The organism is Pseudomonas sp. zfem002 (genome assembly GCF_032621685.1).
In the GTDB taxonomy this organism is placed as follows: domain Bacteria; phylum Pseudomonadota; class Gammaproteobacteria; order Pseudomonadales; family Pseudomonadaceae; genus Aquipseudomonas; species Aquipseudomonas japonica.
Map to the genome: position 1 here is coordinate 56,740 of NZ_JAVYJH010000002.1, position 57,374 is coordinate 114,113.

At 65.2% G+C, this 57,374-nt stretch carries 51 protein-coding genes (2 of these 51 only partly in view); 25 read left to right on the plus strand and 26 right to left on the minus strand.

Annotation, left to right across the window (positions count from 1 at the left end; all coding sequences use genetic code 11):
• The 3 genes in view from RTI28_RS03550 to zwf are tightly spaced (at most 16 nt apart) and all read right to left on the minus strand, a layout consistent with a single transcriptional unit that may run on beyond the window.
• A protein-coding gene (locus RTI28_RS03550) for a bifunctional 4-hydroxy-2-oxoglutarate aldolase/2-dehydro-3-deoxy-phosphogluconate aldolase (RefSeq protein ID WP_316919161.1) crosses the window boundary here: on the minus strand, positions 1–41 show its 5' portion. Its footprint begins 637 nt before the window's first position; the window shows 41 of its 678 coding nt (coding positions 1–41); it begins with the start codon at positions 39–41; the stop codon falls past the left edge of the window.
• Positions 42–57: 16 nt separating this feature from the next.
• Positions 58–771, minus strand: a complete 714-nt coding sequence (gene pgl, locus RTI28_RS03555; protein WP_316919162.1) for a 6-phosphogluconolactonase — start codon at positions 769–771, stop codon at positions 58–60.
• On the minus strand, positions 758–2,230 hold the full coding sequence (zwf, locus tag RTI28_RS03560; RefSeq protein ID WP_316919163.1) for a glucose-6-phosphate dehydrogenase: 1,473 nt from the start codon (positions 2,228–2,230) through the stop codon (positions 758–760). Before zwf ends, pgl begins: the two co-directional genes overlap by 14 nt.
• 210 nt (positions 2,231–2,440) lie before the next feature.
• Here zwf and RTI28_RS03565 point away from each other — a divergent pair, with 210 nt between their 5' ends.
• Complete coding sequence (locus tag RTI28_RS03565) at positions 2,441–3,301, plus strand: MurR/RpiR family transcriptional regulator (protein ID WP_316919609.1); 861 nt, start codon at positions 2,441–2,443, stop codon at positions 3,299–3,301.
• A 97-nt stretch (positions 3,302–3,398) separates the two neighbouring features.
• On the opposite strand, the gene RTI28_RS03570 is transcribed toward RTI28_RS03565, so the two are convergent.
• From RTI28_RS03570 to edd, 11 genes are all read right to left on the minus strand, one after another.
• Positions 3,399–4,706 carry a carbohydrate porin gene (locus RTI28_RS03570; protein ID WP_316919164.1) on the minus strand — a complete coding sequence of 436 codons (1,308 nt, stop codon included), beginning with the start codon at positions 4,704–4,706 and terminating at the stop codon, positions 3,399–3,401.
• Positions 4,707–4,750: 44 nt separating this feature from the next.
• Complete coding sequence (locus RTI28_RS03575) at positions 4,751–5,905, minus strand: ABC transporter ATP-binding protein (RefSeq protein WP_316919165.1); 1,155 nt, start codon at positions 5,903–5,905, stop codon at positions 4,751–4,753.
• Positions 5,906–5,908: 3 nt separating this feature from the next.
• Entirely contained in the window at positions 5,909–6,739 is an 831-nt protein-coding gene (locus RTI28_RS03580) for a carbohydrate ABC transporter permease (protein WP_316919166.1), read from the minus strand.
• Positions 6,732–7,640 (minus strand): sugar ABC transporter permease, encoded by a 909-nt coding sequence (locus RTI28_RS03585; protein WP_316919167.1) that lies wholly within the window; start codon positions 7,638–7,640, stop codon positions 6,732–6,734. The genes RTI28_RS03580 and RTI28_RS03585 overlap by 8 nt, the downstream gene beginning before the upstream one ends.
• Before the next feature lie 189 nt (positions 7,641–7,829).
• Positions 7,830–9,092, minus strand: coding sequence for an ABC transporter substrate-binding protein (locus RTI28_RS03590; protein WP_316919168.1), 1,263 nt, complete (start codon positions 9,090–9,092; stop codon positions 7,830–7,832).
• A gap of 132 nt (positions 9,093–9,224) precedes the next feature.
• A complete protein-coding gene (locus tag RTI28_RS03595) occupies positions 9,225–9,647 on the minus strand; it encodes a MarR family winged helix-turn-helix transcriptional regulator (RefSeq protein WP_316919169.1) in 423 nt (140 codons plus the stop codon).
• A complete protein-coding gene (locus RTI28_RS03600; RefSeq protein WP_316919170.1) occupies positions 9,647–10,513 on the minus strand; it encodes a serine aminopeptidase domain-containing protein in 867 nt (288 codons plus the stop codon). The genes RTI28_RS03595 and RTI28_RS03600 overlap by 1 nt, the downstream gene beginning before the upstream one ends.
• Positions 10,514–10,630: 117 nt before the next feature.
• On the minus strand, positions 10,631–12,049 hold the full coding sequence (locus RTI28_RS03605; protein ID WP_316919610.1) for an ATP-binding protein: 1,419 nt from the start codon (positions 12,047–12,049) through the stop codon (positions 10,631–10,633).
• 19 nt (positions 12,050–12,068) lie between these two features.
• A complete protein-coding gene (locus RTI28_RS03610; protein WP_316919171.1) occupies positions 12,069–12,779 on the minus strand; it encodes a response regulator in 711 nt (236 codons plus the stop codon).
• An 18-nt stretch (positions 12,780–12,797) separates the two neighbouring features.
• Positions 12,798–13,769, minus strand: coding sequence for a glucokinase (locus RTI28_RS03615; protein ID WP_316919172.1), 972 nt, complete (start codon positions 13,767–13,769; stop codon positions 12,798–12,800).
• Positions 13,766–15,592 carry a phosphogluconate dehydratase gene (edd, locus tag RTI28_RS03620; protein WP_316919173.1) on the minus strand — a complete coding sequence of 609 codons (1,827 nt, stop codon included), beginning with the start codon at positions 15,590–15,592 and terminating at the stop codon, positions 13,766–13,768. Before edd ends, RTI28_RS03615 begins: the two co-directional genes overlap by 4 nt.
• 220 nt (positions 15,593–15,812) lie before the next feature.
• On the opposite strand from edd, the gene gap reads away from it, so the two are divergent.
• The 4 genes from gap (at position 15,813) to RTI28_RS03640 (ending at position 21,144) form a co-directional block, all read left to right on the plus strand.
• Positions 15,813–16,814, plus strand: a complete 1,002-nt coding sequence (gene gap / locus RTI28_RS03625; protein WP_316919174.1) for a type I glyceraldehyde-3-phosphate dehydrogenase — start codon at positions 15,813–15,815, stop codon at positions 16,812–16,814.
• A 75-nt stretch (positions 16,815–16,889) separates the two neighbouring features.
• Positions 16,890–17,408, plus strand: coding sequence for a sigma-70 family RNA polymerase sigma factor (locus tag RTI28_RS03630; RefSeq protein ID WP_316919175.1), 519 nt, complete (start codon positions 16,890–16,892; stop codon positions 17,406–17,408).
• A 136-nt stretch (positions 17,409–17,544) separates the two neighbouring features.
• Complete coding sequence (locus RTI28_RS03635) at positions 17,545–18,447, plus strand: FecR family protein (RefSeq protein WP_410478954.1); 903 nt, start codon at positions 17,545–17,547, stop codon at positions 18,445–18,447.
• Between the two features lie 117 nt (positions 18,448–18,564).
• Positions 18,565–21,144 carry a TonB-dependent receptor gene (locus RTI28_RS03640; RefSeq protein WP_316919177.1) on the plus strand — a complete coding sequence of 860 codons (2,580 nt, stop codon included), beginning with the start codon at positions 18,565–18,567 and terminating at the stop codon, positions 21,142–21,144.
• A 114-nt stretch (positions 21,145–21,258) separates the two neighbouring features.
• Here the strand turns inward: RTI28_RS03640 and arcD (RTI28_RS03645) are convergent, their stop codons facing one another.
• Positions 21,259–22,686, minus strand: a complete 1,428-nt coding sequence (gene arcD, locus RTI28_RS03645) for an arginine-ornithine antiporter (protein WP_316919178.1) — start codon at positions 22,684–22,686, stop codon at positions 21,259–21,261.
• 415 nt (positions 22,687–23,101) lie between these two features.
• On the opposite strand from arcD (RTI28_RS03645), the gene arcD (RTI28_RS03650) reads away from it, so the two are divergent.
• The 12 genes from arcD (RTI28_RS03650) (at position 23,102) to RTI28_RS03705 (ending at position 37,359) form a co-directional block, all read left to right on the plus strand.
• Positions 23,102–24,529: an arginine-ornithine antiporter gene (gene arcD, locus RTI28_RS03650; RefSeq protein ID WP_316919179.1), complete on the plus strand. Its 1,428-nt coding sequence runs from the start codon at positions 23,102–23,104 to the stop codon at positions 24,527–24,529.
• A gap of 33 nt (positions 24,530–24,562) precedes the next feature.
• Positions 24,563–25,819, plus strand: a complete 1,257-nt coding sequence (gene arcA / locus RTI28_RS03655; RefSeq protein WP_316919180.1) for an arginine deiminase — start codon at positions 24,563–24,565, stop codon at positions 25,817–25,819.
• Positions 25,820–25,892: 73 nt separating this feature from the next.
• Positions 25,893–26,903, plus strand: a complete 1,011-nt coding sequence (locus tag RTI28_RS03660; RefSeq protein WP_316919181.1) for an ornithine carbamoyltransferase — start codon at positions 25,893–25,895, stop codon at positions 26,901–26,903.
• 161 nt (positions 26,904–27,064) lie between these two features.
• Complete coding sequence (gene arcC / locus RTI28_RS03665; protein WP_316919182.1) at positions 27,065–27,994, plus strand: carbamate kinase; 930 nt, start codon at positions 27,065–27,067, stop codon at positions 27,992–27,994.
• A gap of 60 nt (positions 27,995–28,054) precedes the next feature.
• Positions 28,055–28,417 (plus strand): DUF5064 family protein, encoded by a 363-nt coding sequence (locus tag RTI28_RS03670; protein WP_316919183.1) that lies wholly within the window; start codon positions 28,055–28,057, stop codon positions 28,415–28,417.
• Between the two features lie 93 nt (positions 28,418–28,510).
• Positions 28,511–30,019: a sigma-54-dependent transcriptional regulator gene (locus RTI28_RS03675; RefSeq protein WP_316919184.1), complete on the plus strand. Its 1,509-nt coding sequence runs from the start codon at positions 28,511–28,513 to the stop codon at positions 30,017–30,019.
• 284 nt (positions 30,020–30,303) lie between these two features.
• On the plus strand, positions 30,304–30,687 hold the full coding sequence (gene gcvH / locus RTI28_RS03680) for a glycine cleavage system protein GcvH (protein WP_316919185.1): 384 nt from the start codon (positions 30,304–30,306) through the stop codon (positions 30,685–30,687).
• A gap of 10 nt (positions 30,688–30,697) precedes the next feature.
• The gene (gcvP, locus tag RTI28_RS03685) at positions 30,698–33,553 is read left to right on the plus strand and encodes an aminomethyl-transferring glycine dehydrogenase (RefSeq protein WP_316919186.1); all 2,856 of its coding nucleotides are present in this window, start codon (positions 30,698–30,700) and stop codon (positions 33,551–33,553) included.
• Positions 33,554–33,686: 133 nt separating this feature from the next.
• On the plus strand, positions 33,687–35,063 hold the full coding sequence (locus RTI28_RS03690) for an L-serine ammonia-lyase (RefSeq protein ID WP_316919187.1): 1,377 nt from the start codon (positions 33,687–33,689) through the stop codon (positions 35,061–35,063).
• A gap of 27 nt (positions 35,064–35,090) precedes the next feature.
• Entirely contained in the window at positions 35,091–36,215 is a 1,125-nt protein-coding gene (gene gcvT, locus RTI28_RS03695; RefSeq protein ID WP_316919188.1) for a glycine cleavage system aminomethyltransferase GcvT, read from the plus strand.
• Between the two features lie 345 nt (positions 36,216–36,560).
• Positions 36,561–36,773 carry a cold-shock protein gene (locus tag RTI28_RS03700; protein ID WP_011335634.1) on the plus strand — a complete coding sequence of 71 codons (213 nt, stop codon included), beginning with the start codon at positions 36,561–36,563 and terminating at the stop codon, positions 36,771–36,773.
• A gap of 97 nt (positions 36,774–36,870) precedes the next feature.
• Positions 36,871–37,359, plus strand: coding sequence for an RDD family protein (locus RTI28_RS03705; RefSeq protein ID WP_316919189.1), 489 nt, complete (start codon positions 36,871–36,873; stop codon positions 37,357–37,359).
• Positions 37,360–37,422: 63 nt separating this feature from the next.
• Here RTI28_RS03705 and lptG read toward each other — a convergent pair whose 3' ends face one another.
• Positions 37,423–38,484: an LPS export ABC transporter permease LptG gene (gene lptG, locus RTI28_RS03710; protein ID WP_316919190.1), complete on the minus strand. Its 1,062-nt coding sequence runs from the start codon at positions 38,482–38,484 to the stop codon at positions 37,423–37,425.
• Entirely contained in the window at positions 38,477–39,592 is a 1,116-nt protein-coding gene (gene lptF / locus RTI28_RS03715; protein WP_316919191.1) for an LPS export ABC transporter permease LptF, read from the minus strand. The genes lptG and lptF overlap by 8 nt, the downstream gene beginning before the upstream one ends.
• A gap of 289 nt (positions 39,593–39,881) precedes the next feature.
• On the opposite strand from lptF, the gene RTI28_RS03720 reads away from it, so the two are divergent.
• The 5 genes from RTI28_RS03720 (at position 39,882) to rlmF (ending at position 46,343) form a co-directional block, all read left to right on the plus strand.
• Complete coding sequence (locus RTI28_RS03720) at positions 39,882–41,375, plus strand: leucyl aminopeptidase (RefSeq protein ID WP_316919192.1); 1,494 nt, start codon at positions 39,882–39,884, stop codon at positions 41,373–41,375.
• A gap of 42 nt (positions 41,376–41,417) precedes the next feature.
• Positions 41,418–41,846, plus strand: coding sequence for a DNA polymerase III subunit chi (locus tag RTI28_RS03725; RefSeq protein WP_316919193.1), 429 nt, complete (start codon positions 41,418–41,420; stop codon positions 41,844–41,846).
• A gap of 5 nt (positions 41,847–41,851) precedes the next feature.
• Complete coding sequence (locus RTI28_RS03730) at positions 41,852–42,217, plus strand: DNA polymerase III subunit chi (protein ID WP_316919194.1); 366 nt, start codon at positions 41,852–41,854, stop codon at positions 42,215–42,217.
• A 235-nt stretch (positions 42,218–42,452) separates the two neighbouring features.
• Positions 42,453–45,299, plus strand: a complete 2,847-nt coding sequence (locus tag RTI28_RS03735; RefSeq protein ID WP_316919195.1) for a valine--tRNA ligase — start codon at positions 42,453–42,455, stop codon at positions 45,297–45,299.
• Positions 45,300–45,386: 87 nt separating this feature from the next.
• Positions 45,387–46,343, plus strand: coding sequence for a 23S rRNA (adenine(1618)-N(6))-methyltransferase RlmF (gene rlmF / locus RTI28_RS03740; RefSeq protein ID WP_316919196.1), 957 nt, complete (start codon positions 45,387–45,389; stop codon positions 46,341–46,343).
• Positions 46,344–46,439: 96 nt separating this feature from the next.
• On the opposite strand, the gene RTI28_RS03745 is transcribed toward rlmF, so the two are convergent.
• The gene (locus RTI28_RS03745) at positions 46,440–46,721 is read right to left on the minus strand and encodes an HU family DNA-binding protein (RefSeq protein ID WP_009398256.1); all 282 of its coding nucleotides are present in this window, start codon (positions 46,719–46,721) and stop codon (positions 46,440–46,442) included.
• 410 nt (positions 46,722–47,131) lie between these two features.
• Here RTI28_RS03745 and yejK point away from each other — a divergent pair, with 410 nt between their 5' ends.
• From yejK to RTI28_RS03760, 3 genes are all read left to right on the plus strand, one after another.
• The gene (gene yejK / locus RTI28_RS03750) at positions 47,132–48,139 is read left to right on the plus strand and encodes a nucleoid-associated protein YejK (protein ID WP_042120719.1); all 1,008 of its coding nucleotides are present in this window, start codon (positions 47,132–47,134) and stop codon (positions 48,137–48,139) included.
• A gap of 104 nt (positions 48,140–48,243) precedes the next feature.
• Positions 48,244–49,452 carry a DUF2599 domain-containing protein gene (locus RTI28_RS03755; RefSeq protein ID WP_316919197.1) on the plus strand — a complete coding sequence of 403 codons (1,209 nt, stop codon included), beginning with the start codon at positions 48,244–48,246 and terminating at the stop codon, positions 49,450–49,452.
• Between the two features lie 61 nt (positions 49,453–49,513).
• Positions 49,514–49,921, plus strand: coding sequence for a hypothetical protein (locus tag RTI28_RS03760; protein ID WP_316919198.1), 408 nt, complete (start codon positions 49,514–49,516; stop codon positions 49,919–49,921).
• Here the strand turns inward: RTI28_RS03760 and RTI28_RS03765 are convergent.
• The 8 genes from RTI28_RS03765 to murA form a co-directional block, all read right to left on the minus strand.
• Positions 49,848–50,210, minus strand: a complete 363-nt coding sequence (locus RTI28_RS03765; protein WP_316919199.1) for a GIY-YIG nuclease family protein — start codon at positions 50,208–50,210, stop codon at positions 49,848–49,850. The two genes, RTI28_RS03760 and RTI28_RS03765, sit on opposite strands and share 74 nt — an antisense overlap.
• Before the next feature lie 42 nt (positions 50,211–50,252).
• Positions 50,253–50,723, minus strand: a complete 471-nt coding sequence (locus RTI28_RS03770) for a nuclear transport factor 2 family protein (RefSeq protein WP_316919200.1) — start codon at positions 50,721–50,723, stop codon at positions 50,253–50,255.
• Positions 50,724–50,814: 91 nt separating this feature from the next.
• Positions 50,815–52,092 (minus strand): MFS transporter, encoded by a 1,278-nt coding sequence (locus RTI28_RS03775; protein WP_316919201.1) that lies wholly within the window; start codon positions 52,090–52,092, stop codon positions 50,815–50,817.
• Positions 52,093–52,107: 15 nt separating this feature from the next.
• Positions 52,108–52,758: a FadR/GntR family transcriptional regulator gene (locus RTI28_RS03780; RefSeq protein WP_316919202.1), complete on the minus strand. Its 651-nt coding sequence runs from the start codon at positions 52,756–52,758 to the stop codon at positions 52,108–52,110.
• Positions 52,759–52,962: 204 nt separating this feature from the next.
• Positions 52,963–54,009 (minus strand): histidinol-phosphate transaminase, encoded by a 1,047-nt coding sequence (gene hisC / locus RTI28_RS03785; RefSeq protein WP_316919203.1) that lies wholly within the window; start codon positions 54,007–54,009, stop codon positions 52,963–52,965.
• 2 nt (positions 54,010–54,011) lie between these two features.
• On the minus strand, positions 54,012–55,337 hold the full coding sequence (gene hisD, locus RTI28_RS03790) for a histidinol dehydrogenase (protein WP_316919204.1): 1,326 nt from the start codon (positions 55,335–55,337) through the stop codon (positions 54,012–54,014).
• Positions 55,338–55,461: 124 nt separating this feature from the next.
• Entirely contained in the window at positions 55,462–56,097 is a 636-nt protein-coding gene (gene hisG, locus RTI28_RS03795; protein ID WP_009398242.1) for an ATP phosphoribosyltransferase, read from the minus strand.
• A gap of 102 nt (positions 56,098–56,199) precedes the next feature.
• Positions 56,200–57,374, minus strand: partial view of a UDP-N-acetylglucosamine 1-carboxyvinyltransferase gene (gene murA, locus RTI28_RS03800; RefSeq protein ID WP_042120731.1) — the 3' portion only. Its footprint extends 91 nt past the window's final position; 1,175 of the gene's 1,266 nt are visible here — the last part of the coding sequence; the start codon falls outside the window, past its right edge — the gene reads right to left on this strand; it ends in the stop codon at positions 56,200–56,202.

Genomic DNA, 57,374 nt, shown 5'->3' on the forward strand with positions numbered 1-57,374 from the left:
GCCATGGTCGGCAATGGCGTTTGGCGTTCGAGCGTGGTCATGACAGTGGTCCTTGGCTCATGGGCACCAGTAGATGCTCAAAGGGTCGTGAAGAAAGGCGCGAATCGGCATCTGCGCCAGGTCATCGCCGGCCAGCGCGGCGCGCAGGGTAGCGAGTTTGCCGCAACCTTGCACGGACAAGGCGGTGAAGCCGGCCGTGGCCAGCAGTTGCCGGGTCAGGCTCAGGCGCTGGTGCGGCACGCTCGGCGCCAGCATCGGCAGGCAGCGGCGATCCGTGTCGGAGCGCAGTCCCTCACCCAGTTCGGGGCTGTCCGGGAACAGCGACGCGGTGTGGCCATCGTCGCCCATGCCCAGCACCAGCACATCGATCGGCGGCAGTTCGGCCAGGGCCTGGTCGGCGGCCAGCGCGGCGGCATCGAGGTTGGCGGCGTTGCGGTACAGGCCGAAGAACCGTGCCTTCGCCGCATTGCCCTGGAGCAGATAGCGACGAACCAGGCCCTCGTTGCTGTCAGCATGCGCCACTGGTACCCAGCGCTCGTCGGCGAGGCTGACGGTGACCTTCGACCAGTCCAGCGCTTCCTCGCTCAGTGCCTGGAAGAACGCCACCGGACTGCGTCCACCGGAAACCACCAGGACGGCCCCGGCCTTCGCCGCGAGCGCCGCGCGCAGGCGCTGGGCAACGTCCGTCGCCAGCCGCCTGGCCAATTGCTGCGCCGTGGTCAGTTCATGCACGGTGACCGTCGCCGGCCACTGCACTTCAGATATCGCCATACCAGGACCTCCCATCGCGGGTAATCAGTGCGACCGCCGCCACCGGCCCCCAGGTTCCCGCGGCATACGGCCGGGGCGCCTCGCCGGATTGCTTCCAGCCGGCAATCAGCTGGTCGCACCATTTCCACGCATATTCGATTTCATCCTTGCGCACAAACAGGTTCTGATTGCCGCGCATCACCTCCAGCAGCAACCGTTCGTAGGCATCGGGAATCCGCGCGCTGCGCCAGGTGCTGTCGGAGAAATTCAGTTGCAGCGGGCTGCTGCGCAGTTGCATGCCCTTGTCCAGGCCCTGCTCCTTGGTCATCACCCGCAGCGAGATGCCCTCGTCCGGCTGCAGGCGGATGATCAGCTTGTTGCCGATCTGCAAACGCTGTTCCGCAGCGAAGATATAGTGCTGCGGTTCCTTGAAATGAATGACGATCTGCGACAGTTTCTGCGGCATGCGCTTGCCGGTACGCAAGTAGAACGGCACCCCGGCCCAGCGCCAGTTGCGGATATCGGCGCGCAGCGCGACGAAGGTCTCGGTGTCGCTGTGGGTGTTGGCGTTGTCTTCATCCAGGTAGCCCGGCAGCGCACGACCGTCGCTGTGCCCCGCAATGTACTGGCCACGCACCACACGGGTGCCGAGACCTTCGCCGCTGATCGGTGCCAGGGCCTTGAGCACCTTGACCTTCTCGTCGCGGATGCTGTCGGCGGACAGGTCGCTGGGCGGGTCCATGGCGATCAGGCAGAGCAGTTGCAGCAGGTGGTTCTGGATCATGTCGCGCAGTTGCCCGGCCTTGTCGAAGTAGCCCCAGCGCCCTTCGATGCCGACCTTCTCGGCGACGGTGATTTCCACATGGGAAATCGAGGTCTGGTTCCACTGGGTCTCGAACAGGCTGTTGGCGAAACGCAGGGCGATCAGGTTCTGTACGGTTTCCTTGCCCAGGTAGTGGTCGATGCGATAGACGCGGTTCTCCGGAAAGACCTGCGCCACCGCATCGTTGACCCGCCGCGACGACTCCAGGTCATGGCCGATGGGCTTTTCCAGGACCACCCGGGTGCGTTCGGCCAGACCGGCTTTCGCCAGGTTTTCACAGATGCCGCCGTACACCGCCGCCGGCGTGGCGAAGTAGGCGATCAGCGGAGCCTCCGGGGCAACTGCCGCGGCCAGCGCGGCATAGGCCTGGGTATCGAGGAAATCCATGTGCAGGTAGCCGAGCCGCGCCAGAAAACGCTGGAGGACGCTGGCATCCAGTTCTTCGGCGGCCACGAATTCGTGCAGGTGCGCTTCGATCGCGGCCAGGTGCTGCTCGACGCTGCCGGCCTCGCGGGCCAGGGCCAGCAGGCGCGTGCCGGGATGCAGCAGTTCGGCGCGGTCGAGCTGGTAGAGCGCCGGGAACAGCTTGCGCAGCGCCAGGTCGCCAAGGGCGCCGAACAGGGCAAAGGTGCAGGGCTCAACACTGATCGAAGACATGATGTAGGTTCTTTTACCGAGTGGTTGTAGAAATACCGTTTTCGACTGTAGTTATCAAGAGTAAATGTAGTAAAAACCACAACATTTTACTGATCAGACAGATTCAAGTGGTGCACCCACCATGCCATCAGTAGGATACGACCTTGTGAACCCGGCCCGCGCTCGCGTGAATTGGCCGACTCCCTGACCGAAGGAACCCCCATGGACCGCGTGCGAAACCTCCTGGAACAGATCCAGGGCCGTCTCGACGAGCTGAACAAGGCTGAGCGAAAAGTCGCCGAAGTCATTCTCCGCAACCCCCAGCAATCCACTCGTTTCAGCATCGCCGCACTGGCCCAGGCGGCCAAGGTCAGTGAACCGACGGTCAATCGTTTCTGCCGCTCGTTCGGGGTCAGCGGGTATCCGGAACTCAAGCTGCAACTGGCGCAGAGCCTGGCCAGCGGCGCTGCCTACGTCAGTCGCGCGGTGGAGCCGAACGACGATCCCGGTGCCTACACACAGAAGATCTTCGGCAGCACCATCGCCTCCCTGGACGCCGCCTGGCAGCAACTGGACGCGGCGCTGATCAGCCGCGCCGTGGACATGCTGATCCAGGCCCGGCAGATCCATTTCTTCGGCCTGGGCGCCTCGGCGCCGGTGGCCCTGGATGCGCAGCACAAGTTCTTCCGTTTCAACCTCGCGGTGTCGGCCCATGCCGATGTGCTGATGCAGCGCATGCTGGCCTCGGTGGCGCACACCGGCGACCTGTTCGTGATCATTTCCTACACCGGGCGCACCCGCGAACTAGTGGAAGTGGCGCGCCTGGCGCGGGACAACGGCGCCTCGGTGCTGGCCCTGACCGCCGCCGACTCGCCACTGGCCACTGCCAGCAGCCTGAGCCTGAACATCCCGCTGCCGGAAGATACCGACATCTATATGCCGATGACGTCGCGGATCATCCAGCTCACCGTGCTGGATGTACTGGCCACCGGCATGACCCTGCGCCGCGGGGCGGACTTCCAGCCGCATCTGCGCAAGATCAAGGAAAGCCTGAATGCCAGTCGGTATCCGCTGGATGATGAGTTGGGTTGATTGTGTCCTGGGCCTGCTTTGCAGGCCTTCGCGCCGAACCTTCGCGAAGGGCCGCAAAGCGGCCGCAAAATATTGGTAAACTTACAACAATTACCGATCAGAACGAGCTCTGCACCTTCAACCCCGCCACCAGCGCGTTATCCACCTCATCCACCCCACCCGGACGCTTGATGTACTGCAGGTTCGGCCGCACGGTCAGCCAGTCGGTGACATGGAAGCCGTAATACAGCTCGGCGTTGTATTCGCTGCGCTGGATCGGCACGAAGCCCGGGTTGTCGTAGTCGTCGATGCCACTCGCGGCATTGAGCAGCTCGGCACGCTGCTTCACATCGTCATTGACATGAATCCGCGCCACGCCAACGCCGATGTCGTCCTTGGGCCGCGCATCGAACGCGCCCTTGTAGACCAGTCCGACCTGCTGGTAGTTGTCCACCACGTTGGTGGCCTTGTCGTGCACGGTGAAGTTGGCGAACAGGCTCAGGCCACGGCTGGCATCGCCGTGGTGCGCGGTGACCTGCTGCTGCGCCACCACCCACCAGCCATGCTTGCTCGAATGCGAGCGCGACGGTTCTTCGATGTCGGCGGCCTTGGCCGTGCTGTAGTAGTAACCGAGGCGGTACTCCCCCGGCAGGCCATTGACCCGCGGTGCCCAGACCAGCTCCACCGGCAGGATCATGCCCTTGGTGCCGCTGCCGCTGAGCTTGAAGCCGTTGCCGGTTTCCAGGTTGGAGGGGTTCTGTTCGAACACCCCGACCTGGGCGAAGAACTCGGGGCTGATGTTGTACTTGACGCGCATCGCCCACTGGCTCACCGGCCAGTTGTACCAGATGCCGCCCACCCAGTTGCCCACCTGCGAACCGCAGAACGCCAGGTTCTGGAAGTCGCAGGGGAAGCTGTTGAAATCCTCGCCTTCACCGAAGCGCCCGAGCTTCACGTCGAGGGCGCCATCGAAGTACTTCTGCTTGATCCACAACTGCGTCAGGCGCCAGGTCTGGCCGCGTCCCCAGACCTCCTGCACCGAGCTGAACTGCCCGGCGCGCGGGTCGCTGATGCGGTCGTTGGACAGGTTGCGGCCGCTGCGCTCGGTGATCGCCAGCTTGAACTCGGCATCCTGCCAACCGAGGATCTTCTCCAGGTCGAGCTTCATGCCCAGGGCGAACTGGTCGCTGTAGCGCGCCGTCCGGTCGTCGTTGTAACCGCCATGCAGGTTGCCCGCCACCTCGCCGACGTAGTCGAGGGTGAAGTCGTAGCCCTGCTCCAGCAAGGCGGTGCGGGTCCCGCCCCAGTCGCCGCTCATCCATTTCGACGAGGGCTCGAAGGCCCCGGCGCCCAGGGCCGTGTTGCTCGCCACCGCCACCAGCAAGGCCAGCGGACTCAATCCCAGACTGCGCTTGAAGTACTCCATCCGTTCTTTCCTCGTTTCTTGTTATCGATGGTCATTCATGCTGCTCAGCGGCCCTTGAACTGCGCCACGTTGCCCGTCGTCGTGCGCGGGCTGCCGATCCCGCCGAGGCGCGCGCCGCTGGCGGCGTCGAACAGCAGCACCCGGGCCGGATCGAACTGCAGGGTCAGGCTGTCGCCGACCCGCGCCGGGACATCCGGCGCCAGGCGGCAACAGACCTTGGTCTGGTTGAGGGTGACGAACAGCAGCAGGTCCGGCCCGGTGGGCTCGGTGATCTGCACTTCGGCACGGATGCTCGGCAGGCCGTTGGCCTCGGCGGGCGCCAGGCCGATCTGCTCCGGGCGGATGCCGAGGATCACGTCGCGCTCCTCCAGTCCCGCCTCATCGAACCCCAGCGGCAGCTCGCAGCGCGCCTGTCCGCTGTCGAGCAGCGCCATCAGGCGCCCGTCGCGGCGTTGCAGGCGCAGCGGAATGAAGTTCATCGGCGGCGAACCGATGAAGCTGGCGACGAACAGGTTGGCCGGATCGTTGTAGATCTGCTGCGGTGTGCCGAACTGCTGGATCAGCCCGTCCTTCATCACCGCCACCTTGTCACCCAGGGTCATGGCCTCGATCTGGTCGTGGGTGACGTACACCGTGGTGGTCTTCAGGCGCTGGTGCATCAGCTTGATCTCGGTGCGCATCTCCACCCGCAGCTTGGCGTCGAGGTTCGACAGCGGCTCGTCGAACAGGTAGATCTTCGGCCGCCGCGCCAGCGCCCGGCCCATGGCCACGCGCTGTTGCTGGCCGCCGGAGAGCTGGCCGGGCTTGCGCGCCAGCAGATGCTCGATCTGCAGCAGGCGGGAAACCCGCGCCACCTCCTCGTCGATGGCCGCCGCCGGCATCTTGCGGATCTTCAGGCCGAAGGCGATGTTGTCGCGCACGCTCATGGTCGGGTACAGCGCGTAGGACTGGAAGACCATGGCGATATCGCGGTCCTTGGGGCTCATGCCGCTGATATCGGCGTCGTCCACCAGGATCGCCCCGCCGCTGATCTGTTCGAGGCCGGCGATGCAGTTCATCAGCGTGGATTTGCCGCAGCCGGAAGGGCCGACCAGGATCAGGAACTCGCCGGAATCGATCTTCAGTTCGATGTCCTTCAAGGTATCCGGCAGGCCGCTGCCATAGCTCTTGTTGACGTTGCGCAGTTCAAGCGTTGCCATGCTTCACCCCTTGACCGCGCCGGCGGTGAGGCCGCGCAGAAAGTATTTGCCCGCAAGGACGTAGACCAGCAGGGTCGGCAGGCCGGCGATCATCGCCGCGGCCATGTCGACGTTGTATTCCTTGACCCCGGTGCTGGTGTTGACCAGGTTGTTCAGGGCCACGGTGATCGGTTGCGCGTCGCCGCTGGCGAACACCACGCCGAACAGGAAGTCGTTCCAGATCTGGGTGAACTGCCAGATCAGGCAGACCATGATGATCGGCACCGACATGGGCAGGAGAATCCGCCCGAAGATGGTGAAGAACCCCGCCCCGTCCAGCCGGGCCGCACGCACCAGGGCTTCCGGCACGCTGCAGTAGTAGTTGCGGAAGAACAGCGTGGTGAAGGCCAGGCCGTAGACGATGTGCACCAGCACCAGACCACTGGTGGTGCTGGCCAGGCCGAGCTTGCCGAGGGTGAACGAGGCCGGCAGCAGCACGGTCTGGAACGGCAGGAAGCAGCCGAACAGGAGCAGGCCGAAGAACAGCTGCGAACCGCGAAAGCGCCACATCGACAGCACGTAGCCGTTGAGCGCGCCGAGCAGGGTGGAAATCAGCACCGCCGGCACGGTGATCTTCACCGAGTTCCAGAAGTAGCCGCCGACCGTGTCCCAGGCCTTGATCCAGCCGATGCCGGTGACCACCTCGGGCCAGCTCAGCAGGTTGCCGGTGCGGATATCGTCCGGGGTCTTGAAGCTGGTCAGGAGCATCACCAGCAGGGGAATCAGGTACACCGCGCAGGCCGCCAGCAGGGTGGTGTAGATGGCGATGCGGCTCAGACGCAGCGAACTAGTCATGGCGTTTGCCTCGCAGTTCCGAATACAGGTACGGCACCAGGATCGCCAGGATCGCGCCGAGCATCAGGATCGCGCTGGCCGAGCCCATGCCCATCTGGCCGCGGCTGAAGGTGAAGGAATACATGAACATCGCCGGCAGGTCGGAGGAGTAGCCCGGCCCCCCGGCGGTCATCGCGGCGACCAGGTCGAAGCTCTTGATCGCGATGTGCGCGAGGATCATCAGCGCGCTGAAGAACACCGGGCGCAGGCTCGGCAGGACGATGCGCAGGTAGATGCTCGGCAGGCTCGCGCCGTCGACCTGGGCGGCACGCACGATGGACGAATCGACCCCGCGCAGGCCGGCCAGGAACAGCGCCATGACGAAGCCCGAGGCCTGCCACACGGCGGCGATCACCAGGCAGTAGACGACCCGGTCCGGGTCCACCAGCCAGTCGAAGCGAAAGCCCTCCCAGCCCCAGTCGCGCAGCAGCTTGTCGAGGCCCAGGCCGGGGTTGAGCAGCCATTTCCAGGCGGTGCCGGTGACGATCATCGACAGCGCCATGGGGTACAGGTAGATCGTGCGGATGAAGCCTTCGCGGCGGATGCGCTGGTCCAGCAGCACCGCCAGGAGCACACCGACGGCGAGGCTGATGGCGATGAACAGGCCGCCAAACACCGCCAGGTTCTTGCTCGCCACCCACCAGCGGTCGTTGTCCATCAGCCGCGCGTACTGGGCCAGGCCGACCCACTTGTAGCTGGGCATGAAGCTGGAGTTGGTGAAGGACAGGACGAAGGTCCAGAGGATGTAGCCGTAGAAGCCGACCAGGACGATCAGCATGCTGGGGGCCAGGACCAGTTTCGGTAGCCATTTCTGCAGGGCGTCGAAGGGTGAGGCCTTGTCGAGGGTGGCAACAATGCTCATGGGGAAGTCTCATGCTAAGTGCGGTTGGACCGGTTTCCTGTAGGAGCTGGCTTGTCGTGTGACGAACCACTGCGAAAGGACCGTGAAGCGGTCCCCGATAGTGGTGAGGTCTGGGACCGCTGTGCGGTCCTTTCGCAGTGGTTCGTCACACGACAAGCCAGCTCCTACAGAGGCAAGAGCAAAGCAGCGCTACTTGGCCGACTTGATCGCCGAATCCAGCTGCTTCACCGCCGTCTCCGGCGAAGCCCCCGGATCGTTGAGGAAGTTGGTCACCACATCGAAGATCGCCCCCTGCACCGCCAGGGTCGTGGCCATGTTGTGCGCCATGCTCGGCTGCAGGCCGTCACCCTTGGCCGCTTCCCTGAAGTCCGTCGCGGACTTCTGCGTGCAGGCGTCGAACTGGCTCATGTCCATGTCCTGGCGCACCGGCAGCGAACCCTTGTTCTGGTTGAACACGGTCTGGAACTGCGGCTCCAGGGCCACCTTGGCCAGGTCGTTCTGCGCCTTGATGTCGTTGGCATTCTTCAGCTTGAACATCGCCAGCGAGTCGATGTTGTAGGCGAAGCTGCCCTGGGTGCCGGGAAACGCCACGCACTGGTAATCCTTGCCCGCCACCTTGCCGGCGGCGGTCCATTCGCTCTTGGCCCAGTCGCCCATGATCTGCATGCCGGCCTTGCCGTTGATCACCTCGGCGGCGGCGATGTTCCAGTCGCGCCCGGCGCGGTTGGGGTCCATGTAGGTGCCAAGGCGCTTGAGCGCGGTGAAGACCTCGATCATCTTCGCCCCGGTCAGGGTCTTCTCGTCGAGATCGACGAAAGCGGCGCGATAGCCCTGGGGACCGAGGATGCTCAGGGCGATGTCCTCGAACACCGTGCTGTCCTGCCACGGCTGGCCGCCATGGGCCAGGGGGATGAAGCCGGCGGCCTTGAGTTTGTCGGCAGCGACGAAGAGTTCGTCGAGGGTGGTCGGCACCTTGGCCCCGGCCTTGTCGAACACCTGCGGGTTGATCCACAGCCAGTTGACCCGGTGGATGTTCACCGGCACCGCAACATAGTGCCCGTCGTACTTCATGATCTGCGCGACCTTCGCCGGCAGCAGGCTGTCCCAGTGGTTGGCCTCGGCCACCTCGTCCAGCTCGGTGAGCAGGCCGAGGGCGCCCCATTCCTGGATATCCGGGCCCTTGATCTGCGCGGCGGCGGGCGGGTTGCCGGAGATGGCGCGGGTCTTCAGCACGGTCATGGCAGCGGCACCACCACCGCCGGCGACGGCATTGTCCTTCCAGACGAAGCCGTCCTTCTGCACCTGCTGCTTGAGGGATTCCACGGCGCGGGCTTCGCCACCGGACGTCCACCAGTGCAGGACTTCGACAGTGCCGGGGTTGTCGGCCAGGGCGCTCAGGGGAAACAGCGAGGCAAGGGAAACGACGGTGGCAAGACGGGTGATCGCATTCATCGACAGGAACCTTTCTTGTTGTTATGCCGGCAAGTCAGGGTGCTTGCGCTTGTATTGGAGTCTAACCAGCCACCGCGTCGGACAAGTAACGAAGGGATGCGTGAATGTCACCGCCTGGTGACATTCGCCGTTTCAGCCGAAGCGCTGCGCCACCGCCGTCAGCCAGCGCGATACCACCTGCATTTCCTCGCTGCTGAAGCCTTCGGCAAGGGTCTGGTTGAGCGGCGCCAGCTCGCCCTGGGCGAGGACGGCCACCTCACGGCCATGGGCGGTCAGCCACAGGCGGTTGATGCGCTTGTCCTGCGCGTCGACACGGCGCTCCAGCAGCCCGGCGCGGAGCATGCGATCGGCCAGGCCGGTCATCGCCGAAGGGGCGATATCCAGCTGGCTGGCAACTTCCGTACTCAACGCGCCGTCCTGTCTGAGCAAGGCGAACAACGCGCCGGCCTGGACCAGGCTGATCCCCGCCTGCGCCTCGGCGCGCGCTTCAAGATGGCGGCGCAGACGCTTCTGCGCATTGCTCAGGAGCAGGACATAGCGACGATCGTGGCTCATCAGGCACGCTCCTCGACCCGTCGCGCCAGCCAGTCGCAGACCTGCGGCCACAAGGTCGTGGCATGCCGATCACGGAAGAAGCCCAGGTGCCCGATGGCCTGGCCGAGGCTGTCCGCCGGCCCGTACTGGCGACGCTCCACGCGGCAGTTGGCCAGGCGGCCGCTCATCAGGTCGATGGCATCCGCCGGTGCCCACGGGTCGTCATCGAAGCCGATGGACAGCAGCGGCATGCACGGGCGACGGAAGCGCTCGGCGGCGTGCATCGCCGGATCATCGAAGAAATAGTTGGGCAGCGAGGTCCAGCGGCTCCATTCGAGCATCACCTGGGCCGGCAGGTCTTCGCCGATGCCCAGCCGGCGGCCCGGCACATAGCCCATGACCCGCGCGCAGAACGGCCCGATCACCTTGAGCAGGGCGGCGACCCGCAGGCGCTCGGCGGTGGGCCGGATGAAACGCAGGCAGCCGGCCTGCGAGGCGATCAGCACCGCGCCGCTGAGCAGGCGGCTGCTGTCGCACAGGCCGATGGCATGGCCGCCGAAACTGTGGCCGACGGCGAACAGCGGCAAGTCGGGGAATTCACCGGCGGCCCAGCGGGTCACCGCTTCCACATCGAACTCGGCCCAGGTGCTGAAACCGGCCTTGACCGCCTTGGCCGGGGTACCGGCCTGCATGCCGCGGTAGTTGTAGGTCAGGGCGAGGAAACCCTGCTCGGCGAGGTGACTGGCGAAGGCCGCGTACATGCGCTCGGTCACCGCGGTGGCCGGGTGCAGCAGGACCAGCGCCCTGGCCCGGTCGGGCTGGCCGAACAGATTGGCGCGGAGGATGAAGCCGTCGGTGCAGGGGATCGCGTGGGTCGTGCGGGTCATGGCGGGGCCTGGGTCGATAGGTGTGAAGCTATTATTTAACATGCGAAATAATGACTGACGAGTCGCGGGATCCTTGTTGTTCTCCAGGGTCTCATCGCTGCGGTTGGGCCCGAAAGATCACCCTCGATACCTGGGCAGACTCAAGGTCACCCGCAACCCACCCTCGCGCAGATTGCGCAGGCTCACCTCGCCGCCATGGCTATGGGCGATGTTCCGCGCGATCCCCAGGCCCAGGCCATAGCCCTGCTGCACGCCAGACAGGCGGAAATGCGGCTCGAACACCTGCTCCAGGCGCTGCGCCGGCACCCCCGGTCCCTCGTCATCGACCTGCAGGACAAAGCGCTCCTCGCCATCGAGGATCCGCAGGTGTGCGCGCTCGCCGTACTTCAGGGCGTTGTCGATCAGATTGCCGATGCACCGGCGCAGCGCCAGCGGCTTGCCCGGGTAGGCCGCCGCGGCGCGCCCGCTGACCGTGACCCGGCCGCTGGCCAGGTAAGGTTCGACGAGAAACTCCAGCACCTGGTTGAGATCGATGGGTTCGATGTTCTCGTGGATATCGGTGTCCTTCACGCATTGCAGCGCGCCCTTGACCAGCATCTCCAGCTCGTCCAGGTCGCGGCTGAACTTGCCCTGCACCTGTTCGTCCTCCAGCAGTTCGACCCGCAGGCGCAAGCGGGTGATCGGTGTGCGCAGGTCATGGGAAATTGCGCTGAACAACTGGCTGCGCTCGGTCAGGTAGCGGCTGATGCGCTCGCGCATGGCGTTGAACGCCCGCGCGACCTCCTCCACCTCGCTGCCGCCCCCCTCCACCACCGGTTCGACCTCCGCGCCCAGCGACATCTCCCGCGCCGCCAGGGCCAGGCGCTTGAGCGGGCGGCTCTGCCAGTGCACCAGCAGGCCGATGAACAGCAGCAGGAAGAAACTGGTGAGGCCGATGAACCACAGCTGCTGGCGCGGCAGTCCTTCATCTTCGAGGCTGGTGTAGGGCTCCGGCAGCAGCGAGGCGATGTACAGCCATTCGCCTTCGGCCAGGCGGATCTGCGTCACCAGCACCGGCGGCTCCACCGGCTCCAGGGTCAGCGCGTAATGCGCCCAGGAGCGTGGCAACTCGTCGAGCTTCAGGCCGCTGTTGAAGATGCGCAGGTCCTGCGGGCTGACGAACTCCACCGAGATCAGCATCTGCTCGCCAAGACGCTGGCGCAGCACCTCGTCCACGGCGGCGACCACCGCCTCCTTGCGCGGTGTGGCGGGCAGTACCCGCATGTCCAGCGGTCGTTCGTTGAGCGAGACGAAAAAGCGCGTGCCGCCCATGCTGCGCAGCTGGTCCAGGGCCAGCGGTCGATAGGCCAGCGGCAGCGAGCGGAAGTAACTGACGCTGGCGCTCATCGAGTGGGCCAGGCTGCGTGCGCTGGCGACCAGGCCTTCGCGCTGGCTGGCGCGCAACTGCGATAGCCAGATCAGGCTCGACAAGCCCTGGGCAACCAGCACCACCAGCAAGGTCAGCAGGAGCATGCGCCCCAGCAGCGAGCGTGGCAGCGGCAGGCGCCCGCGCCGCTCAGTGCGAGGGCGCAACGCTGGCCGCCAGCAGGTAGCCGCTGCCACGCACGGTGCGGATCAGGCGCGGCGGTTTGTCGGTGTCGCGCAGGCGCTGGCGCAGGCGGCTGACCGCCATGTCGACGATGCGGTCCAGCGGCATCGGTTCGCGTCCACGGGTGGCGTTGCCGATGGTGTCGCGGTCGAGGATCTGCTGCGGATGATCGAGGAACAGCTTGAGCAGGGCGAAGTCGGCACCGGACAGGATCACTTCCTCGCCGTCGCGATGGAACAGGCGGTGGCTGACCGTATCCAGGCGCCACTCATCGAACGCCAGCACCTCTCCGCCCGGCGCCTGGAAGCCGGCCCGGCGCAACAGGGCCTTGATCCGCGCCTGCAGCTCACGGGGGCTGAACGGCTTGCCCAGGTAGTCGTCAGCGCCCAGCTCCAGCCCGATGACCCGGTCGGCTTCGTCGGAACTGGCGGTGAGCATGATGATCGGCACCTGCGCCTGGCGCGGATGCTGGCGCACCCAGCGACACAGGCTGAAGCCGTCCTCGTCGGGCAGCATCACGTCGAGGATCGCCAGGTCGCAGCCCTCGGCGTCCAGCGCCTGGCGAAAGCCCGCGCCATCGGCCACGGCGCGGACCTGGAAGCCGCAGCGGCTGAGGTAGGTCTGCAGCAGTTCACGGATTTCCTGGTCGTCATCGACCAGCAGGATCGACTTGCTCATGACGGCGGTCCTTGTCGTTCACACCCGGGAGGTTCCAACCAGTGCCTGCTGCAACGCCACACCGGCACCGAGCAGGCCGGAGAATTCGGCGGTCACCAGCCACACCGGGATGCCCTTGAAATAGCCGCTCATGCAGCCCTTGTCGGCGAAACTTTCGGCAAAGCCGCTGCGCAGGAACAGGCGGCTGAAGCGCGGCACCACGCCGCCGACGATATACACGCCACCGCGCCCGCCGAGGGTCAGTACATCGTTGCCGGCAACCCGCCCGAGAAAGCGGCAGAACTGTTCGATCACCGCCAGCGCCACCGGCTCGCCCGCCAGCGCGGCGTCGGTGATCGCCGCGGGGGTGGCGAGGTTCGGCGCATGGCCATCGAGAACGCAGAGGGCGTGATACAGGCGCAGCAGGCCGCCACCGCTGAGCACGGTTTCGGCGCTGACATGCCCGGTCTGCTCAGCGATGACCTGGCGAATCGCCGACTCGCGGGCATCGTTCACCGGCAGGTCGACATGCCCGCCCTCCCCCGGCATCGCCAGCCAGCGCCCCTCTTCCAGGCGCAGCAGGCTGGCCACGCCGAGACCGGTGCCGGGGCCGATGATCAGCGCCGGCCGGCTCAGGTCGGCCTCGCCGGCACACACGCTGACCCGCTCCTCGGGGCGCAGGCGGGTCATGCCCAGGGCCATGGCGGAAAAGTCGTTGACCAGCAGCAGGTGCTCGATCTGCAAGGCCGCGCAGAAACTCGCGCGACTGATTCGCCAGTGGCTGTTGGTGAAGCGAAATTCGTCGCCGGACACCGGCCCCGCCACCGCCAGGCACACCGCCTCCAGCTCGCCGCGGGCGACGCCCTGGGCCTCCAGGTAAACGCCGATGGCCTGTTCCGGGCTGCTGTAGTCCGCCGTGGCGAACACCTGCACGGCATGCAGGGCGTCGTCGCGCCAGAGGGCAAAACGCGCGTTGGTGCCGCCGATATCGCCGACCAGCGCGACCTTCATTTGCAGCCCTCCAGTGCCTGGGTGAAGGCGCTCGCGCCCTTCTCCGCCGGACTCAGGGCCTGGCGCATGAAACCGAACAGCTCGCGGCCGCAGCCGAGGTCGTTGCCCAGCGGCGCGGCCGGCAGTTCGCGCGAGGCCAGTTCCTCGGCCGAAACCCGCACCAGCAGCGTGCCCTCGCGGCCATCGACACGCACGATATCGCCATCGCGCACCCGCGCCAGCGGCCCGCCGTCATAGGCTTCGGGGCAGACGTGAATGGCCGCCGGGATCTTGCCCGAGGCGCCGGACATGCGCCCGTCGGTGACCAGCGCGACCTTGAAGCCGCGGTCCTGCAGCACACCGAGGAACGGCGTCATCTTGTGCAGCTCCGGCATGCCGTTGCAGCGCGGTCCCTGGAAGCGCACCACGGCGACGAAGTCGCGCTCCAGTTCACCGGCCTTGAAGGCGTCGGCCAGTTCCTGCTGGTCGTGGAACACCCGTGCCGGGGCCTCCACCACCTGGTGCTCGGGCGCCACGGCGGAGACTTTCATCACCCCGCGGCCGAGGTTGCCTTCCATCACCCGCAGCCCGCCTTCGGGCGAGAACGGTCGCGCCACCGGGCGCAGGATCGTTTCGTCGAGGCTCTGCTGCGGCCCTTCGCGCCAGACCAGTTGCTCGCCATCGAGAAACGGCTCCTGGGTGTAACGGCGCAGGCCATGCCCGACGATGGTGTTGACGTCCTCGTGGAGCAGCCCGGCATCCAGCAGTTGGCGAATGAGGAAGGCCATGCCGCCCGCGGCCTGGAAGTGGTTGATGTCGGCCTTGCCGTTGGGATAGACGTGGCACAGGGTCGGCACCACCTCGGAGAGGTCGGCCATGTCCTGCCAGGTCAGCTGGATCCCGGCGGCCTGGGCGATGGCCGGGATGTGCAGGGTGTGGTTGGTCGAGCCGCCGGTGGCGTGCAGCGCCACCACCGAGTTGACCAGGACCTTCTCGTCGACGATCTCGCCCAGCGGCATGAACCCGCCATTGGCCCTGGTCAGGCGGGTGACCTGGCGCGCCGCCTCGTCGGTGAGGGCGTCGCGCAGGGGCGTGTAGGGATTGACGAAGGACGCGCCCGGCAGGTGCAGGCCCATCACTTCCATGAGCAGCTGGTTGGTGTTGGCGGTGCCGTAGAAGGTGCAGGTGCCGGGGCTGTGGTAGGACTTCATCTCCGACTCCAGCAGCTCCTCGCGGCTGGCCTTGCCTTCGGCGTAGCGCTGGCGCACTTCGGCCTTTTCCTTGTTGGAAATGCCCGAGGGCATCGGCCCGCCGGGGACGAACAGGATCGGCAGATGGCCGAAACGCAACGCCCCCATCAACAGGCCGGGGACGATCTTGTCGCAGATGCCGAGCATCAGCGCCGCGTCGAACAGGTTGTGCGACAGGGCAATGGCGGTGGACATGGCGATCACTTCGCGGCTGGCGATCCCCAGTTCCATGCCCGGCTCGCCCTGGGTAACGCCATCGCACATGGCCGGCACCCCGCCGGCGAACTGACCGACCGAACCGATCTCGCGCAGGGCCTGTTTGATGCGCTCGGGATAGTGCTCGTAGGGCTGATGCGCGGAGAGCAGGTCGTTGTAGGCGGAGACGATGGCGACGTTGGCGGCGTTGGTCAGACGCAGCGTCTGCTTGTCGTCGCTGCCGCACCCGGCGACCCCGTGGGCGAAGTTGGCGCACTGCAGACGAGCGCGCATCGGGCCTTCGCCGGCGGCCCCGCGGATCAGTTGCAGGTAGCGTTCGCGGGTGGGACGGCTGCGGGCGATCAGCCGTTCGGTGACCTCAAGAATGCGCGGATGCATGAACTGGACTCCAGGCTAAACGGTAATTGCGGGCTCTGGCGGTTTTCCCTTCCAAACGATTGCGCCTACGCTCAAAGGCAGGGGGCGGCGGAAAGGTCCGACTCACTCTACGTTGTGATTTGAACAAAATACTGCCAGCAGCGCCGCTTGTTTTCTATTTGTTTCCGATTAATCTTGTAATTAAAACAACAAAAGTCAGGACAGCACACGAGGTGGCCCCATGACTATTCGCATTGCAATCAATGGCTTTGGCCGCATTGGCCGCAACCTGCTGCGCGCACTGTATACCCAAGGCTACCGCGGGGACCTGCAGGTCGTCGCCATCAACGACCTCGGCGACAGTGCGATCAACGCCCACCTGCTGCAGTACGACAGCGTCCACGGTCATTTTGCCGCCCAGGTCAGCCACGATCACGAAAGCCTGACCGTCAACGGCGACCGCATCGCCGTCAGCGCCATCCGCAACCCGGCGGACCTGCCATGGCAGGCAGAAGGCATCGACGTGGTGTTCGAATGCACCGGGCTGTTCACCGACCGAGCCAAGGCCGCCGGCCATCTTGCCGCCGGTGCGCGCAAGGTGATCATCTCGGCGCCGGCCAAGGGCGCGGATGCCACTGTAGTCCATGGCGTCAATCACGACACCCTGCGCGCCTCGCACCAGATCATTTCCAACGCCTCCTGCACCACCAACTGCCTGGCCCCGGTGGCCCAGGTGCTGCACCGGGCGTTCGGCATCGAACAGGGCCTGATGACCACCATCCATGCCTACACCAACGACCAGAGCCTGACCGACGTCTACCACAGCGACCCGTTCCGCGCCCGCGCCGCGACCCAGTCGATGATCCCGAGCAAGACCGGCGCCGCCGAGGCGGTGGGCCTGGTGCTGCCGGAGCTGGCCGGCAAGCTGACCGGCATGGCGGTACGGGTGCCGGTGATCAATGTGTCGCTGGTGGACCTGACCGTGACCCTCGCCCGCACGACCACCGCCGATGAGGTCAACGCGCTGTTCAGAGAGGCCAGTCGCGGCTCGAAGGTGCTCGGCTATAACGATCTGCCGCTGGTGTCCTGCGACTTCAACCACAACCCGCTGTCGGCGATCTTCGATGCCAATCACACCAAGGCCGAGGGGCGGCTGCTGAAGGTCATGGCCTGGTACGACAACGAGTGGGGGTTCTCCAACCGGATGCTGGACAACTGCCTGGCGCTGTGGAATGCACGGTAGGGCTGTGCACGCCGCGCTTGACCAACGGGCTTGATGATAAGCATTATCATTCACAAATTCCGTTCGAGCACAGCCGTGAGCCTCACTCACTTCAACTCCGTTTTCCTCGCCCAGCGGGTCACCCTGCTGCGCACGCTGCAGCGCATGGTGGACAACCCCAGTACCGCCGAAGACCTGCTGCAGGAAACCTACCTGCGTGTCACCCGGGCTCTCGGCGAGCGCCCCATCGAACACCTCGAACCCTTCGTCTTCCAGACCGCGCGCAACCTCGCCCTCGACCACCTGCGCGCGCGTCGGGTGCAGGCACGCACCCTGCTCGACGACGTCCCCGAGCAGGTCGTGCACAACGTCGCCGCCCCGGTCAGCAGCGCCGAAGACGCCGCCCACGCGGAAAAACTCCTGAAGCGCCTGAGCAGCTCGCTGGCGCAGCTGACCCCGCGCCAGCAGCGCATCTTCATCCTCAGCCGCCTGCACGGTGCCAGCTACCTGGAGATCGCCGAGCAGTTGAACGTCTCCGCCAGCACGGTGCAGAAGGAGCTGAAACTGATCATGGCGATCTGCATGGGCGTCGCCGATCGGCTCAACGGCAACTGAAGGCGGCTTGCCTGATCCGCCGTTAGCCCCGATCATGACGCCCCATTCCAAGACTGCCGCAGCACCGCAAGGATCTCCCGTGACAGACCCCGCCCCTCATCGCCCCGCGCCGGACCCGTCTGCCCGCGACCAGGCCATGGACCAGGCGCTGGACTGGCTGATCCGCCTGCAATGCCCCAGCGATGCCGACTCCCGCGCGTTCGAAGCCTGGCTGGAAGCCGACCCGCTCAATGCCCAGGCCTATGTCGAGGCCGAGGCGCTGTGGAACAGCCAGGTCATGCACCAGGCTGCCGGCGAACTGCACCAGCAGCGCAGACCCTCGCGCCTGCAGCGTCTGCGCCCGCACTGGAAACCGCTGACGGCGGCGGCGGCCGTGTTGCTGGGCATCGTCACCGTCGGCAACCTGCCGGTGCGCCTGCAGGCGGATCACCTCACCGTGGTCGGCGAGCGCCAGCGCGTGCAGCTGGACGACGGCTCGCGGGTGCTGCTCAACACCAACTCGGCGTTCTCCAGCGATATCGACAAGCAGCAGCGGGTCGCCCGCCTGTACCAGGGCGAGGCCTATTTCGAAGTCCCCGGCGGCCTCGCCCAGCCCCTCGAACTGCAGGCCGGACCGCTGCGCGCCAGCGTGCGCGACAGCGACTTCGCCGTGCGCTACCTCGATGGCGAAGCCCAGGTCCGCGTGCAGCGCGGCGATATCGACGTGGTCGCCAGCAGCGACCAGCGCATCCGCCTGAGCAGCGGCGACAGCATCCGCGTCGGCCCCAACGGTTTCGGCCAGCGCGAGCGGACCGACCTGCAGAAGGAACTGGCCTGGGTCAAGGGCCGGCTGATCTTCGAGAACTGCCCGCTGAGCGAAGTGCTGGCCGAACTGCGCCGTTACTACCCGGGCTGGATCATCAGCACCAACGACCAGCTGGAACAGGTCGCGGTGACCGGCAACTACCGTCTCGACCAGCCGCTGGAGGCCGTGCGCTCCCTGGCCCACATCACCTCGGCGCAGGTCCGCGAGTTCCCCGCGCTGGTGATTCTCAACTGAATCCAGGTTTTTTTACGCGATCCCCTGACGCCATACGTCTCGTTATAGCCAATGCAACTGATTCTTGTTTTGAATCAGCCGCAACCTATAACAACGCGCGACAGGGAGCGCCTTTCGATGTCTACCGGATCCACCCGTCGAATTTCCAAGTCCTCACGCACACCGGGCCTGCAGCGCTGCACGCTGTCCCTGTTGACCCTGGCCATGCTCGCCAGCGGCGCCGCCAGCCTGCCGGCCCTGGCCGCAGAACCAGCGCAGGCCCCCGCGCAGCGCATGGGTGACTACCGATTCGCGATCAGCCAGCAGCCGCTGGTGTCCGCCCTCAACGCCTTCACCGCCGTCACCGGCTGGCAGGTCGGCCTCTCCGCCGAGCTGGCCGAGGGCGTGGTGTCGCCCGGCGCACGGGGTTCGCTGGCACCGGAGCAAGCGCTGCAGCGGCTGTTGCTGGGCACCGGCCTGACCTACCGCAAGCTGGGCAGCAACAACGTGGCCATCGAACGCAGCCAGTCCCAGGCCATCGCCCTGCAGCAGGTGACCATCAGCGCCACCCGCAGCGCCCAGGAGGTCAGCCAGGTGCCGAGCACCGTCAGCGTACAGACCCGCGAACAGCTCGACCGGCAGAACGTGAAGAACATCAAGGACCTGGTGCGCTACGAACCGGGCGTGTCGGTCAGCGGCACCGGCCAGCGCAGCGGCCTCAACGGCTACAACATCCGCGGTATCGACGGCGAGCGGGTGCTGACCCAGATCGACGGCGTGGCCATCCCCGACAGCTACTTCTTCGGCCCCTACGCGCAGACCCAGCGCAACTACGTCGACCCGGAAATCGTCAAGCGCGTGGAAATCCTCCGCGGCCCGGCCTCGGTGCTGTACGGCAGCAACGCCATCGGCGGCGCGGTGAGCTACTTCACCCTCGACCCGGACGACATCATCAAGCCCGGCCAGGACATCGGCGCGCGGCTGAAGACCGGCTACAGCTCGGCGGACGACAGCTGGCTGAAGTCCGCCACCGTCGCTGGCCGCCAGGGCGAGTTCGACGGCCTGCTGCACCTGAGCCGTCGCGACGGCCATGAAACCGAATCCTACGGCGAGCACGGCGGTACCGGCCTGAGCCGCACCGAAGCCAACCCGGTCGACGCCAGGACCACCAACGTCCTCGCCAAGCTCGGCTGGAACTACGCCGACGATGCACGCCTGGCCCTGACCTACGAGCACTACAAGGACGATCGCGATTTCGACGAGAAAAGCTCCGTGGGCGGCCCCTTCACCCCCAACCCGATGAACATGTACCAGACCCGCACCGGCAGCGACGTGGTCACCCGCGAGCGCTTCGGCATCAACCACGAGTTCGGCCTCGACAGCGCGCTGGCCGACCACGTGAAGTGGAGCCTGAACTACCAGATCGGCAAGACCGACCAGCGTGTCGCGGAAATCTATCGACCGATCTACACCGTCGACCGCACCCGCAAGACCACCTACAAGGACCGTCAGTGGATCCTCGATGCCCAGGCCGACAAGGCCTTCAGCATCGGCGATACAGAGCACCTGCTGACCTACGGCGCCACCTTCAAGCGCAACGAGGTCACCGGCTCGCGCAGCGGTACCGCCACCTGCCTGACCACAGGTTTCGGCTGCGTCACCGGCCGCCCCAATGCCTCCGGCACGCTGCGCGAAGTCAGTGACTTCCCCGATCCGATCATGAAGACCTACAGCGTGTTCGCCCAGGACGAGATCCGCTGGAACCAGTGGACCTTCCTGCCAGGCGTGCGCTACGACCAGACCCGCCTTGAACCGCATGCGACCGACGAGTTCCTGCGCTCGGTCGGGGGCACCAGCGACCCGGTCAACCTCGACGAGAAGAAGTGGCACCGTGTCTCGCCGAAATTCGGCGTGACCTACGCCTTCAACGACAACTACAGCTGGTACGGCCAGTACGCCGAAGGCTTCCGCACCCCGACCGCCAAGGCGTTGTACGGCCGCTTCGAAAACCCCGGCGTGGGCTACAGCGTCACCGGCAACCCCAATCTCGAACCGGAAACCAGCAAGAGCTACGAGACCGGCGTGCGCGGCAACTTCGACGCCGGCAACTTCGACGTGGCGGTGTTCTATAACAAGTACCGCGACTTCATCAACGAAGACGCGGTGAAGGGCACCAACATCGGGCAGAACTTCGAGGCCAACAACATCGAACACGCCACCATCAAGGGGGCCGAGTTCAAGGGCCGGCTCAACCTGGATCACTTCGGCGCGCCGGCCGGTCTGTACAGCCAGGGCTCGCTGGCCTACGCCTGGGGCAAGAACGAAGACACCGGTACGCCGCTCAACAGCGTCAACCCGCTCACCGCGGTGCTCGGCCTGGGCTACGAACAGGACAACTACGGCGGCCTGCTCAGCTGGACCCTGGTCAAGCGCAAGAACCGTGTCGACGACGTCACCTTCTTCGCCCCGGACGGCACCAGCAAGCAGTTCCGCACACCGGGTTACGGCGTGCTCGACCTGAGCGGTTTCTACAAGGTCAGCGACGACGTCACCGTCAACGCCGGCCTGTACAACCTGACCGACAAGAAGTACTGGCAGTGGGATGACGTGCGCGGCTACGACGGCATCGGCGAAGCCGGTGCGACCGCGCCGGCCAACCTCGACCGCCTGACCATGCCGGGGCGCAACTTTGCGATCAATGTGGTGTGGGATATCTGATGTGTCCTCGGGGGCCGCTTTGCGGCCCTTCGCGGGCAAGCCACGCTCCTACAGTGGTACGCGGTGCTCTCGTAGGAGCGTGGCTTGCCCGCGAAGGACCGCAAAGCGGTCCCCTCACAGACTCAACACCCCGCTATACAGACTGACCGCCGCCACCCCCGCCCCCGCCAGCACCGCCGCGAAGATCAGCTTCTCCCAAGCGGTGAACAACGCCTGCCCCTGCTCCCTCTTCGCCCGCGCGAACAGAATCACCCCCGGCGCATACAGCAACGCCGACAGCAGCAGATACTTCAGCCCGCCCGCATACAGCAGCCACACCGCATAAAGCAGTGCCACCAGCGCCACCAGCAGGTCCTTGCGCCGCGCCCCGGCGAAGCCCTCGTAGGTCTCGCCACGCACCGCCAGCAGCACCGCATAGGCCGCCGACCACAGGTACGGCACCAGGATCATCGACGACGCCAGGTAGATCAGGCTGGTGTAGGTCCCCGCCGACACCAGGGTGATCAGCAGGAACAACTGGATCATGCAGTTGGTCAGCCACAGGGCATTGGCCGGTACCTGGTTGGCGTTTTCCCGGGCGAGAAAACGCGGCATGGTCCTGTCCCGCGCAGTGGCGTAGAGAATCTCGGCGCACAGCAGCGCCCACGACAGCAGCGCGCCGATCAACGACACCGCCAGGCCGATGCTGATCAGCAACGCTCCCCAGGGCCCGACGATATGCTCCAGCACCGAGGCCAGCGACGGGTTGTGCAACGCCGCCAGCTCCGGCTGGGTCATCACCCCCAGCGACAGCACATTGACCAGCACCAGCAAGGCCAGCACCCCGACAAAGCCGATCACCGTGGCCTTGCCCACGTCCGAGCGCTTCTGCGCCCGCCCGGAGTAGATGCTCGCCCCCTCGATGCCGATGAACACGAATACCGTCACCAGCATCATGTTGCGCACCTGGTCGAGCACACTGCCGAAGCTCGGGTTGTCCAGGCCCCAGATATCGCGGGTGAAGATGTCCAGGCGAAACGCCGCGGCGGCGATGACGATGAACAGGATCAACGGCACCACCTTGGCCACCGTGGTCACCTGGTTGATGAACGCCGCCTCCTTGATCCCGCGCAGCACGAGGAAATGCACCGACCACAGCAGCAGCGAGGCGCAGCCGATGGCCAGCGGCGTGTTGCCTTCGCCGAAGGCCGGGAAGTACAGGCCGAGGGTGCTGAACAGCAGGACGAAGTAGCCGACATTGCCCAGCCAGGCACTGATCCAGTAGCCCCACGCCGAGGAAAAGCCCATGTACTCGCCGAAGCCGGCCTTGGCGTAGGCGTACACCCCTGAATCCAGTTGCGGCTTGCGATTGGCCAGGCTCTGGAACACGAAGGCCAGGGCCAGCATGCCGATGGCGGTGATGCCCCAGCCGATCAGCACCGCGCCGACATCGGCGCGGGCCGCCATGTTCTGCGGCAGGGAAAAGATGCCACCGCCGATCATCGAACCGACCACCAGCGCGATCAGCGCGCCCAGGCGCAGTTTCTGACCCGGCTCGGACATGAATTTCCCCTTTTTATCCGTCACTTTTCAGTTAATTAACCTGATCATGCATTTGTAAAAAATCCAGGTTATAAGCGCGACGATCTAATAACGAAGTTATCTAATCGTCCGACAATCCGAACAGAGTTTTGTGCACTAATTCCGCTTAGGCAAGTCTGATTAATATTTTCGTATTAAAAATTTGCCATTCCCCCGAAACGGACTAGCTTCAAAGTTCCCGGCGTCTTGCGAGCGATTCTCACCCTTGACGCAGGTGCCGCCACTTAAGGCCTACACGGTAGGAGAGAGTATCTAACGCATGCTCTTTCAGTCATTCGAAAACAATGGAATGTACCAATGAACTGACCTGAATCATCTTCCGCTATTTGCATGCGCCTTACCCTACAGACTCTCTTTTCCGAAATGGAGCCAAGCCATGTCAGAGGCATCCGGAAAACTTCGACTCGGTGCGCTGGTCGCACTCGTAGTTGGTTCGATGATTGGTGGCGGCATCTTTTCCCTGCCGCAAAACATGGCGGCAAGTGCCGATGTCGGCGCAGTGCTGATCGGCTGGGCGATCACCGCCGTGGGCATGCTGACCCTGGCGTTCGTGTTCCAGACCCTGGCCAACCGCAAACCCGATCTGGATGGCGGGGTGTATGCCTACGCCAAGGCCGGTTTCGGTGACTACATGGGCTTCTCGTCGGCCTGGGGCTACTGGATCAGTGCCTGGCTGGGCAACGTCGGCTACTTCGTCCTGCTGTTCAGCACCCTCGGCTACTTCTTCCCGATCTTCGGCGAGGGCAACACCCCGGCCGCGGTCATCGGTGCCTCGGTCCTGCTCTGGGCCGTGCACTTCCTGGTCCTGCGCGGGATCAAGGAAGCGGCCTTCATCAACCTGGTCACCACCGTGGCCAAGGTCGTGCCGCTGGCCCTGTTCGTCCTCATCGCCCTGTTCGCCTTCAAGCTGGAGATCTTCACCGCCGATATCTGGGGCACGATGAACCCGGACCTGGGCAGCGTGATGAACCAGGTGCGCAACATGATGCTGGTCACCGTCTGGGTGTTCATCGGCATCGAGGGCGCGAGCATCTTCTCGGCCCGCGCGGAAAAACGCTCGGACGTGGGCAAGGCCACGGTCATCGGCTTCATCACCGTGCTGCTGTTCCTGGTCCTGGTCAACGTGCTGTCCCTGGGCATCATGACCCAGCCTGAACTGGCCAAGCTGCAGAACCCGTCGATGGCCGCCGTGCTCGAACACGTGGTCGGCCACTGGGGCGCGGTGCTGATCAGCGTCGGCCTGATCATCTCGCTGCTCGGTGCCCTGCTGTCGTGGGTGCTGCTCTGCGCCGAGATCATGTTCGCCGCGGCCAAGGACCACACCATGCCGGAGTTCCTCCGCCGCGAGAACGCCAACCATGTGCCGGCCAACGCCCTGTGGCTGACCAACGCCATGGTGCAGGTCTTCCTGGTGATCACGCTGTTCTCGGCCAGTACCTACCTGTCGCTGATCTACCTCGCCACCTCGATGATCCTGGTGCCGTACCTGTGGTCCGCCGCCTATGCGGTCCTGCTCGCGGTGCGCAGCGAGACCTACGAGAACGCCCTGGCCGAGCGCAAGAAAGACCTGATCATCGGCGGCATCGCCCTGATCTACGCGATCTGGCTGCTGTACGCCGGCGGCGTCAAATACCTGCTGCTTTCCGCCCTGCTCTATGCGCCTGGCGCGATCCTGTTCGCCAAGGCCAAGCGCGAGGTCGGCCAACCGATCTTTACCAACGTGGAGAAGTTGATATTCGCCGCCGTGGTCGTCGGTGCCCTGGTGGCTGCCTACGGCCTGTACGACGGCTTCCTTACGCTGTAACCCCCGTATTGCAAACCTTTGGAGGAAATGATCATGTCCACGGATAAAGTCAAATACGGTGTCCATTCCGAAGCGGGCAAACTGCGCAAAGTGATGGTTTGCTCCCCTGGTCTCGCTCACCAGCGCCTGACGCCCAGCAACTGCGACGAGTTGCTGTTCGACGACGTCATCTGGGTCAACCAGGCCAAGCGCGACCACTTCGACTTCGTCACCAAGATGCGCGAGCGTGGTGTCGAAGTCCTGGAAATGCACAACCTGCTGACCGAGACGATCCAGAACCCCGAAGCCCTGAAGTGGATCCTCGATCGCAAGATCACCGCCGATACCGTCGGCGTCGGCCTGACCAACGAAGTGCGCAGCTGGCTGGAAAGCCTGGAGCCGCGACGCCTGGCCGAATTCCTCATCGGCGGCGTGGCCGGCGAGGACCTGCCGGACAGCGAAGGCGCCAGCGTGATCAAGATGTACCGCGACTACCTGGGCCACTCCAGCTTCCTCCTGCCGCCGCTGCCGAACACCCAGTTCACCCGCGACACCACCTGCTGGATCTACGGCGGGGTGACGCTGAACCCGATGTACTGGCCGGCGCGCCGTCAGGAAACCCTGCTCGCCAGCGCCATCTACAAGTTCCACCCCGAGTTCACCAACGCCGACTTCGACATCTGGTACGGCAACCCGGACAAGGACCACGGCCAGGCCACCCTGGAAGGTGGCGACGTCATGCCGATCGGCAATGGCGTGGTGCTGATCGGCATGGGCGAGCGCACCTCGCGCCAGGCCATCGGCCAGCTGGCGCAATCCCTGTTCGCCAAGGGCGCAGTGGAGAAAGTGGTGGTCGCCGGCCTGCCGAAATCCCGCGCGGCGATGCACCTGGATACCGTGTTCAGCTTCTGCGACCGCGACCTGGTCACGGTCTTCCCGGAAGTGGTCAAGGAGATCGTGCCTTTCGTCATCCGTCCGGACAGCAGCAAGCCCTACGGCATGGACGTGCGCCGCGAGAACAAGTCGTTCATCGAGGTGGTCGCCGAATCCCTGGGCCTGAACGCCCTGCGCGTGGTGGAAACCGGCGGCAACAGCTTCGCCGCCGAGCGCGAGCAATGGGATGACGGCAACAACGTGGTGGCGCTGGAGCCCGGCGTGGTCATCGGCTACGACCGCAACACCTACACCAACACCCTGCTACGCAAGGCCGGGGTCGAGGTCATCACCATCAGCGCCGGCGAACTGGGCCGTGGTCGCGGCGGCGGCCACTGCATGACCTGCCCGATCGTCCGCGACCCTATCGACTACTAAGCAACGTCCATCGCCCCCGACCGCGCCTACCCGGCCGCGGTCGGGAGATCACCGAATCCAGGGAGAATCCAAAATGGCGTTCAACATCCACAACCGCAACCTGCTCAGCCTCGAACACCACAGCGAGCGCGAGTTGCGCTACCTGCTCGACCTGTCCCGCGACCTCAAGCGCGCCAAGTACACCGGCACCGAGCAGCAGCACCTGAAGGGCAACAACATCGCCCTGATCTTCGAAAAGACCTCGACGCGCACCCGTTGCGCCTTCGAAGTGGCGGCCTATGACCAGGGCGCCAACGTCACCTACATCGACCCGAACTCCTCGCAGATCGGCCACAAGGAAAGCATGAAGGACACCGCGCGGGTGCTCGGGCGCATGTACGACGCCATCGAGTACCGCGGCTTCAAGCAGGAAGTGGTGGAAGAGCTGGCCAAGTTCGCCGGGGTCCCGGTGTTCAACGGCCTGACCGACGAATACCACCCGACGCAGATGATCGCCGACGTGCTGACCATGCGCGAGCACGCCGACAAGCCGCTGCACGAGATCAGCTACGCCTACCTGGGCGATGCGCGCAACAACATGGGCAACTCGCTGCTGCTGATCGGCGCCAAGCTCGGCATGGACGTGCGCATCGCCGCGCCGAAGGCCCTGTGGCCACATGACGACCTGGTCGCCCGCTGCAAGCAGTACGCCGAATCCAGCGGCGCGCGCATCACCCTCACCGAAGACCCGAAAGCCGCGGTCAAGGGCGTGGACTTCGTGCACACCGACGTCTGGGTGTCCATGGGCGAGCCGGTGGAAGCCTGGGGTGAGCGCATCCAGCAACTGCTGCCGTACCAGGTCAATGCCGAGCTGATGAAAGCCACCGGCAACCCGCGGGCCAAGTTCATGCACTGCCTGCCGGCGTTCCACAACTCCGAGACCAAGGTCGGCAAGCAGATCGCCGAGCAGTATCCGCACCTGGCCAACGGCATCGAAGTGACCGACGACGTCTTCGAGTCGCCAGCGTGCATCGCCTTCGAGCAGGCGGAAAATCGCATGCACACGATCAAGGCGATCCTGGTTTCGACCCTGGCTGACCTCTAAAGGCGACGCGGCTCCCGCCCTGTAGGAGCTGGCTTGCCTGCGAAGGACCGCAAAGCGGTCCCGGACTTCACCGCTATCGGGGACCGCTGTGCGGTCCTTCGCGGGCAAGCCTCGCTCCTACAGGGTGGGCCCACCGACACTCAGTTTGAAGGACAAACACCATGCGTATCGTTGTTGCACTAGGCGGTAACGCGCTGCTGCGCCGTGGCGAGCCCATGACCGCCGACAACCAGCGCGCCAATATCCGCATCGCCACCGAGCAGATCGCCAAGATCCATCCCGGCAACCAGCTGGTCATCGCCCACGGCAACGGCCCGCAGGTCGGCCTGCTGTCGCTGCAGGCGGCGGCCTACACCTCGGTCGCGCCCTACCCGCTGGACGTGCTTGGCGCCGAGACCGAAGGCATGATCGGCTACATGATCGAACAGGAGCTGGGCAACCTGCTGGACTTCGAAGTGCCCTTCGCCACCCTGCTGACCCAGGTCGAAGTGGACGCCAAGGACCCGGCGTTCAACAACCCGACCAAACCCATCGGCCCGGTCTACAGCAAGGACGAAGCCGAGCGCCTGGCCAAGGAGAAAGGCTGGGCCATCGCCCCCGACGGCGACAAGTTTCGCCGCGTGGTGGCCAGCCCGAAACCCAAGCGCATCTTCGAGATTCGCCCGATCAAATGGCTGCTGGAAAAGAGCAGTATCGTGATCTGTGCCGGGGGTGGCGGCATTCCGACGATGTATGGTGCCGACGGCAAGCTGCAGGGCATCGAGGCGGTGATCGACAAGGACCTGTGCTCGGCGCTCCTGGCCGAGCAACTGGACGCCGATCTGCTGGTGATCGCCACCGACGTCAACGCTGCCTACATCGACTTCAACAAGCCGACGCAGAAAGCCATCGCCCAGGCCCATCCGGATGAACTGGAACGCCTGGGCTTCGCCGCCGGTTCCATGGGGCCGAAGGTGCAAGCGGCTTGCGATTTCGCCCGTCACACAGGCAAAGTCGCGGTGATCGGCTCGCTGAGCGATATCGAGGATATCGTCAAAGGCACCGCCGGCACCCGGGTCAGCACGGCCTCGCCAGGCATCAGCTATCGTTGAAACCCTGGGGCGGGCCTGCTGGCGGGTCCGCCTGTTTCAACCGTACAAGGAGCGCCTGTCATGGCACAGTTCACCCCCGGTCACCTGCATATCGAGCGCCACGCGCTGACCAAGGCAGACCACAGCTACAACATCTGCGTCGATTACGAAGTCACCCAGGATCCCAGGGATGGCAAAGGCATGCAGTTCCGCATGCACGGGACCATCCAGGACAAGTCGGTGGACGAGAAATTCTTCCTCGCCAAGGACCAGGCCTTCGACTTCGCCCGCTCGATCGACCGCATCGCCAAGCAATACGGCGTGCCGCCAAAGGCAGTGGTCACCTCGGCGCATGACATGTACTACGACGCCATGTTCGAGGACATCCGCGGCAAGCTCGACGTGAAGTCCGGCGACCCGATCAACCCGCAGCACCTGGAGTAGCCCGCACGGCTCACCGCTGGCAAGCCATTCGACCGCCAGGCGGGCGCAAGGCATACTTGCACGCTTCGCCAGCCGTGAACCTCCAAGCTCCCCATGCGCATCCATGTCAGCTTCATCGACCGCGTCGGCATCACCCAGGAAGTGCTCGCCCTGCTCGGGGCGCGCAATCTCAACCTGGATGCGGTGGAGATGGTGCCGCCGAACGTCTACATCGATGCGCCGACGCTGAACCCCTTCGTCCTCGAAGAACTCCACGACGCCCTGCTCAATGTCCACGGCGTGCAGACCGTGCGCGTGGTCGACATCCTGCCCGGCCAGCGCCGGCACCTGCAGCTCGATGCCCTGCTCGCCGCCATGAGCGATCCGGTCCTGGCCCTCGACAGTGCCGGCACCGTCCTGCTGGCCAACCCGGCGCTGCTCGCCCTGTGCGGCCAGGAACCGGCGGGGCGCAGCATCGCCGAACTGTTCGATGCTCCCGAGCTGCTCGCCACCCTGATCGAACAGGGCTTCCACCTGCCGATGCGCGAAGTGGTGTTCAACGGCCAGACCCTGCTGCTCGACGCCACGCCGATCACCGACGCCGGCGCGCTGGTCACCCTGTACCCGCCGAACCGCATCGGCGAACGCCTGTCCGCCCTGCACCACGACCATGCCGAAGGCTTCGACGCGCTGCTCGGCGAATCGCCGGCGATCCGCACCCTGAAGACCCGCGCCCTGCGCGTCGCGGCCCTGGACGCGCCGTTGCTGATCCACGGCGAGACCGGCACCGGCAAGGAACTGGTGGCCCGCGCCTGCCACGCCATCAGCAGCCGGCATGCCGCGCCGTTCCTCGCCCTCAACTGCGCGGCACTGCCGGAGAACCTCGCCGAAAGCGAGCTGTTCGGCTATGCCCCCGGGGCCTTCACCGGCGCCCAGCGCGGTGGCAAGCCGGGGCTGATGGAACTGGCCAACCAGGGCACGGTATTCCTCGACGAGATCGGCGAGATGTCGCCCTACCTGCAGGCCAAGCTGCTGCGTTTTCTCAACGACGGCAGCTTCCGCCGGGTCGGCGGCGACCGCGAGATCCGCGTCAACGTGCGGATCCTCAGCGCCACCCACCGCAACCTGGAAAAAATGGTCGCCGAGGGCAGCTTCCGCGAAGACCTGTTCTACCGCCTCAACGTCCTCAACCTGGAAGTGCCGCCGCTGCGCGAGCGCGGCCAGGACATCCTGCTGCTGGCGCGCTACTTCATGCAGCAGGCCTGCACGCAGATCCAGCGACCGCTCTGCCGCCTGGCCCCGGACACCCATCCGGCGCTGCTCGGCAACCGCTGGCCGGGCAATGTGCGGCAGTTGCAGAACGTGATCTTCCGCGCCGCCGCCATCAGCGACAGCAGCCTGGTGGACATCGGCGACCTGGATATCGCCGGTACCTCGGTAGCCCGCGAACACGACGGCGAAGTCGCCAGCCTGGAACAGGCGGTGGAGGACTTCGAGAAGAACCTCCTGGAAAAGCTCTACGCCAGCTACCCCTCGACCCGCCAACTGGCCAGCCGCCTGCAGACCTCGCACACCGCCATCGCCCATCGCCTGCGCAAGTACGGCATTTCCGGCAAGGCGTGAGCAGTTGTAGCGAAATCACTACAGCGTAACGATTTCGCTACACACCCCTGTAACGTCGCTGTAGCAAGGCGTTGATCCCCCTTCAGTTTTTCCTGACGCCACAACTGTAGCGATTTCATTACAGCCTTCCGCGAAAACGGTCAGGAAAAATCGGCCAAAGCCTTTGTTTACGGGGCTTTTCCGAATATGGCCGCATATTTGCTATGGGAACCGCCAGTCCCGGCCCGCCCCTGCGGCGGGCCACTACCGCATCCGGCCGCGACGACGGCCTTCGAGGAGTTCCCATGAGCGAGTTGCGTTTCACTGAAGATCACGAGTGGCTGCGTGCCGAAGCCGACGGCAGCGTGACCGTGGGCATCACCGCCTTCGCCCAGAACGCCCTGGGTGACGTGGTCTACGTGCAACTGCCGGAGCTGCAGCACTACGCCAAGGGCGCCGAAGCGTCCACCGTGGAGTCGGTGAAAGCCGCCAGCGGCGTGTACATGCCGCTGGAAGGCGAAGTGGTCGCGGTCAACGAGCAACTGGACAGCAACCCTGAGCTGGTCAACGAAGACCCGCTGGGCGAAGGCTGGTTCTTCCGCTTCGTCCCGGCCGACGCCGGCGCCATCGCCGGTCTGCTCGACCAGGACGCCTACGACCGCCTGCTCAACGCCAACGCCGACGCCTGAGGAACCCGCCATGACCATCAATCTCGGCACCGCCAACGAATTCATCGCCCGCCATATCGGTCCACGCCAGGCCGATGAACAGGCCATGCTCGCCACCCTCGGTTTCGACTCGCTGGAAGCCATGAGCGCCGCGGTCATCCCCGACAGCATCAAGGGCACCAGCGTGCTCGACATGGGCGCAGGCCAGAGCGAGGCCGATGCCCTCGCCGCGCTGAAAGCCATCGCCGGCAAGAACCAGCTGTTCAAGAGCCTCATCGGCCAGGGCTACTACAACTGCCACACCCCGGCGCCGATCCTGCGCAACCTCCTGGAAAACCCGGCCTGGTACACCGCCTACACGCCGTACCAGCCGGAGATCTCCCAGGGTCGCCTGGAAGCCCTGCTGAACTTCCAGACCCTGATCAGCGACCTCACCGGCCTGCCGATCGCCAACGCCTCCCTGCTCGACGAAGCCACCGCCGCCGCCGAGGCCATGACCTTCTGCAAGCGCCTGAGCAAGAACAAGGGCAGCCATGCCTTCTTCGCGTCCGTGCACTGCCACCCGCAGACCCTCGACGTCCTGCGCACCCGTGCCGAACCCCTGGGCATCGAAGTGGTGGTGGGCGACGAGCGTGAACTGAGCGACGTCAGCCGCTTCTTCGGCGCCGTGCTGCAATACCCGGCGAGCAGCGGTGACGTCTTCGACTACCGCGAACTGGTCGAGCGCTTCCACGCCGCCAACGCCCTGGTGGCCGTGGCCGCCGACCTGCTGGCCCTGACCCTGCTGACCCCGCCGGGCGAATTCGGTGCCGACGTGGCCATCGGCAGCGCCCAGCGCTTCGGTGTCCCGCTGGGCTTCGGCGGCCCGCACGCCGCCTACTTCTCCACCCGCGACGCGTTCAAGCGCGACATGCCGGGCCGCCTGGTCGGCGTATCCATCGACCGCTTCGGCAAGACCGCGCTGCGCCTGGCCATGCAGACCCGCGAACAACACATCCGCCGCGAGAAGGCCACCAGCAACATCTGCACCGCGCAGGTACTGCTGGCCAACATCGCCAGCATGTACGCCGTCTACCACGGTCCGCAGGGCCTGAAGCAGATCGCCGCGCGCACCCACCAGCTGACCGCGATCCTCGCCGCCGGCCTCAAGACCCTGGGCGCCACCGTCGAGACCGCGAGCTTCTTCGACACCCTGACCCTGAACACCGCGGGCGACACCGCCGCGCTGCACGACAAGGCCCGCGCCCTGGGCTTCAACCTGCGCCAGATCGATGCCGAGCGTGTCGGCCTGTCGCTGGACGAGACCAGCCGCCAGGCCGATGTCGAAGCCCTCTGGAGCCTGTTCGCCAATGGCCAGGCCCTGCCGGACTTCGCCGCCCTCGCCGCCAGCACCGCCGCGCAACTGCCGGCCGCCCTGCTGCGCCAGTCGGCAATCCTCGAACACCCGGTGTTCAACCGCTACCACAGCGAAACCGAGCTGATGCGCTACCTGCGCCGCCTGGCCGACAAGGATCTGGCGCTGGACCGCACCATGATCCCGCTGGGCTCCTGCACCATGAAGCTCAACGCCGCCAGCGAAATGATCCCGGTGACCTGGGCCGAATTCGGCAACCTGCACCCGTTCGCCCCGGCCGAGCAGAGCCAGGGCTACCAGCAGCTGACCTCGGAACTGGAAGCCATGCTCTGCGCCGCCACCGGCTACGACGCCGTGTCGCTGCAGCCGAACGCCGGCTCCCAGGGCGAGTACGCCGGCCTGCTGGCGATCCGCGCCTACCACCAGAGCCGTGGCGACGAGCGCCGCGACATCTGCCTGATCCCGTCCTCGGCCCACGGTACCAACCCGGCGACCGCGCACATGGCCGGCATGCGCGTGGTGGTGACCGCCTGTGACGCCCGCGGCAACGTCGACATCGACGACCTGCGGGCCAAGGCCATCGAGCACCGCGAGCACCTCGCCGCGCTGATGATCACCTACCCGTCGACCCACGGCGTGTTCGAGGAAGCCATCGGCGAAATCTGCGCGATCATCCACGACAACGGCGGCCAGGTGTACATCGACGGCGCCAATATGAACGCCATGGTCGGCCTCTGCGCCCCGGGCAAGTTCGGCGGCGACGTCTCGCACCTGAACCTGCACAAGACCTTCTGCATTCCGCACGGCGGTGGCGGCCCGGGCGTCGGCCCGATCGGCGTCAAGGCGCACCTGGCGCCGTTCCTGCCAGGCCATGCGCACATGGAGAACAAGCAGGGCGCGGTCTGCGCCGCGCCGTTCGGCAGCGCCAGCATCCTGCCGATCACCTGGATGTACATCCGCATGATGGGTGGCGCCGGTCTCAAGCGTGCCTCGCAGATGGCGATCCTCAACGCCAACTACATCGCCCGTCGCCTGGAAGAGCACTATCCTGTCCTCTACACCGGCAGCAACGGCCTGGTCGCGCACGAGTGCATCCTCGACCTGCGTCCGCTCAAGGACACCAGCGGCATCAGCGTCGATGACGTGGCCAAGCGCCTGATCGACTTCGGCTTCCATGCCCCGACCATGTCCTTCCCGGTGGCGGGCACGCTGATGATCGAACCGACCGAAAGCGAGTCCAAGGAAGAACTGGACCGCTTCTGCGATGCGATGATCCGCATCCGCGAAGAGATCCGCGCGGTGGAGAACGGCAGCCTGGACAAGGACGACAACCCGCTGAAGAACGCCCCGCACACCGCCGCCGAACTGGCTGGCGAGTGGCCGCACGGCTACAGCCGCGAACAGGCGGTGTATCCGCTGCCGTCGCTGGTCGAAGGCAAGTACTGGCCGCCGGTGGGTCGGGTGGACAACGTGTTCGGCGATCGCAACCTGGTGTGTGCTTGCCCGTCGATCGAGAGCTACCAAGAGGTCTGAGGGGAAGTCGGGGACCGCTTTGCGGTCCTTCGCAGGCAAGCCAGCTCCTACGAGAGCCACGCCGCCCCTGTAGGAGCGTGGCTTGTCAGGGCCGCAAAGCGGCCCCAAAACCATCACCCTGGAGGATCCTGCCATGTCACTGAGCGTCTTCGACCTGTTCAAGATCGGCATCGGCCCCTCCAGCTCCCACACCGTCGGTCCGATGCGCGCTGCCGCGCGCTTCGCCGAAGGATTGCGGCGTGACGGCCTGCTGGCCGCCACCCACAGCGTCAAGGTCGAGCTGTACGGCTCGCTCGGCGCCACCGGCAAGGGCCACGGCAGCGACAAGGCCGTGCTCCTCGGCCTGGAGGGCGAGCACCCCGACAGCGTCGATACCGACAGCATTCCCGCGCGCCTGCAGGCCATCCGCGACAGCGGCCGGCTCGAACTGCTCGGCGAGCACGCCATCGAATTCCACGAGAAACAGCACCTGGCAATGATCCGCAAGCCGCTGGAGTACCACCCCAACGGCATGATCTTCCGCGCCTTCGACACCGCCGGCCTGCAGATCCGCAGCCGCGAGTACTACTCGGTGGGCGGCGGCTTCGTGGTCGACGAGGACGCCGCCGGCGCCAACCGTATCGTCGAGGACAAGACCCCGCTGAACTACCCGTTCAAGACCGCCAGGGAACTGCTGGCGCACTGCGCCGCGCAGCACCTGTCCATCAGCCAGGTGATGCTCGCCAACGAGGCCGCCTGGCGCCCGGAAAGCGAGACGCGGGCCGGCCTGTTGAAGATCTGGCAGGTCATGCAGGACTGCGTCAGTGCCGGTTGTCGCCATGAAGGCATCCTGCCCGGCGGGCTCAAGGTCAAGCGCCGCGCCCCGGCGCTCTACCGCCAGCTCTGCGCCAGCCCCGAGGCCAACCTGCGCGATGCCCTCTCGGTACTCGACTGGGTCAACCTCTACGCCCTGGCGGTGAACGAGGAAAATGCCTTCGGCGGACGGGTGGTCACCGCCCCGACCAACGGCGCCGCCGGCATCGTCCCGGCCGTTCTGCACTACTACATGCGCTTCATTCCCGGGGCCAACGAAGACGGCGTGGTGCGCTTCCTGCTCACCGCCGCCGCCATCGGCATCCTCTATAAGGAAAACGCCTCGATCTCCGGCGCCGAAGTCGGCTGCCAGGGCGAAGTGGGCGTGGCCTGCTCCATGGCCGCCGGCGCGCTCTGCGAAGTGATGGGCGGTAGCGTGCAGCAAGTGGAGAACGCCGCCGAAATCGGCATGGAACACAACCTGGGCCTGACCTGCGACCCGATCGGCGGTCTGGTCCAAGTGCCCTGCATCGAACGCAACGCGATGGGCTCGGTGAAGGCGATCAACGCGGTGCGCATGGCCCTGCGCGGCGACGGGCAGCACTACGTGTCCCTCGACAAGGTCATCCGCACCATGCGCCAGACCGGCGCCGACATGAAAAGCAAATACAAGGAGACCGCCCGCGGCGGTCTGGCCGTCAACATCATCGAATGCTGACATCCCATTGAAACCCAGGAGTCCCGAATGTCCACCGAAACACTGCTGAAAACCCCGCTGCACGCCCTGCACCTGGAACTGGGTGCGCGCATGGTGCCCTTCGCCGGCTACGACATGCCGGTCCAGTACCCGCTGGGTGTCATGAAGGAACACCTGCACACCCGCGAGCAGGCCGGTCTGTTCGACGTCTCGCACATGGGCCAGATCCGTCTGCGCGGCGCCGACGCGGCCAAGGCCCTGGAAAGCCTGGTGCCGGTGGACATCATCGACCTGCCGGTGGGCATGCAGCGCTATGCGATGTTCACCAACGAACAGGGCGGCATCCTCGACGACCTGATGGTCGCCAACCTCGGTGACGGCGAGCTGTTCCTGGTGGTCAACGCCGCCTGCAAGGACCAGGACCTGGCCCACCTGCGCCAGCACATCGGCAACCAGTGCGAAATCGAGCCGCTGTTCGAGGAACGCGCGCTGCTGGCCTTGCAGGGTCCGGCCGCGGTCAAGGTGCTGGAGCGCCTGGCGCCGCAGGTGGCGAAGATGACCTTCATGCAGTTCGCCGCCGTGCAACTGCTGGGCGAAGACTGCTACGTCAGCCGCTCCGGCTACACCGGCGAAGATGGCTACGAGATCTCCGTGCCGGCGCCCAAGGCCGAGGCCCTGGCCCGTCGCCTGCTGGACGAGCCGGAAGTCGCCGCCATCGGCCTCGGCGCCCGTGACTCGCTGCGCCTGGAAGCCGGCCTGTGCCTGTACGGCCACGACATGAACACCGAAACCACCCCGGTGGAGGCCAGCCTGCTGTGGGCCGTGTCCAAGCCACGCCGTGCCGATGGCGCGCGTGCCGGTGGCTTCCCCGGTGCCGCCCAGGTCTTCGCCCAGCAGCAGAGTGGCGTGGCGCGCAAGCGCGTCGGCCTGCTGCCGCAGGAGCGCACCCCGGTGCGTGAAGATGCCGAGATCGTCGATGAAGCCGGCAGCGTCATCGGCCGGGTATGCAGCGGCGGCTTCGGTCCGACCCTCGGCGGCCCCGTCGCCATGGGCTACCTGGACAGTGCGCACTGCGCCCTCGACACCCAGGTCTGGGCCATCGTGCGGGGCAAGCGCGTGGCGATGAAAGTCAGCAAGATGCCGTTCGTCCCGCAACGTTATTACCGCGGCTGAGTCCACGACAAACAGTGTCATGGCGCGTTCGGAATATTCGATTTCGAACGCACTGCCAAACTTTCGAACATGACCGTGGACGAGCCTCGGAAAAAGCGCGTAAAAATCGCCCGAAAGGCTGAAAACCAGCGGTCTGCAGGGCTTGTGTTTCCCGGGAGAGTTAGCGTAGAGTCAGCGAACTGTGTTTGCGTGGGTCGCTATAGTTTGTGGCCTGGACAGTAGCCTGAGATTCGCTACACAACGTTCGACGTCTCTTACTTTCCTGCAACCCAGCCCAGTACGCTTTCATTACATTCCAATGAAAGAAGCTGTCATCACAATTCAAGTTTCAAAGGAAATTAAGACATGTCTCAACGTCAGAGCGGTACCGTCAAGTGGTTTAACGACGAAAAGGGTTTCGGTTTCATCACTCCTGAGAGCGGTCCGGATCTGTTCGTACACTTCCGCGCCATTCAGGGCAACGGCTTCAAGAGCCTGAAAGAAGGCCAGAAAGTGACCTTCGTCGCTGTGCAAGGCCAGAAAGGCATGCAAGCTGACGAGGTCATCGCTGAAGCCTAAGTCTTCGCGATCCCCGAAAAGCCCCTGTCAATGACAGGGGCTTTTTTTTGCGCGCGATTCCGTAGAATGCACGCTTTTGCGCCAGGAGCTTCACCCGATGCCGAAACCACTGCTCCAGCCACAGGGCGACTTCCCGGTTGCCGGCCTGGGCCGCCGCCTTGCGGCGATGTTCTATGACTTCCTGCTCTGCACTGCCCTGCTGATGGTCACCACGCTGGTCTACAAGATGATCCAGATGTCCATCATCGGCGAGACGCGCATGCGCGCCCTGACCGAGGCCGGCGCCCTCGACGGCGACCCGCTGCTCTCGACGATCCTGCTGTTCGCCCTGTTCGGCTTCTTCGCCAAGTTCTGGACCCACGGCGGCCAGACCCTGGGCATGCAGGTCTGGGGCGTGCGGGTGCAGAACGCCGACGGCAGCGCGATCAGCCTGTGGCAGGCGCTACTGCGCTTCGTGGTGTCGATCGGTTCATGGCTGTGCCTGGGGCTGGGCTTCTTCTGGGTGCTGATAGACAAGCAGAAACGCAGCTGGCATGACATGTATTCAGAGACGCAGGTGGTGCGGATTCCCAAGCAGAAGAAATGAGCCGACCTTGCGCCGGACACGAAAAAGCCGACCCCGGGGTCGGCTTTTTTGTGTCCGGCTGGATCAACCCGCCCGACGCAACAACCACAATCCCGCCAGCGCGCAGATCGCCGCGGGCAGCAGCACCGCCAGCAACGGCGGGAAGCCGAATACCTGACTGGACGGCCCCAGCAGGTCCTGGGCGATACGGAACACGAAGCCCACCAGCACACCGGTGAACACGCGCTGCCCCAGGGTTACCGAACGCAGCGGGCCGAAGATGAACGAGATGGCCATCAGCACCAGCGCGGCGGTGACCAGCGGCTGCAGGACCTTGGTCCAGAACGCCAGCCAGTAGCGGTCGTTGTTCAGGCCTTGCTCGGACAGGTAGTGAATGTAGTCCCACAGGCCGGTGATCGACAGCGACTCCGGTGCCATTACCACGGTATTGAGCAGTTGCGGGGTCAAGGCGACGTCCCAGCGCTCTTCCGGCGTCTGTACCACTTCGGTGTGATCGCCGCGGAACATCGTGCTGGTGACCTCGCTCAGCATCCAGTGATCGTCCCGGTACTGCGCGCGCCGGGCAAAGCTGGACGAGAGCATGTGGCGCTCGTTGTCGAAGTGATAGCGGGTGACACCCAGCAGCAGGCCGTTGGGCTGCACGGTGTTGATATGGACGAACTCCTCGCCCTGGCGGTGCCACAGGCCGCGCTTGGACGTCTGCGCCTCGCCACCGCCCTGGGCCAGGGAGCGGTCGGCCTGGGCCTTGTTCTCGGTAACCGGCGCCACGTATTCGCCGATCAGCACACCCGCCAGCATCAGCACCAGCATCGGCTTCATCACCGCCCAGACGATACGCCCGATGGACACGCCAGCGGCGCGCATGATGGTGAGCTCGCTGTTGCTGGCCAGGCTGCCGAGACCGATCAGGCAACCGATCAGGCCGGCCATCGGCAGCATGTCGTAGAGACGCCGCGGGGCGGTCAGCAGGACGAACTCGCCCGCATTCCACAAGGTATAGGAATCGCTGATGTCGCCCATTTCGTCGATGAAGGCAAACAACGAGGCCAGGCCGAGAATGATCCCCAGCACGGCGAGGATGGCCATGAACACGCTTGTGCCGATGTAACCGTCGAGCTTACGCACGGGCCACCTCCGCGCGACGCGAGTTCAGCTTGAGGCGCAGTGGCTCCCAGTACATCAATGCCAGGCCGATCAGCAGGAACAGGCCGTGCACCGGCCACAGGCCAAGGGCGATCGGCAGCTTGCCTTTCTCCAGGGCGCCGCGGGCGGCAATCAGAATCGTCAGGTAAGCCATATACAGAAGAATCGCCGGCAGCAGCTTGAGGAAACGGCCCTGGCGTGGGTTGACCCGCGAAAGCGGGACCGCCATCAGGGTCACGATGAACACCAGCAGCGGCAGCGACAGGCGCCACTGCAACTCGGCCCGCTCGCGCGCGGCATCGCTCTTGAACAGTTCCGAGGTCGGGATGGCCTCGCGCTCGGTGATGTCCTGGCTGACTTCCGGCTTGGGCAGGAGCACGCCGTAGGTGTCGTACTTGATCGCCCGGTAGTCGGCCTGGCCGGGGTTGCCGTCGTAGCGATAGCCGTTTTCCAGGACCAGGTAGCGGTTGCCGTCGGCCTGCACCTCCTGGCGCCCCTTCTCGGCGAGCAGCACGCTGATGCCGCGGTCCTTGGACTTGTCGGTGGAGAGCCGCTTCTCGGAAATAAACACCCCGCCCAGCTTGACGCGGTCATCGGAGAGCTGCTCCGTGTAGGTCACCCGGGTGCCGTCGCGCAGGGTCTGGAAGCGGCCAGGCACCAGGGTGTCGAACTCGGTCAGGGCGTCCTGCTGGTTGATGATCTGCGCCACCTGGGCCACGCCCTGGGGAGCCAGGCTCAGGCTCAGCCAGGCGACCAGCAGCGCCACCAGCGCCGCCGGGGCCATGGTCATGCGCAGCAGGCGCTGCTGGCTCATGCCGGTGGCGGACAGCACGGTCATCTCGCTTTCCAGGTACAGGCGACCGTAGGACAGCAGGATGCCGAGGAACAGGCCCAGCGGCAGGATCAACTGCAGGAAGCCCGGCAGGCGATAGCCCATGATCAGGAACAGCACGCCCGGATCGAGCATGCCCTGCGCGGCCTGGGCCAGGTATTTGATGAAGCGCCCGCTCATGATGATGACCAGCAGCACGGCGCTGACGGCACTCAAGGTCACCAGGACCTCGCGGGACAGATAACGGAAGACGATCAAACCAGACACTCCTGGATTGTCAGGCTCGGACAGCCGAACAAGGAAAACGTTGCAACCAACAAGATAGTTGCCGGTGCTTCAATGCATCCGGACTTCGAAGTCGGCGCATTATCCTGTGATTGACCCTGCCTGTCACTGCGCAGCGCGCAATGCTTGAAAACGGGGTTGTCAGCGGCGCCGCACCGGGCTCACACTGGCGGCTTTGCGCCTGGCCCGGCACTAGCGGCCAGGACGCTTCGAGCGCTCGCACCGACCAGCGCGCACTGACAGTTCATTCGGGGACCCTGACATGGAATTGGTTGTAAAAAGCGTAGCCGCAGCATCCTTGAAAACCGCCACCCTGGTCCTGGCCGTGGGCGAAGGCCGCAAGCTGGGCGCCAGCGCCAAGGCCGTCGACGAGGCCACCAAGGGCGCCCTGAGCGCAGCGCTCAAGCGTGGCGACATCGCCGGCAAGGTCGGTCAGACCCTGCTCCTGCCTGGCCTGCCGGGCCTCAAGGCGGAGCGCGTGCTGCTGGTCGGCAGCGGCAAGGAAGACAGCCTCGGCGACCGCAGCTGGCGCAAGCTCGCCAATGCCGTGCTCGGGGTGCTCAAGGGCCTGGGCGGCAGCGATGCGGTGCTGGCCCTGGACGACATCGCCCTGACCGGCCGCGACGCCCACTACGGCAAGGCGCGTCTGCTCGCCGAAACCCTGCTCGACGGCGAATACGTGTTCGACCGCTTCAAGAGCCAGAAGGCCGAACCCCGCGCCCTGAAGAAAATCACCCTGCTGGCCGACAAGGCCGGCCTCGCCGACACCGAGCGTGCGGTCAAGCACGCCAGCGCCATCACCAGCGGCATGCGCCTGACCCGCGACCTCGGCAACCTGCCGCCGAACCTGTGCCATCCGAGCTTCCTCGCCGAAGAGGCGAAGAACCTGGGCAAGGCCTTCAAGAGCCTCAAGGTCGAAGTCCTCGACGAGAAGAAGATCAAGGACCTGGGCATGGGCGCGTTCTACGCCGTCGGCCAGGGCAGCGACCAGCCTCCGCGGCTGATCGTGATGAACTACCAGGGCGCGAAGAAGAGCGACAAACCCTTCGTGCTGGTGGGCAAGGGCATCACCTTCGACACCGGCGGCATCAGCCTCAAGCCCGGCGCCGGCATGGACGAGATGAAGTACGACATGTGCGGTGCCGCCAGCGTCTTCGGCACCCTGCGCGCCGTGCTCGAACTGCAGCTGCCGATCAACCTGGTGTGCCTGCTGGCCTGCGCCGAGAACATGCCGAGCGGCGGCGCCACCCGTCCGGGTGACATCGTCACCACCATGAGCGGGCAAACCGTGGAAATCCTCAACACCGACGCCGAAGGCCGCCTGGTGCTGTGCGATGCCCTGACCTACGCCGAGCGCTTCAAGCCGCAGGCGGTGATCGACATCGCCACCCTCACCGGCGCCTGCATCGTCGCCCTCGGCAGCCACACCTCGGGCCTGATGGGCAACGACGACGAACTGGTGGAGCAACTGCTCGGCGCCGGCAAGCGCGCCGACGACCGCGCCTGGCAACTGCCGCTGTTCGATGAATACCAGGAACAACTGGACAGCCCGTTCGCCGACATCGCCAACATCGGCGGGCCGAAGGCCGGCACCATCACCGCCGGCTGCTTCCTGTCGCGCTTCGCCAAGGCCTACCGCTGGGCACACCTGGACATCGCCGGTACGGCGTGGATCAGCGGCGGCAAGGACAAGGGCGCCACTGGCCGGCCAGTCCCGCTGCTGACCCAGTACCTGCTCGATCGCGCCGACGCCTGATCCGGAAGCCGGCCGGTCCCGTGACCGGCCGGCGCCTGCGCCATGAGCAAAGTCGACTTCTATATCCTGCCCAGCCCCTCGCCCGCCGCGCGCCTGGACTTCGCCTGCAAGCTCTGCGAAAAGGCCTGGCGCCTCGGTCATCGGGTCTACCTGAACTGCAGCGATACCGCCCAGCGCGATGAGCTGGATGCCCGTCTCTGGGCGTTCAAGGCGGAAACCTTCGTGCCTCACAGCCACGCCGAAGACGATGCCGCAGCGGCGGTTGCCCTGGGCGTCGGCGACGATCCCGGCGAGCACCAGGACCTGCTGGTCAATCTCGACCTGAAGGTCCCGCCGTTCGCTGCGCGCTTCGCCCGTATCGCCGAGATCGTGGTCGAGGAGCCAGCGATCCGCCAGGCGACCCGAGAGAGTTTCCGCTTCTACCGCGAACAGGGCTATGCTCTGCAAGATCACCGCTTACAGCGATTCTGACGACGATGGACAAACGCCCGCCCCTGCCGCAATCCGCCCATCTGCTGGACGACCTGGAGTCGATCCGCCAGTTGCTGGGCGACGAAACCCTGCAACCGCCCCTGCTGACCGAAACCGTGGAAGAACAGATCCCGCTGCTGCTCGAACCAGCCGAAGACCTGGCACCGCCTGCCCCCGCCACCACACCGGTGGCCGAAGCCGACCCGCAGGCCCGTCGCCAGGACACCCTGCTGCACCTGGACGCAGAGCTGCGTGCTGCCGCGCAGTTGATCATGCAGGACGTGATCGACGACTTCGCCCCGCATATCGAGAACGAGATCAAGCGCCGCCTCGATGCCCGCCTGGAACGCTTGCTGAACCAGTCCTCCTGATCTGCCCTCCCCCGTAGGAGCGTGGCTTGCCCGCGAAGGACCGCAAGGCGGTCCCGATTGCGCGGTCATCGGGGACCGCCTTGCGGTCCTTCGCGGGCAAGCCACGCTCCTGCGGCGATTCGGCATGAAAGCCGAACATTGCAGCATCAAGCCCTCCCCTGCGTGTCGCCTCAACCCCCCGCCTCCGTTATACTTCCCGGCTTTCCCGAATAAATGCCATAGGGTCCCCCCGCGCATGGATAAGACCTACCAGCCGCACGCCATCGAAACTTCCTGGTACAACACCTGGGAGTCCGAGAATTACTTCGCCCCGCAAGGCGCGGGCAAGTCGTACACCATCATGATCCCGCCGCCGAACGTCACCGGCAGCCTGCACATGGGTCACGGCTTCAACAACGCGATCATGGACGCGCTGATCCGTTTCCGCCGCATGCAAGGCCGCAATACCCTGTGGCAGCCGGGCACCGACCACGCCGGTATCGCCACCCAGATGCTGGTGGAGCGCCAGCTCGAGGCCAAGGGCCAGAACCGTCACGACCTGGGCCGGGAAAAATTCCTCGAAAAAGTCTGGGAGTGGAAGGAACAGTCCGGCGGCAACATCAGCCGGCAGATCCGCCGCCTGGGCTCGTCGGTGGACTGGAGCCGCGAGCGCTTCACCATGGACGACGGCCTGTCCGAAGCGGTCAAGGAAGCCTTCGTGCGCCTGCATGAAGACGGCCTGATCTACCGCGGCAAGCGCCTGGTCAACTGGGACACCAAGCTGCACACGGCAATCTCCGACCTCGAAGTGGAAAACCACGACGAGAAAGGCCACCTGTGGAACCTGCGCTACCCGCTGGCCGACGGCGCCAAGACCGCCGAGGGCAAGGATCACCTGGTGGTCGCCACCACCCGTCCGGAAACCATGCTCGGCGACGTCGCCGTGGCGGTGAACCCGAACGACGAGCGCTACCAGGCACTGATCGGCAAGTTCGTCGAACTGCCGCTGATCGGCCGCCGTATCCCGATCATCGCCGACGACTACTGCGATCCGGAGTTCGGTACCGGCTGCGTGAAGATCACCCCGGCCCACGACTTCAACGACTATGAAGTCGGCAAGCGCCACAACCTGCCGCTGCTGAACATCTTCGACAAGAACGCGGTGATCCTCCCGGCCGCCCAGGTGTTCAACCTCGACGGCAGCGTCAACGAAGCCATCGACGGCAGCCTGCCGGCGCAGTACGCCGGTCTCGACCGTTTCGTCGCGCGCAAGCAGATCGTCGCCGACTTCGACGCCCTGGGCCTTCTGGTCAGCGTTGACGACCACGCCCTGAAAGTGCCGAAGGGCGACCGCTCCGGCACCGTCATCGAGCCGTGGCTGACCGACCAGTGGTACGTCTCCACCAAGCCGCTGGCCGAACCCGCCATCGCCGCCGTGGAAGACGGCCGCATCCAGTTCGTGCCGAAGCAGTACGAGAACATGTACTTCTCCTGGATGCGCGACATCCAGGACTGGTGCATCAGTCGCCAGCTGTGGTGGGGCCACCGCATTCCGGCCTGGTACGACGAGTCCGGCAAGGTCTACGTCGGCCGCAGCGAGGAAGAAGTCCGGGCGAAGAACGACCTCGGCGCCGACGTTGTCCTGACCCAGGACAACGACGTCCTCGACACCTGGTTCAGCTCCGGCCTGTGGACCTTCTCCACCCTCGGCTGGCCGCAGCAGACCGAATTCCTCAAGACCTTCCACTCCACCGACGTGCTGGTCACCGGCTTCGACATCATCTTCTTCTGGGTCGCCCGGATGATCATGCTGACCATGCACCTGGTGAAGAACGAGGACGGCACCCCGCAGGTACCGTTCAAGACCGTCTACGTCCATGGCCTGGTCCGCGACGGCCAGGGCCAGAAGATGTCCAAGTCCAAGGGCAACGTCCTCGACCCGCTGGACATCGTCGACGGCATCACCCTTGACGCCCTGCTGGAAAAACGCACCAGCGGCATGATGCAGCCCAAGCTCGCCGAGAAGATCGCCAAGCAGACCAAGGCCGAGTTCCCCGAAGGCATCGCCAGCTACGGCACCGACGCCCTGCGCTTCACCTTCTGCTCGCTGGCGTCCACCGGTCGCGACATCAAGTTCGACATGGGCCGCGTCGAGGGCTACCGCAACTTCTGCAACAAGATCTGGAACGCCGCCCGCTACGTGCTGGACAAGGGCGAGGACTGCGGACAGAACGGCGAGGCCTACGAGCTGTCGCTGGCCGACCGCTGGATCATCTCGCAGTTGCAGCGCACCGAAGCCGAAGTGACCCGCCAGCTGGAGCAGTTCCGCTTCGACCTGGCCGCCCAGGCCCTCTACGAGTTCATCTGGAACCAGTACTGCGACTGGTACCTGGAGCTGTCCAAGCCGGTCCTGTGGGACGAGAACGCCCCGGTCGAGCGCGCCCGCGGCACCCGTCGCACCCTGGTCCGCGTGCTGGAAGTGGCGCTGCGCCTGGCGCATCCGTTCATGCCGTTCATCACCGAGGAAATCTGGCAGCGCCTGGCGCCGCTGGCCGGCATCGACGGCAAGACCATCATGCTGCAGCCATGGCCTGAAGCGAACGAAAGCCGCATCGACAGCGCCGCCGAAAGCGACATCGAGTGGGTCAAGGAACTGATGCTGGGCGTGCGCAATATCCGCGCCGAGATGAACATCGGCCCGGGCAAACCGCTGCAGCTGTTCCTCAAGAACGCCACCGCCGAAGACCAGCGCCGCCTCGTCGAGAACGAAGCGCTGCTCAAGAAGCTGGCGAAGATCGAGTCGTTCACCGTGCTCGGCGAGCAGGACGAAGCCCCGCTCAGCGCCACCGCGCTGGTCGGCGACCTGCAAGTGCTGGTGCCGATGGCCGGCCTGATCGACAAGGACGCCGAACTGGCGCGCCTGAACAAGGAGATCCAGCGTCTGCAGGGCGAAGTCCAGCGCGTCGGCGGCAAACTGTCCAACGCTGCCTTCGTCGACAAGGCGCCGCCTGCGGTGATCGACAAGGAACGCGCCAAGCTGGCCGAGGCGGAACAGGCCCTGGCCAACTTCACCGAGCAGCACGCGCGTATCGCCGCCCTGTAACAGCAGAGGACCCCTGTAGGAGCGGGCTTGCCCGCGATAGCGTTCTCCAACGCCATCGCGGCCAAGCCCGCTTCTACATTCAATGACATGACCAAACCCGAAAAGCCCACCCTGCACCCGCGCAATCGCCACCAGGGTCGCTACGATTTCCCGCAGTTGATCAAGAGCTGCCCGGAGCTCGCGCGCTTCACCATCACCAACCCCTACGGCAAGCCAAGCATCGACTTCGCCGACCCGGAGGCGGTACGGGTGTTCAATCGCGCGCTGCTCAAGGCCCAGTACGGCATCCAGTTCTGGGACATTCCCGCCGACTACCTGTGCCCGCCGATCCCCGGGCGTGCCGACTACCTGCACGCCCTGGCCGACCTGCTGGCCGAGGACAACGCCGGTGAGATCCCCCGCGGTGCCCAGGTTCAGGCCCTGGACATCGGCGTCGGCGCCAACTGCATCTATCCGCTGTTGGGCAATGCCGATTACCGCTGGCGTTTCGTCGGCTCCGACATCGACCCGATCGCCCTCGCCTCGGCCAAGGCCATCGTCCAGGCCAATGGCCTGGGCAAGTTCATCGAGCTGCGCCAGCAGGGCAATCGCAAGCACATCCTCAGCGGCCTGCTGAACAACGAGGAACGCTTCGACCTGACTCTGTGCAACCCGCCCTTCCACGCCTCGCGCGAGGAAGCCACCCGCGGCAGCCAGCGCAAGTGGCGCGCCCTGGGCAAGGCGGATCCGAAGCGCAAGCTGCCGGTGCTGAACTTTGGCGGGCAGAACAACGAACTGTGGTGCGAAGGGGGCGAGATCCGCTTCGTCACCCAACTGGTCCAGGAGAGCAAGGCTCTGGGTCAGCAGGTGCTGTGGTTCAGCAGCCTGGTCTCGAAAGCGTCCAACCTGCCCGGTATCGAGGCGGCGCTGAAGAAAGCCGGGGCACTGGAGCAACGGGTGCTGGAGATGGGCCAGGGCCAGAAGCAGAGCCGCCTGGTGGCCTGGACCTTCCAGGATGCCCAGGCGCGCCGGCAATGGTGTCAGCAGCGCTTCACCAGAAAGTAGCTGGGGCCGCTGTGCTGCCCCACTACACCTGCAACAGGCATGAAAAAACCGCGTCGGGTTCGCACCCGACGCGGTTTTTTTCGAGCGGTCTACAAATTACTTGTTGACTGCGTCGGTCAGCACTTTGGCTGGTACGAACTTGACGACTTTCTTGGCAGCGATTTCGATGGCAGCGCCAGTCGAAGGGTTGCGGCCGGTACGGGCAGGACGCTCGGTGATTTTCAGCTTGCCAATGCCTGGCAGGGTGATTTCACTGCCGTTTTCCAGTTGATCGGCAACGATCTGGCCCAGTTGCTCCAGAGCGTTACGCGCGGTGGTTTTCGGCGCGTCGATAGCTTCAGCGATATCGGCGATCAGTTGGTCTTTGGTCAATGCCATGGTGGTGTTCCTTCCCTAATCAAATTCAGTGGGTTTGCAGAGTGCCGCGTCAGCCATCGATGCCGGCGCCGCGAATCGGCGGTGGCCGGGATACATCCTTTTTGCCAATCGCGTATGTAGATACCTAAAAATGCGTTTGGTTCGACGTGACGCCAGCGGTCTGCCAGCACTGCGCCTCACAGGGGGCGCAAGACCGGGCAAAACTACCACAGGAATAGATAAATATCCGCCTCGCCCGGCGCAAATCTTCAGGTTTTTCGGGGGTTTACACAAAATATCGCAAAAAACAGAACGAAAAACGAACAAGCCAGCCGCGCAGCCGCAGTCGAACCCCGTCCAGCCCTCGAGCTGGGTTACACTTGGCAACTTTGCCACGCCCCGCGCCACACCTTCATTGAGCCGAGAATTCCATGCCGATCCGTCATTGCATCGTCCACCTGATCGACAAGAAACCCGATGGCAGCCCCGCGGTACTGCACGCGCGCGATTCCGAACTGAGCGAGTCGACGGCTATCGAAAACCTCCTGGCCGACCTCAACGACAGCTATAACGCCAAGCAGGGCAAAGCCTGGGGCTTCTTCCACGCCGAGTCCGGCGCCCATCCGTTCAGCGGCTGGCTGAAGGAATACCTGGACAGCGAAAAGACCTTCACCGAGTTCAGCCGGGTCGCGGTGGAACATCTGCAGAAGCTGATGGAAGAGTCGAACCTGTCGGTGGGCGGCCACGTGCTGTTCGCCCACTACCAGCAAGGCATGACGGACTACCTGGCCATCGCCCTGCTGCATCACAGCGAAGGCGTGGCGGTGAACGCCGAGCTGGATGTCACCCCGTCGCGCCACCTCGACCTCAGCCAACTGCACCTGGCCGCCCGGATCAACATTTCCGAATGGCGCAACAACCAGAACTCGAAGCAGTACATCTCCTTCATCAAGGGCAAGAACGGCAAGAAGGTCTCGGACTACTTCCGTGACTTCATCGGCTGCCAGGAAGGGGTCGACGGCCCGGGGGAAACCCGCACCCTGCTCAAGGCCTTCAGCGACTTCGTCGAAAGCGAGGACCTGCCCGAAGAAGCCGCCCGCGAAAAGACCCAGACCCTGGTCGACTACGCCACCAGCCAGACCCGCGCCGGCGAGCCGGTGACCCTGGAAGAGCTGTCGGGCCTGATCGACGAGGACCGGCCCAAGGCGTTCTACGACCATATCCGCAACAAGGACTACGGCCTGTCGCCGGAGATCCCCGCGGACAAGCGCACCCTCAATCAATTCCGCCGCTTCACCGGGCGCGCCGAGGGCCTGTCGATCAGCTTCGAGGCGCACCTGCTCGGCTCGAAGATCGAATACGACGAGGAAGCCGGAACCCTGACCATCAAGGGCCTGCCGACCCAGCTCGCCGACCAGTTGAAGCGGCGCAAGGACTGAGCCACGGGCAAACCGTTGATCCGAACTGACATTTTTGTCAGTAGCGACGCCCCCGCCCTGCTGGCTAGCCTGAGCGCGTCTCTCACGCACTGAAGGTGCACGCCATGAAGACGCTGCTCAGCCTGTCGGGCTGCCTGCTGCTCACCCTGGCAACCGGCACTGCCCTCGCTGGCCCGGGGGAAGACACGGCAAGATCCCTGAATGAGCGTTATCGCAATCTCACCCGGGATTGCGGCGCCCCGTCGCAACCCGCGGTGCTCTGCGCCGGAGTGATCGTGCGGGCCACCGCGAGCCCGCAGTTCTGGGTGCCGGTCCAGAAGAACATCGCCAGCGGCGGCATCTCGGCGTCCTACCTGCGCCGGGACGCCAAGTTTCCGCACCTGGCCTATGACCGCAACAATGGCTTCACCCTGTTCCCGGTGTTCGCCAATCCAGCCTCGAACCGCTCCTACGAAGTGCTCTGCTCCTTCCCCCACGATGCCGGTACGGACAACCGCGCGGACCGCGGCTGCACCGATCACACGGCCAGCGCGACGGTGGAGAACTACTGCGACCTGATGGATGTCCGGACCGCACAAGCCTGGGTCAGGAGATTCGGCGCCAGCGCCAGGAACCATATCGATCTGTGTGGCTTCGACGTGCGCGACCGCCGTGACTCGTTCGCCGGGCCCGCCTTCATCGCGAGTCTCGAGGCACGCAACCTCGCCGGCGCGGCCCTGTTCCCGGTGCAGAACGAACTGCGCATCGCCACCTGGCAGAACAACCCACCATTCGAGCCGCCGGTGGAGAGCACCTTCTATACCATGCCACCCTCCTCCGCCACGTCGGGGCTGGAAAACGCCAGGGCGAACCAGATCGAGTGGTGGATCGCGACAAAACGCTACCTGCCGCTGGTAAGGCTTGACCTGCCACAGACCATGAGCGCCGACGCGGCCTTCGTCTACAACACCGCGGACCAGGCCATCCAGCCCACCACCGGGCCGAACACGTGCGCAACGTACTTCGACAGCGCGCGTTTCGAGGACCTTGCGGGCGTCCCCGGCCAGAAGAGTCTGGTCGTGGTGCCCAGCGCCTGCGGACGGGAGGTCAGGGATGACCAGACCAACAACTTCTTCAACGAACTGGTCGCCCGGCTTTACCGCGACCCGGCCTGGCAGGGCGCTTCGGCCTACAACGTGGAGCATGTGCTGAGCATGCGCCGGCAACTGACCTGCCATTTCGTCTACCGGCGTTATGCCCCGACGTGGACGCTGGAGCCCCACCGGGCCTTGATCGACATTCAGGCATCAGGCGCCAGGCAGTGCGACAACTGAGCCTGCGTGCAGCAGCCAATCCCGGCTCGCTGGTCACCTTCTCCCTCGTCAGGAGGTCCTCATGAAAACACTCATTCCCTCGTCGGTCGTGCTGAGCCTTATCCTCGGCGCATTGCCACTGGAGCACGCCAGCGCCGATCCGAACTGTTCCGACCCGATCCTCGAGACGAAATGGGCAGAAGTCGATGAACCGGTCGGCGGTTACTTCGCCGGCAAGTATCCCAGCCTGCAGATCCGCCTGAATCGCGCGGGCTGCACGATCTCGTCCGCCGATACCGAACAGATCTACCAGGAACTGCTCGCGCGACACTCGCAGGATGAAAAATGGATCACCAGCGACAGCCTGAAATACCAGCTGGCGTGCCTGCTGGACCTGACACCGCCACCCGATCCGATCACTCTGGAACCGATGCGCCGGGGTGTTTCGCTGGAGGCCTACAAGAAGATGAAGAACTGCAACACGCCCTGACGTCCGCGTGCCGGCAGGCCGCGAAGGAGGCCACGAGCGCCTCCTTCGCGCTCTTGCGCAGGGCCTTGATCAGGCGCTCGTGACGCAGTGCCTGGGACTTGTCCGGCCAGGCCTCGACATACACCAGCGCCACTGCCGGGCTGGTGCTGAAATAGCGCGCGCCGCGGCCCTTCTGGTGGGCGGCGAAGCGCCGTTCGGGGTTGTCGCTGATACCGCAGTACAACGAGCCGTTGGCGGCGCGTACCAGGTAGACGTACCAGGGTTTGGCGGGGGGCGGAACTTCGGTCACGGGCGAGAGAAACTGGCGGCTGAGGACGAACAGCTTACCCCCTCAACGCCCGCCCTGGAACGCGCGCAAGCCCTTCAACGCCTGCTGGCGCACCTTGTTCCGCAGCAGCGGCGTCCAGCCCAGCAGGACACCGGGTGCGCCCAGGGCCTGACGGGACCAGCGCCAGAAGTCGAAGATATCGTGGTGCTCGACGATCAGGCCGTCGCGCACGACGAAACTGGCGCGAATGTCGTTGATCACCGTGCGACCGGTCTGACTGAACAGGTAGGTCGCCACCCAGTGTGCCGAACCGCCGCGCTCGTCGGCGCGGACACTGTCGAAGGTCAGGGAAAAATCCTTGGCGCGGCTGGTGAGCATGCGCCACATGTCACCGGCATCCTTGCCGCGCAGGGTACCGAAGGCCGGGTCACTGAAGACGACGTCGGGGCTGTAGCAGGCGACCATGGCCTCGGCATCGAGGCGCTGGAAAGCCTGGTAGAAACGGGTGATCAGGGCACTGTTGGCATCGCTCATGACGGGTTCCATCACCGAAAGGCTGAGCGGAGCACGATAGTCCGCTCGAAGGCACAAGGCCAGCGCCATCGACCGGACGAATGGCGCGTCCTCAGATCCGCTCGCTGGTCACCTGCACATGCAGCGTGCGACCGGCCCGCAGACCGAAGAAGATCGCGCCGGCGCCGACGATCGCGAAGATCCAGCCGACCGCGCTCCAGCCACCGCTCAGGTCATGCACCAGGCCTACCGCGAAGGGCCCGAGCGAGGCCAGGGTGTAGCCGACGCCCTGGGCCATGCTCGACAGGTTGGCGGCGACGTGGGCGTCCCGCGAACGCAGCACGATCAGGGTCAGCGCCAGGGCGAACGTGCCGCCCTGGCCGATACCGAGCACCACCGCCCAGCCCCACAGGCCGCCGAGCGGCGCATACAGGCAACCGAACAGGCCGGCCAGGGTCAGCACCATCACCACCAGGATGGCGAGGCGCTGGTCCTTGCCGCGGGTGGCCAGCATCGGCGCGGTCAGGGCGCTGAGCAGTTGCACGATCACCGAGCCGGACAACACCAACCCCGCTTCCGTCGGACTGAGACCGCGGCCGATGAGAATCGACGGCAGCCAGCCGAAGACGATATAGGCCAGCGACGATTGCAGGCCCATGTACAGGGTCACCTGCCAGGCCAGCGGGTCGCGCCACAGACCGCGTACGCGGAAAGCGACACGGTGCGCACCGTGACCTTGCCGGGCTTGTGGCAGCCAGAACAGCGCCGCCAGCAGTGCCGGCACCAGCCAGAAGCCCAGGCCCAGCGACCAGTTGTCACCGAAGGCATGGCTCAAGGGCACGCTCGCCCCCGCCGCCAGCGCCGCGCCCAGGCACAGGGCCATGGTGTAGATGCCCATCAGCAGGCCCGCATGGGCCGGAAAATCCCGCTTGACGATACCCGGCAGCAATACGCCGATCACCCCGATGCTGGCCCCGGCGATCAGGCTGCCGACGAACAGGCCGATGCTGCCGAAGGCACTGCGCAAAGCGATACCGCCCGCCAGGCAGAGGAGAATCCCGAGAATCACCCGTTCGCTGCCGAAACGTCGCGCCAGCAGCGGCGCCAGCGGAGCGAACAGGCCGAGGCAGAGCACCGGCAGCGTGGTCAGCAAACCGGCCTGGGAACCGCTCAGGCCAAGGCTGCGGGACACCTCGCCCAGCAGCGGCGCCATGCTCGACAGGGCCGGACGCAGGTTCAGTGCCACCAGCACCAGGCCGAGCAGCAACAGCCAGGCCTGCGGCAGGCGGGTGGGCGGCTGAAGCTCGGCATCGTCGGCTTCGGCATCGATCAGCAGTTCGTCAAGCACCGGCCCCGGGGGCGCGAGCTTGGTGGGGAGGTCTTGGCCCATGGCAGTCTCGAAAGGTCAGGGTTCATTGATCAACGTCCGGCTCAGGGCCTTGGCCCGCTCCGGATCTTGTCGTTCGACGGCCTCGAGGATCGCTTCGTGCAGATCGAAAACCGCCTGGTTGCGCGGCAACCGGCTCATGCTGTGCTCCAGCTTCATCGCCACCACGCTGGAGAAATAGCGGTACAGCTCGCTCAACGCAGGGTTGTGCGCGGCATCCACGAGGCGTTGATGGAAGACCAGGTCGCAGCAGATGTAGTCGTTCAACTCACCGTGGAAGTGCATGCCGCTGCGATTCAGGGCTTCGCGCAGGCCGACCAGGTCCTGCTCGGTGCGGCGCAACGCCGCCAGGCCGATGGCTTCTGCTTCCAGCAGGTGGCGGGTTTCCCTGGCGTGCTCCAGGCTGCAGCCGGACATCGCCTGCATCGCCGAGAGCGGGTCGGAGGCGGTACGCAAATAGCTGCCATCGCCTTGACGCACTTCCACCAGCCCGCTGAACGCCAGCACGCGCATGGCTTCGCGCACGGTATTGCGGCTGATGCCCAGCTCGCTGGCCAGTTCCGGCTCGGTGGGCAGGCGCTGGCCGACGGCCCAGGCGCCGCTGGTGATGCGTTGGCGGAGTTGGTCGACGGCTTGTTCGACGAGGGAACGCTTGATGAGTTGAGGCATGAGGAGTTGTTACATCCAATCATCGGATGAATTGAGTGAAGGCAAGGGTAACTGCTTGTTTCAAAGAAATGCAAACTGGAGAGGGGTAGTGGGTGGTCGTCAGGACCTCATCGCGGGCAAGCCCGCTCCTACAGGGATTTGCAGTGATCTCATGATTTGCACTGTACCTGTAGGAGCGGGCTTGCCCGCGATGGGGGTCAAAGATCAGTTCAAGGCGTCAAGCAACGCCTGGTTCTGCTCTTCGGTACCGATGGTGATGCGCAGGAACTGATCAATCCGCGGCAGCTTGAAGTGACGCACGATCACGCCCTGCTCGCGCAGCGCGGCGGCAATCCCGGCGGCATCCTTGTGCGGATGACGGGCGAAGATGAAGTTGGCCGCCGACGGCAGTACTTCGAAGCCACGGGCATTCAGCTCGGCCACCAGCTTCTCGCGGCTGGCGATGACCTTGTTGCAGGTCGAGGCGAAGTATTCCTGGTCTTCGAACGCCGCGGTCGCGCCGACGATCGCCATGCGGTCCAGCGGATAGGAGTTGAAGCTGTTCTTGATCCGCTCCAGCGCCTCGATCAGGTCGGGATGGCCCACCGCCAGACCGACCCGCAGCCCGGCCAGCGAGCGCGACTTGGACAGGGTCTGGGTCACCAGCAGGTTCGGGTAGCGATCCACCAGGCTGATGGCGGTCTCGCCACCGAAGTCGATGTACGCCTCATCCACCACCACGACCGATTCGCTATTGGCCTGCAGCAGTTGCTCGATGGCCTCCAGGGCCAGCAGGCAGCCGGTCGGTGCGTTCGGGTTGGGGAAGATGATCCCCGCGTTGGCGCGGCGGTAGTCCTCGACACGAATCTGGAACTGCTCATCCAGCGCAACCGCCTCGAAGGGAATGCCGTACAAGCCGCAGTACACCGGGTAGAAGCTGTAGCTGATATCCGGGAACAGCAGCGGCGCGTCGTGCTGGAACAGGCCGTGGAAAATGTGCGCGAGCACTTCGTCCGAGCCGTTGCCGAGAAACACCTGGTTCGGCTGGACCTTGTAGTAGCGGGCCACGGCCTGCTTGAGCAGGTCGCTGTTGGGGTCCGGGTACAGGCGCAGGTTGTCGTTGAGCTCGCCGCGCATGGCTTCCAGCGCCTTGGGCGACGGGCCGTAGGGGTTCTCGTTGGTGTTGAGCTTGACCAGCTTGGTCAGCTTCGGCTGCTCGCCCGGGACGTAAGGCACCAGGCTCTTGACGAAGGGGCTCCAGAATTTGCTCATGTTCAGTTGCCCTCTTGGTCGGCAAGGATGCGGTATTCGGCACTGCGCGCGTGGGCGCTGAGGGATTCGCCACGAGCCAGGACCGATGCGGTCTTGCCCAGTTCGGAAGCGCCCTGTTCGGAGCAGAAGATGATCGACGAACGCTTCTGGAAGTCGTAGACCCCCAGCGGCGAGGAGAAGCGCGCGGTGCCGGAAGTCGGCAGCACGTGGTTGGGACCGGCGCAGTAGTCGCCCAGCGCTTCACTGGTGTGGCGGCCCATGAAGATCGCGCCGGCGTGACGGATCTTCGGCAGCCAGGCCTGCGGATCGGCCACCGACAGTTCCAGGTGCTCCGGCGCGATGCGATTGGCGACTTCCATCGCCTGCTCCATGTCGCGAACCTGGATCAGCGCGCCACGCCCGTCGATCGAGGTGCGGATGATCTCGGCACGATCCATGGTCGGCAGCAGCTTCTCGATGCTCGCGGCGACGCGGTCGAGGAACGCCGCATCCGGGCTGACCAGGATCGACTGCGCATCCTCGTCGTGCTCGGCCTGGGAGAACAGGTCCATGGCGATCCAGTCCGGGTCGGTCTGGCCGTCGCAGACCACGAGGATTTCCGAGGGGCCGGCGATCATGTCGATACCGACCTGGCCGAACACATGGCGCTTGGCGGTGGCGACGTAGATGTTGCCCGGACCGACCACCTTGTCCACCTGCGGTACGCTTTCGGTGCCATAGGCCAGGGCCGCGACCGCCTGGGCGCCACCGATGGTGAAGACGCGGTCGACACCGGCGATGCACGCCGCCGCCAGCACCAGCTCATTGACCTCGCCACGCGGGGTCGGCACTACCATCACCACTTCACCGACCCCGGCGACCTTGGCCGGAATAGCGTTCATCAGCACCGACGACGGATACGACGCCTTGCCGCCCGGCACGTACAGGCCGGCGCGGTCCAGCGGCGTGACCTTCTGGCCGAGCACGGTGCCGTCGGCCTCGGTGTAGCTCCAGGAGTCCTGCTTCTGCCGCTCGTGGTACAGGCGCACGCGCTCGGCGGCCTTCTCCAGGGCCTGGCGCTGCTCCACGGTGATGCGGGTCAGGGCCAGTTCCAGGCGCTCGCGGCCGAGAATCAGGTCATCGATGGATTTGGCTTCGACGCCGTCGAAGCGCTGGGTGAACTCCACCAGCGCCGCGTCGCCGCGCTCGCGCACGGCCTGGATGATGTCGAGTACCCGCTGGTTGACCGCGTCGTCGGACACGCTTTCCCAGCTCAGCAGATGATCCAGATGTCGGGCGAAATCCGGGTCAGCGGCATTGAGTCGGCGAATTGCAGTGGACGTGGTCATAGCTAAAGCCTCGGTAATTGGCGAATGTTCAGGCGCCCTGAAGCTACCAGTCCATCCGCGCGGGCACCCGAGATATTTGGCTATGACGCGGATAGACGGGCGCGACATGAAGTCGCGCACAGGGTCAGCCGCGGTGTCGCGACTCCACGGCCTGACGCAGGGTGTCGATCAGGCTCTGGATACGGGCGTGCTGCATCTTCATCGATGCCTTGTTGACCACCAGGCGGGAGCTGATGGTAGCGATGAGTTCCTGGGGCTCCAGGCCGTTGGCGCGCAGGGTGTTGCCGGTGTCGACGACGTCGATGATCTTGTCGGCGAGGTTGACCAGCGGCGCCAGTTCCATCGAGCCGTACAGCTTGATGATGTCGACCTGACGGCCCTGCTCGGCATAGTAGCGCTTGGCCACATTAACGAACTTGGTGGCGACCCGCAGGCGTCCCTTGGGCTCCGGCGCGCCGATGGCACCGGCGGTCATCAGCTTGCAGCGAGCGATGTTCAGGTCCAGCGGCTCGTACATGCCCTGGCCACCGTACTCCATCAGCACATCCTTGCCGGCCACACCCAGATCGGCGGCGCCATGCTCGACATAGGTCGGCACGTCGGTGGCCCGCACGATCAGCAGGCGCACATCGTCCTGGGTCGTGGGGATGATCAGTTTGCGGCTCTTGTCCGGATTCTCGGTCGGGACGATGCCGGCTTCCGCCAGCAACGGCAGGGTATCGTCGAGAATGCGGCCCTTGGACAGCGCGATGGTCAACATGGGAAACGTCGGTCCTTATGCGGCTTCAGCCGCCGGGCCCATGCAGGTACCCGACGGCGACAATTCAGCAAGTTCGTGGCGCGTCCCTGCGCCGCCAGCAGACTAGCCCGGTACGCGACGGATCTTCGCGCCCAGCATCTGCAGTTTTTCCTCGATGCACTCGTAACCACGGTCTATGTGGTAGATGCGGTCGATCAGGGTGTCGCCTTCGGCCACCAGGGCCGACAGCACCAGGCTGGCCGAGGCCCGCAGGTCGGTCGCCATCACTGGCGCGCCCTTCAGGGTCTTGGTCCCGGTGACGATGGCGGTGTTGCCCTCGACCTGGATCTGCGCGCCCATGCGGTGCATTTCGTAGACGTGCATGAAGCGGTTTTCGAAGATCGTCTCGATCACCGCGCCAGTGCCTTCGGCGATGGCGTTGAGGGAGATGAACTGCGCCTGCATGTCGGTCGGGAATGCCGGATACGGCGCGGTACGCAGGTTGACGGCTTTCGGCCGCTTGCCGTGCATGTCCAGTTCGATCCAGTCTTCGCCGGTGATGATTTCGGCGCCGGCTTCCTTGAGTTTCTCGAGGACGGCTTCGAGGATGGTCGGATCGGTGTCCTTGACCTTGACGCGACCACCGGTAACGGCGGCGGCAACCAGGTAGGTACCGGTCTCGATACGGTCGGGCATTACCCGATAGGTGGCCGAGCCCAGACGCTCGACGCCATCGATGGTGATGGTGTCGGTGCCGGCGCCCTGGATCTTCGCGCCCATGGCGATCAGGAAGTTGGCCAGGTCGACCACTTCAGGCTCACGCGCGGCGTTCTGCAGGACGCTGCGACCGCGGGCCAGGGCAGCCGCCATCATGATGTTCTCGGTGCCGGTCACGCTGACGGTATCGAAGAAGAAATGCGCGCCACGCAGGCCGCCTTCGGGGGCCTTGGCCTTGATGTAGCCGCCTTCCACTTCGATCTTCGCGCCCATGGCTTCGAGGCCGCGAATGTGCAGGTCGACCGGACGCGAACCGATGGCGCAACCGCCAGGCAGGGCCACTTCGGCCTCGCCGAAGCGGGCGACCATCGGGCCCAGTACCAGGATCGAGGCGCGCATGGTCTTCACCAGCTCGTAGGGCGCGACAAGGGTCTTGATGGTACGGGGGTCGATTTCCACCGAGAGCTTCTCGTCGATCACGGGCTCGATGCCCATGCGACCGAACAGCTCGATCATGGTGGTGATGTCGTGCAGGTGCGGCAGGTTGCCCACGGTGACCGGGCCGTCGCACAGCAGGGTGG

Excerpts from the sequence above, each read along its gene's own strand:
- hisC (WP_316919203.1), bottom strand. The coding sequence starts at position 54,009 with ATGAGCAAATTCTGGAGCCCCTTCGTCAAGAGCCTGGTGCCTTACGTC.
- RTI28_RS03700 (WP_011335634.1), top strand. The coding sequence starts at position 36,561 with ATGTCTCAACGTCAGAGCGGTACCGTCAAGTGGTTTAACGACGAAAAG.
- gap (WP_316919174.1), top strand. The coding sequence starts at position 15,813 with ATGACTATTCGCATTGCAATCAATGGCTTTGGCCGCATTGGCCGCAAC.
- RTI28_RS03725 (WP_316919193.1), top strand. The coding sequence starts at position 41,418 with ATGAGCAAAGTCGACTTCTATATCCTGCCCAGCCCCTCGCCCGCCGCG.
- RTI28_RS03745 (WP_009398256.1), bottom strand. The coding sequence starts at position 46,721 with ATGGCATTGACCAAAGACCAACTGATCGCCGATATCGCTGAAGCTATC.
- RTI28_RS03570 (WP_316919164.1), bottom strand. The coding sequence starts at position 4,706 with ATGGAGTACTTCAAGCGCAGTCTGGGATTGAGTCCGCTGGCCTTGCTG.
- edd (WP_316919173.1), bottom strand. The coding sequence starts at position 15,592 with ATGCATCCGCGCATTCTTGAGGTCACCGAACGGCTGATCGCCCGCAGC.
- RTI28_RS03775 (WP_316919201.1), bottom strand. The coding sequence starts at position 52,092 with ATGGGCCAAGACCTCCCCACCAAGCTCGCGCCCCCGGGGCCGGTGCTT.
- RTI28_RS03720 (WP_316919192.1), top strand. The coding sequence starts at position 39,882 with ATGGAATTGGTTGTAAAAAGCGTAGCCGCAGCATCCTTGAAAACCGCC.
- gcvH (WP_316919185.1), top strand. The coding sequence starts at position 30,304 with ATGAGCGAGTTGCGTTTCACTGAAGATCACGAGTGGCTGCGTGCCGAA.
- RTI28_RS03635 (WP_410478954.1), top strand. The coding sequence starts at position 17,545 with ATGGACCAGGCGCTGGACTGGCTGATCCGCCTGCAATGCCCCAGCGAT.
- RTI28_RS03585 (WP_316919167.1), bottom strand. The coding sequence starts at position 7,640 with ATGAGCATTGTTGCCACCCTCGACAAGGCCTCACCCTTCGACGCCCTG.
- RTI28_RS03610 (WP_316919171.1), bottom strand. The coding sequence starts at position 12,779 with ATGAGCAAGTCGATCCTGCTGGTCGATGACGACCAGGAAATCCGTGAA.
- RTI28_RS03690 (WP_316919187.1), top strand. The coding sequence starts at position 33,687 with ATGTCACTGAGCGTCTTCGACCTGTTCAAGATCGGCATCGGCCCCTCC.
- gcvT (WP_316919188.1), top strand. The coding sequence starts at position 35,091 with ATGTCCACCGAAACACTGCTGAAAACCCCGCTGCACGCCCTGCACCTG.
- zwf (WP_316919163.1), bottom strand. The coding sequence starts at position 2,230 with ATGTCTTCGATCAGTGTTGAGCCCTGCACCTTTGCCCTGTTCGGCGCC.
- hisG (WP_009398242.1), bottom strand. The coding sequence starts at position 56,097 with ATGTTGACCATCGCGCTGTCCAAGGGCCGCATTCTCGACGATACCCTG.
- gcvP (WP_316919186.1), top strand. The coding sequence starts at position 30,698 with ATGACCATCAATCTCGGCACCGCCAACGAATTCATCGCCCGCCATATC.
- arcC (WP_316919182.1), top strand. The coding sequence starts at position 27,065 with ATGCGTATCGTTGTTGCACTAGGCGGTAACGCGCTGCTGCGCCGTGGC.
- RTI28_RS03770 (WP_316919200.1), bottom strand. The coding sequence starts at position 50,723 with ATGAGCGATGCCAACAGTGCCCTGATCACCCGTTTCTACCAGGCTTTC.
- RTI28_RS03705 (WP_316919189.1), top strand. The coding sequence starts at position 36,871 with ATGCCGAAACCACTGCTCCAGCCACAGGGCGACTTCCCGGTTGCCGGC.
- RTI28_RS03600 (WP_316919170.1), bottom strand. The coding sequence starts at position 10,513 with ATGACCCGCACGACCCACGCGATCCCCTGCACCGACGGCTTCATCCTC.
- RTI28_RS03670 (WP_316919183.1), top strand. The coding sequence starts at position 28,055 with ATGGCACAGTTCACCCCCGGTCACCTGCATATCGAGCGCCACGCGCTG.
- rlmF (WP_316919196.1), top strand. The coding sequence starts at position 45,387 with ATGACCAAACCCGAAAAGCCCACCCTGCACCCGCGCAATCGCCACCAG.
- RTI28_RS03640 (WP_316919177.1), top strand. The coding sequence starts at position 18,565 with ATGTCTACCGGATCCACCCGTCGAATTTCCAAGTCCTCACGCACACCG.
- arcA (WP_316919180.1), top strand. The coding sequence starts at position 24,563 with ATGTCCACGGATAAAGTCAAATACGGTGTCCATTCCGAAGCGGGCAAA.
- hisD (WP_316919204.1), bottom strand. The coding sequence starts at position 55,337 with ATGACCACGTCCACTGCAATTCGCCGACTCAATGCCGCTGACCCGGAT.
- RTI28_RS03615 (WP_316919172.1), bottom strand. The coding sequence starts at position 13,769 with ATGAAGGTCGCGCTGGTCGGCGATATCGGCGGCACCAACGCGCGTTTT.
- yejK (WP_042120719.1), top strand. The coding sequence starts at position 47,132 with ATGCCGATCCGTCATTGCATCGTCCACCTGATCGACAAGAAACCCGAT.
- RTI28_RS03580 (WP_316919166.1), bottom strand. The coding sequence starts at position 6,739 with ATGACTAGTTCGCTGCGTCTGAGCCGCATCGCCATCTACACCACCCTG.
- arcD (WP_316919178.1), bottom strand. The coding sequence starts at position 22,686 with ATGTCCGAGCCGGGTCAGAAACTGCGCCTGGGCGCGCTGATCGCGCTG.
- RTI28_RS03780 (WP_316919202.1), bottom strand. The coding sequence starts at position 52,758 with ATGCCTCAACTCATCAAGCGTTCCCTCGTCGAACAAGCCGTCGACCAA.
- RTI28_RS03730 (WP_316919194.1), top strand. The coding sequence starts at position 41,852 with ATGGACAAACGCCCGCCCCTGCCGCAATCCGCCCATCTGCTGGACGAC.
- RTI28_RS03575 (WP_316919165.1), bottom strand. The coding sequence starts at position 5,905 with ATGGCAACGCTTGAACTGCGCAACGTCAACAAGAGCTATGGCAGCGGC.
- RTI28_RS03595 (WP_316919169.1), bottom strand. The coding sequence starts at position 9,647 with ATGAGCCACGATCGTCGCTATGTCCTGCTCCTGAGCAATGCGCAGAAG.
- arcD (WP_316919179.1), top strand. The coding sequence starts at position 23,102 with ATGTCAGAGGCATCCGGAAAACTTCGACTCGGTGCGCTGGTCGCACTC.
- pgl (WP_316919162.1), bottom strand. The coding sequence starts at position 771 with ATGGCGATATCTGAAGTGCAGTGGCCGGCGACGGTCACCGTGCATGAA.
- RTI28_RS03735 (WP_316919195.1), top strand. The coding sequence starts at position 42,453 with ATGGATAAGACCTACCAGCCGCACGCCATCGAAACTTCCTGGTACAAC.
- RTI28_RS03755 (WP_316919197.1), top strand. The coding sequence starts at position 48,244 with ATGAAGACGCTGCTCAGCCTGTCGGGCTGCCTGCTGCTCACCCTGGCA.
- RTI28_RS03660 (WP_316919181.1), top strand. The coding sequence starts at position 25,893 with ATGGCGTTCAACATCCACAACCGCAACCTGCTCAGCCTCGAACACCAC.
- RTI28_RS03760 (WP_316919198.1), top strand. The coding sequence starts at position 49,514 with ATGAAAACACTCATTCCCTCGTCGGTCGTGCTGAGCCTTATCCTCGGC.
- RTI28_RS03590 (WP_316919168.1), bottom strand. The coding sequence starts at position 9,092 with ATGAATGCGATCACCCGTCTTGCCACCGTCGTTTCCCTTGCCTCGCTG.
- RTI28_RS03675 (WP_316919184.1), top strand. The coding sequence starts at position 28,511 with ATGCGCATCCATGTCAGCTTCATCGACCGCGTCGGCATCACCCAGGAA.